Genomic DNA, 57,671 nt, shown 5'->3' on the forward strand with positions numbered 1-57,671 from the left:
ACTTGCATGTGTTAAGCACGCCGCCAGCGTTCATCCTGAGCCAGGATCAAACTCTCATAAAAAGTTTGCCTCGTCAGTTATAAACTAACTAGCTTAAATAGTTTTACCAAAACTTACTGTTTAGGTTCGTGTATCTTTCGATACTCGCAAGATTCATTAATGAATCATTTTAAAATTCTCAAAGAATTTCAAGGTTGTCTTTCTATTCAGTTATCAAAGATCTGTATCGCTCAAACCCAGTATTTATCTGGTGTTTTAAGTCTTATTTGTTACCGCTTACCGCGGCGACTTGTATATAATATCACCCGGTCTACCTGTTGTCAACAACTTTTTTCATTTTTTTTGATTTTTTTTGTTTTTTCATTTTGCATTCCTGTAACATTACAATATATATGCGTCGTCAGTCACATTTATACTATATATTGATTCCAGATGTATGAGGTATTTTATATACAAAAAACACCTTATCTTAAAAAAGCTTATTTTAACACTTTTTCAAGACAAGGTGTCTATACATTATATTATACTGCAGATTATAACCGACCTGTCTGCTGATATCTTTGCCATGCGCTCTGATATTTGAATGTATATATAGTAGCATATATACCGCATACTAATATAAGCCATCCACCAGGCATGCCTGCAAGTAAAAGCATGTAAATCATATTAAATACCGAATAAACCAGAAGAACAACTGCACAAGCTCTGCTCTTTGCCACATGAACTCCTACGCCTAGTCCAATTACAATAATCACATCTAATAATCCAAATATGTTACCACCCAATATAACATTAGTAATTAATGATATAGCACCAATTACATATGTTATTATAGCAGCAATTGTTATGTTCTTTATAATTGTTTTTATGTTGGCACACTGGTTGAATTCTTCTTTAGTCATTCTTGTTGTTCCAAAATTCATATTTCCAGACATATCATACTGCTGGTAACCCATATTATTCTGCTGATATCCAGCTTTATTGTTCTGCTGTACATCTGCACCCCCCTCCAATGGTGCACCACAGCTTTTACAGAACTTTGCCCCCTGTTCGTTTGCTCTTCCACATGATTTACATATCATCTTTCTATCCTCCCTTATTTTATCTTATTGTACTAAACAGCAGTCTTGTAATCGGATTGTTATTATATAGTGCCTCTAAAAATGCATTTTTATGTATCTGCGCTAATATATTAGCTGCATTTTCTGTTCCGCTTATGGCTGTAACAACTGTGAAGAATATCCACACAACTACAAGACCTTCTATAAGGCCGACTATTACTCCACCCAGCTTGTCTGCCTGTTTTATAATAGGAAGTCTTCTTATTATGCCTGTTGCTCCAATGATTATCCTTAACACTATAAATACTACTACCATTATCACTATATATATAATAGCTGTCAATATAATATTGGATAATCTGAGTGCAATTATTCTTAAACTTATCTCTTTAATAGAAGCTTGTCCCTGCTCATTAATAATTGTCATAAGTTCTGATTCCGGCATAGCCTCGATAGCATTTGTAAGACTTTCTGGAAGATTAATTCTGTCTCCAACTTCCATTATTGCTTTGCTTATATTCTGTAAATGTTCTCCCGCCTGACTTATATTAATCCCATCCGGAATCATCTGTTCGTTTGAAAAATACTGGTCTACTTCTTTGTTTTCTGAAAGTATTGTATATATTGACTGTGCCATATTTTCGTCGATATTAGTTTCATTCCTGATTGCAGTTGTGGCAAGTGGTGCTATTATAACTGCTGCCAATATTGTTACAATCATGGATACAAGCGATAATACAAGTCTTATCACTCCCTTTCGCCAGCCTATCACCGCAAATATTGCGAGAATCAGTATTACTCCTGTCAACAGCATACGCCATCCCCCTTATCATTTTAGTTTAATTGATTGTATGTATTTAGAGTTAACCACCGTATATACACCTCTGCTTCCTGTTGGCAGAACATCTATAACCGGCATATCAAAACTAATATCAGCCAGTTGCTTACCACGCATATTCATAAGTACAAATGATGATGCATTACTCATTATTACGCTCTTTCCATCAAACTGCACATTAGTATACTGTATGCTAAATGTTGTATCAAGCACCTGCTTGCCAGAAGTATTATATACTACTAATTTATATGGATCTCCCGACTCCGAATTATCAAGCACGAGTCCTATATACTGGTCACTATAAAATACTCTTTCTATCTCGTTATCTATCTTGATGGTGTGTTCAAGACTCGGATACTCTTTTATCTTATAAATGCTCACAACATTTTCACCAACAGCAACTGCCATTGTGTCATTGATGAACTTCACATCGCCAACTATAACATCATCATAATTAAATCCGCCAACTACTCGTTCCGTCTCATTCTTTCCTACATCCGAAAAGTTATAGAACACCACATCTGTCTTAATCTCATCTCCACTCACCCTAATAAATGAAGCTATCAGTTTCTTAGCATCTGGCGATATACTCACATCAATTGGATATCCATCTCCAGATAATGTTGTTTTGACACTATATATCTTCTCGCCATTAGTGTCATACATATTAATGTAGTTGGCATTATTATCATCTAGCACTGCCGCCATCTTACCGTTATCTGACACTTCTATCTGAAGTATCGGCATGGAAGTATCAGCCTTGCCTACTTGTCCACTTGTATTAAATGAATATGCACTGCTTCCATTAATATCTGCAACCGCTATTGAATTACCACATATACTTACTTTCGGATTCTGCATTGAATATGTCTGGTTCCAGATTACTTTCCCGTTACTCTTATAATATGAAATTCCGTCATTGCTATATCTTACATATCCGTCTGCAAATGCGATATATTTTGATGATTCTATGTCATCCCTGTTAACCGAAGCCGATATCATATATGAAGAATAATCATAGTTATCTATTACTCGTGATACGATATATGCTGCAACAAGAAGCACCGCAACCACTACAACTGCAATAATTACAACTCTTGTTTTGTGTCTGCGTATTCTCTTTCTTACTACAGCCTCGTCAAGAACATCATCGTCTGCTTCGTAAGATGCTGCTGTTTCTTTATTAATATTAACAATTTTCTTTACCGGAGCATTTCTGTCTCCATTAAATCTGGACTTACCAGATATTATATCTGCCATAAATTTCCCCTTTTCTATCGCATACTTATGCTGAGATAATTATACAATATTGGGGGATTTAATCAAGGAAGTTTTATCTGCTGACCTATGTAAAGTATATTTCCATCTTTGATGTTATTATAAGCTATGATTTCATTACATTTGGATGTATCCCCATAATATCTCTTGCATATTCCCATTATTGTATCGCCAGCTTTAACTGTGTATATACTTGCTTCACTCACTGTTGCCGCAACTGTCTGCTCCTCTGTCGGCTGTGGTACTGTTACCGTTACAACTTCTGTTGAAGTTGCGCTGACACTTGCAGGTTCACCGTCTGTCTCTGCCTCTGTTGGATACACACCACCTTCTAGTTTATTAACAGGAACAATATTTTCTTCTGTTGCAGTGTCATTTCCTGACATCTGCACCATCAGACTGCTTATTGACTTATCAAATTTCTTCATTTTCTGATAATTATTCATAAGATTAATGCTTATAACAAGAATAACAACTACCATAAATGCACTGACACCGTACATAAATCTTGCGCTCTTTTTCTGCTCATGCATCTCTTCTTTCTCTTTTATTATATTTCGGATGGACTTCATAACCTTGTCCTGACCATCTTCACACGAACTTCTTTCTCGGCGCTCCAGCATATATTCCTGCATTTCATAATTCCTTTCATAAAAGCAGACATATCCCTTCTGTTTCTTCAGTTCTCCATTCTCATACAGATAAAAATTTTCTTCCTTTTCAACTGTATCAATCAGATAAAGTGTTTTCATGGAACCCGCGAAATTATCGAGATGTATTTTCTTCAATTTCATCATTCTTTCCGGTGTAACCTCTGGAATTGCTGCAAACCATCCTACCACTGACAAATTCGGAAAATATTTTTCCACATCCGAATATATTCCGTTCCATACATTTTCATTGAAGTACACTCCCTTTTCTTCAACTTCTGTCCCCAGTTTTGCTTTTATTATTCCCTTAATAAAAACACATTTTTCATTACCATCAGTCTGACTTTCTCCGAGAAGTACGCCTGCCTGTGAGTCTGAAGGATTATTGTACGCAATTGAATTTATATATGTAAAAGCATAATCCTCTATATATATTTTCTTGTCAGAGCTCACTTCACCTATCTGTTTAATGTTTTTCGGTCTTCTAATGGCCGCACCTCTTGTAACTTGTTTAGACTTGTCTGAATTCTCTTCATTACATATTATTTCTATCATGGTGCCTCCTTATACTATTACTCGCTTGAATAATAACACTGTCGAAAAGAAAAAATTATCAGATTTTGTCAGCAATCCAAAAAATATCAAAAACATTTTTTGGAATAATTATCAAGACGGGCGCGTACACATTATAAAGAGCTTGTCTTAGCTCTTAAAATGGTCTGGAGGAGATTATGCTTTATTATTTTGATTCCAATAATCCAAAAGCCCCTGCTCAGATAGGGCATATACTTACTAATATGGTTACTGATATCATTCTTCCCAATCAGGAGATTATAATCCTGTGCATAGGAAGCGACCGTTCAACCGGAGACAGTCTTGGTCCTGTGATAGGCCACAAATTCAAAGACTTTATCTCCCCCGGTCTTTATCTTCTGGGAGATCTTAACCAACCCATTCATGCTGCCAATCTTAATCACTGCATAAAATCCATTCAAAAGACATTCGACAATCCTTTCATAATTGCAATTGATGCCTCTCTGGGAAAAGAAGAACATATCGGTATGATTACATTAGGAAAAGGTCCGTTAAAACCAGGCCTCGGCGTAAAAAAAAGATTGCCTGAAGTTGGCGACATCCACATCACAGGAATTGTTAATTCTTCCCACGACATGGAGTCATCCTCACTTCAGACAACCCGTCTGTCCATTATATTCCAGATAGCTGATGCTATCGTCCTCGCTTTAAGAATATTTAATGACGATTATTATATACAGCAAGCGCCTGAGCTATCGTATCTGCTGAGTCAGACTTCATAATTGAATTAAGCTCTGAAAGCTTATCAACATTAATGAATTCTTTACCAAGATATGCTTCGTAGTTAGATGATATGTATATTCTCTGCTTCTTCACCAAATCATCCAACTCATCATATTCCTTTTTCTTCTTATTAAGCTCATTTTCCATGTTGGTTATCTTGTCAGCATAACGTTCATTGATTTCCGAGATTATATCAGCCTTGGTATTCTTTTCAAATTCTTCCAGGGCTGAACTCTTCTCTTCCTCAATTCGTGCTATATCATCATGTAATGCATTAATATCAGAATCAAATGATTCAAGGCCATACATATCTTCATTCTTATCTTTTCTGATATTCTTCTCAATCTTCTTAATACGTTTCTTATTATCTGTTATCTGTATTCTTGTATTCTGTGCTGCCATTATTGTTTCGGCATGCTTTAATACAACTTTTCTAAAAATGCATTTGATAACAACAATACTCACTAGCGTTATTACCATACAATATACCAAAAGTATCCATTGTGGAATCATTGGCAATAAGAATAATGCAACTGGAACAGCTACATACAGAATCAGTATAATTGCTATATCTATTACATAATCCAGCAGTTTCTTAGGATTAAACACTGATATAAACAACTGACTATTAAAAACTTTAGATATATTCTCATGTATAAAAGCTTCATTAATCTGGTCTGCAAGATCTTCATTCTGAGCCCTTAAAGATGCTGTCTCAGCATTGATTCTCTCTTTAACGCCGGCCATCTTTGCTTTATCTCTTGCTGCAGAAACTGCCTTAATCTTATCCTTATCTGCATTAATTGACTTATCATATCCATCACATATTGCATCTGTACTCGCTTTTATCTTAGAGTCCATTTCATTCTGCTTTTCTTTTCTTGCATTATCTAATTCTTTAGAAATGTCTTTAACGCTTTCTGCCAGCTTCTCTAATCTGTCCTTCTTTACGTTATGCTCTTTGATATCGCCAATAATCTGTTCAAGCTGTTTCTGATTACCATTTAGTATATTCTGTTCTGCCATCTGCTCACCAACTTCCGTATACACTAATATTTCATCTTATTATTTGTTCTCACGATAATAATTAATAAGACATCCATCAAGAATTATCTGTCTCTCATCATCTGTAAGTTCATCCAGCTTAAGTTCGAACTCTTTCATATCTTTATTAACAACAAAAGCCTTGATTGTAGATACTTTATTCTTAATTGCATCCTGAATCTCTGGAATAAAGATATAATCTCCATTCTCAAACGGAAGCTCTCCCTTATCAATTATGAATGGAAGCATACCCCAGTTGATAAGATTTGAACGGTATCTCTTAGTTGCATACTCATTAGCAATGTTAGCCCATCCGCCAAGTACCTTCTGGCATGATGCTGCCTGCTCTCTTGCTGAACCATCACCCGGTTTAACTGCAAATATAGTACTTCCAACACCAACATTAGACTTATGCACATCATATGTTTCTTTAATCTTATGCATAATGTCTCTCAGCTCTGGTAAAGCTTCTCCCATGCACTGTCCTGCTTCTCTTGCCTTCTCTGCCTTCTGTACTTCCTTAGCACGTCCTACATATGCAGGATCCTTTCTTGAAAGTGCAAATTCAGCAAGACCAAGAGGATTAGATCTGAATGATGATGTCTCTCCTGATGGAATAAGCTCATCTGTTGTTGTAACAGGATCATGTATCTCAGATACAACCTTAATAATAAGATTCTCTGGAAGTGCAACCATCTCTGGCCAATCCTTGATATTAGGTCCAAACTGGATTTCCTGTTCCGGATCTGCAACACCCTTGCTGTCAAATACTCTGTTAGCATAGATTGAACTATCAAAATGATATGCTGGTCCTGTGAACTCTACATCCATGTCTGTTGCTGCTGTAAGGTATCCCTTATTAGCTGCTGTTGCTGCAATAGAACGTGCATCCATAAGTGCAACAGATGATATCTGTCCATTCTGTAACTTAGAGCCCTCTCTGTTAGGGAAGTTTCTTGTTGAATGTCTGATTGAGAATGCATTATTAGCAGGTGTATCTCCAGCACCAAAGCATGGTCCGCAGAATGCAGTCTTAACAATTGCACCTGTCTCCATAAGATCTGCAAGCCTTCCATTTCTTGCAAGTTCAACATAAATTGGTGTACTTGCAGGATATACGCTAAGCGTAAACTCATCTGCACCAATTGACTTTCCTTTAAGAATGTCTGCTGCTGCACATATATTTTCAAAACCACCACCAGCACATCCGGCGATAATTCCCTGATCAACATAAAGCTTTCCATTCTTAATCTTATCTGTAAGCTTATATTCAACCTGTCCATCAAGGCTTACAAGAGCCTTCTTCTCTACATCATGAAGAATATCCTCAAGGTTAGCATTAAGTTCTTCAATTGTGTAGGTATTGCTTGGATGGAATGGCATTGCAATCATTGGCTTGATTGTGCTTAAATCTACATATACAACGCCATCGTAATAAGCAACATTTCCAGGATTAAGTTCCTTGTAGCTCTCACTTCTTCCGTGAATATCATAGAATTCCTTAACCTTATCATCTGTTCTCCATATAGATGAAAGACATGTTGTCTCTGTCGTCATAACATCTACGCCAATTCTGAAATCAGCACTAAGTGATGAAACACCAGGTCCAACAAACTCCATAACTTTATTCTTAACATAACCATTACCAAATACTGCTCCGATAATAGCAAGTGCAACATCCTGAGGACCAACTCCCTTTGCCGGTTCTCCTGTCATGTAGATAGCAACTACTCCTGGTCTGTTAATATCATAAGTCTTATTAAGAAGCTGCTTAACAAGCTCAGGACCACCTTCGCCCATAGCCATTGTTCCAAGAGCTCCATAACGTGTATGACTATCTGATCCAAGAATCATCTTTCCACCTTCAGCCAGCATCTCTCTTGCAAACTGGTGGATTACAGCCTGATGAGGTGGTACATATATTCCGCCATATTTCTTTGCACATGTAAGACCAAACATATGGTCATCTTCATTAATAGTTCCGCCAACTGCACAAAGACTGTTATGGCAGTTAGTAAGTACATAAGGAATTGGGAATTTCTCAAGGCCTGAAGCTCTTGCTGTCTGGATAATTCCGACAAATGTAATATCATGTGAAGTCATTTTATCAAACTTAATCTTTAACTTCTCCATGTTTCCTGATGTGTTATGACCTTCAAGAATTCCATATGCAATAGTATTCTTAGCAGCCTCTTCCTTTGTTACTGAACATCCTGTCTTGGCAGCTACTTCATTCACAGCCGAAGCACTATCCTCAACAATATCAATGCCGTTGATAAGATATGCTCCTCCATCACTTAATTTAATCATGCTTTCTCCTCTTTCTATATATCATTACGGTTTCCCGCTTAATATCCATTATTCATATCCTCATTAAATAACATACACAAACATTAAAGATAAGGTGTAACCTTTTCTACTATTGATGCTATAGTATCAGTGTCTGCAGTTCCCGGAACCCAGCCAACTTTAACTGTATCACCTTTAATTCTTGGAATAATATGCATATGGAAATGAAATACTGTCTGCCCTGCTACTTCTCCATTGTTCTGAACAATATTAAGTCCATCAAAATCCAATGCCTTCTTATATGCTTTAGAAATCTTAGCTGCCACTTTAAATACATGTGAAGCAGTGTCATCATCAAGTTCATATATATTGTCAAAATGTTCTTTCGGCAATATAAGTACATGTCCTTTAGCGGCAGGATTGGCATCAAAAATAACTTTTACGATATCATCCTCATAAAGAGCATTCGTTGGAATCTCGCCGTTTGCCAGCTTGCAAAAAATACAATCATCCTTTTTCATACTATTTCCTCACTTTGCGCGAAATTTGTCGAAATACTTTTGTTTACATGCATTTCGAATATGTATATACTTTAATATCATAACTTAAACAGGGATCGATTACAACCTTGTAGCAAAAAACTTATCAAATTTATGTTTGAAAGGACATATCATAATAATGTTAAACTTTAATGAATATCAGAAATTAAGTGAATTAATTAAATCAAATCCTGAATTAGAGCCAATAATTAATAATATGTCATTAGTCTCTCTTTCAGAGCTGTCCATTGATTCACATGATATAAAGAACTACATAGCTTACTTAAAGACAACCTTCCAGCTTGTCAGGAAAAAGTCTCCTGAAATATGTGATAATCCGTATTTCAACCGTATGGAAAAAGTTATTTCACAACTTATATATCATATGGAAAGAACAACTCTATACAGATACAGCATGAAGAAAACTGAAAAAGTATCTGTCAGCATCAATAACATTATGTATGAAATCCCTGATATTATCGATGATACACTCGATAATTCCTGTGAATTCTCTTTCTGTCTGGATGATATACCCGATATTCTTATCAATCCAGAACAGTTAAAAACACTTCTCACCGAAGCTGTTCTCAACGCATGTGAGGCTTCCGGATGCTCTGGTGAGATAACACTAATAACCAGAAAAGAGTCTGATAGTATATTAGTCCAGATTGTAAATAACCGTATTATTTCTGACGATAATCATTCTGGCAATGCTCCGCTTGATTATAACCAGCTTATCAAGCCATTCTTTTCTACTAAAAAAGATCATGTTGGTGTAGGGCTTTCAATCATTCACCAGATATGTCTTTCTAATAATGCAAAAGCTGATATACATGAACAGGAGGGAAAAACTGTCTTATCTATATTATTTCAACTATAAATGAAATTGCTGCCAGCTTTAATATATCGCCATTATGAAGTTCTTTCTTCTCATGATTGCCCAGCCTTTCTCCATTAAGATATGTTCCATTGGTTGCGTTAAGATCTTCAACAAAATACTTATCTTCTTTGAAATCTTCATGATATATACAGCAGTGCATTCTGCTGACAACCTGTGCCTTAATCACTACATCTGACATTTTATCAAAACTTCCCAATACATATGGATATTTATCCATATGTATTACATTATCAGCGTTCTGTATCCCTCTTATATATATACGAACATCCCCTACCAGCTCTTCATCCTGTAATATAAGATTTAAAGTCTTTTTCTTGTTAATCTCCGGCATATAGTCTGATAACAGCATTGTCTCATTACATATATCATCATAGGAAATCTCGTTCTCTTTCTGTTCTTTCTTATGCTCTTCCTGCTGTGCCCGCCTGCGTTCTTCTTTGACATCAGCCTTCACTGAATATGGAATTGCTTGTTTTTCTGACACAATAACAGTCCTGCCACGCTTAATTTTCCCTTTCTTAAATGAAGTTAACATTCCAACCCCTGCACCGATACCTATGAAACTCCATATAGAAGGTATATTATAAGGAATAACTCCTGGTACAAGTAAATTAATCATTCCTGATATGATAAGGACGGCTGCAATTATTATCCGCACATTTTTAGCATCATGTTTATCAGATTTCTCCTCTACATCAGACACAATCTGCTCCGGCATAACCGTCTTAACCTGTTTCTTTTCAACAGACCGATTATAGCTCTCCATATTATTACTTTCTATATTATTGCCTGTATTATTTTCTATATTATTTGATGTGTTATCAGATATATTATCAGTCTCCGGCTTCTTCCTTGTAACCACACCAAACATTCTCATCAGATTGTATGGATCATAGTCACCAACTATCACTTTCTGATAGACTTCATACAATTTCACAATACTCTCTTTATCTAGACTATGATCAAAATGTTCCAGAATGAATTCAAATAATATCTTAAGACTCTCGTTAAATGTATGATTGTTCAATCGCGTATGATATACAAACTGCAGTTTCTTAGTTCCTACATCCATATATATGTATCTTGGTTCTATCTTTACATGGTCGATATCAAGCATATAATCTTCCGCTATCCTTACCATCTCTGAAATGTTGACACATATTGATTTAACATCTTCCATTGTCATCTTTCCATATTCATAATATTTGCTAAGCTGCTGTCTGGAAGTAATATCATAATAAATCCCGTATTTTCCATTAACCGAGTACATGAAAAAATGCAAAAAATGTTCCGGATTATTGCGTTTTAACATCTTATACTGGTAATCCTCATACTCGGAAGAATCCTCTATAACCAGATAATTACTGTTATTCTGATGCTCATATCTAATATTAATATCTTCTTTCTCCAATACCAATCCCTCCTCAATTAATCTCAAGCTTTCTCAATGCATTAAATATTCTTATTGCCTTTTCCGGCGAATTGCTTGCCACAGGTGATGACTCACCATCTATCTTACAATCATTAAGAAAAATAGTTCTCTCTTTTAAATACTGCTCTGCTTTCCCAACATATATCTCTTCAGCATCTTTCCCAAAATCATTCAGTTCTGTCTGCACAACCACCTGACTGTTAACACTTGCCTTTATAAGTTCATCATGCATGTCACAGCACAGCCTCAGCGTTATCATAATTATTATCATAAACATCGGCACTATCACTGCATTTTCCACCGTATACGACGCTTTTATCCGCATAATGTAACCCCCATATATGAAAGCAGTATAAACGGGATAAATGGAATAGTATCTTTCCGCCTCAGTTTCTTTAATATCAGCAGAACCCCACTAATAACGCACACAACCATCATTGCTCCAATAAACACGGATATAGCCTTGCGTATTCCTATTGCTAATGCCACAATTCCAATAACAACTGCATCTGCAACCCCGAGCATATGCGTTATGGCACACATTAATGACATCAGCAGAGTTAATCCTGTTATAACCAGCAATTCGTATTTATTAAGCTTTGCTGTTCCACATACACTCTGCACTGCTCTTATGCCTGCCACAATAACACCCATGGCTGTCAGCATGCCAATATGAATTGATTTTCTTTTTATATCTATGACTGACATGACAATTAATCCTGCCAGAATAATCACACTTTCCATATTCCATATACCCCCTCTTTAATCACGACTGGCTACATTTGATACAACATTCCATGCTTCGGACTTTATCTTTCTTTACTCTTAATATCGTCCTTTGCAATGTATAACAATCAGCAGACATATGATACTTATCCCCATAGTCTGTATAGTAGACAACTAACGATTCTCCATTACACTGGGTACATCTGTAATATTTAGCCCCTGAATTGTTTCTTAATTGATTTATTTCTGATAAATTTTCCGTCTTGATATCTCTTCTAAGATAAGTACATGCCAGATCTGTATGATACACTTCCCCATATTGTGTTATATACACATATTCTGATTCCTCATCTGATTGTGAAGAGAACCCGTCTTTATCCTCACCCAGCCATATATCTGTTATTCTCTCTTCCCGTACAGTAATCCCCCTGACACCAAAGATATTAAAAGGATTCTTTATTGTATATACCAGAGATATACCGACTGTCGAATCATCATCTGCTATTCTGGAGTTATAAAAATTCCATCCAGCATTACCGCCTGCTATATAATGCTTTCCTGCATAACCGGTTCCAACCTCATCTACAAAAATCGCAAAAAATGTAGACCCATTTATATTTCCCATGGTTGCTTCATTTACATATGAATATGTATTAAATTTTCTAAGTGCATTATATAGTGCATCACTCACATGCATTTTTATAGCTATTACCTGTAAAAGAAACATAACTGTTGCAACCGCATATATAACCAATGGAATAACTAAAGCCGCTTCAACAGTTGCTGATGCAGGAACATATCTCTTGAATTTTTTTAGGGTGAAATTTTTTAGAGAGAATTTTTTTAAGATGAAATTTTTCATCTGACTGCAACTCCTTTCATAATTATTAATCCTGCATCCAACTGTAATTTAGAAGCATATGCTGCTAAACCCAATTAAATATATGAACATCCCATTTCCTGTACATATACCTGCTTTCTTCCTGATATCCTGAATACTGCTTCACCTTTTGCGCTGACAACATAATTCTTCATTCTGAAATTCTCATGCCCCATGCTTATCATTCTTAGTTCCATTGCCCCCATTGTCCTGTAATTCCTGTGTTCCGCACTCTCCATTAAAAGCAACATTCTTATATAGTCCTTGTAATCAAGTCCTTCATCATCAGCTTCCTTATCTGTGTCAAATGTCATATTCAAAAGTCCTTCAAGCGATAATTTCCATGACTGGCTGTTTTTTAATAACTTTACCTTCTTACCGGCATATATATCACGCATATCCATAACTGCCTCTCCATATGCCCATATTGACATTATCAGATACTGTCCTCCCTTAATAAGTGCCATATTGCCAGTAAATCCCAAAGCACTGGTTGCAAGTGTTAAGGCCTGTGCTTTCTTATTCTGATCTGTGATAAGATACGCCATATTCATACCCGTTCTTATTCCCGACAATGCAAGCATTGTCTGCTCCAGATTTTCTTTATCACTATCTCCGCCACACAGAATATATTCGAGTGTATAATCAAGACATTCAGCATCATTTGCAGATTCTTCAAGATAATCTGTATAGCATTTAAATCTCGTCATAAGATACTCATTCATCAAAGCATCCTCTTTTATGGCATCTACAGCAGAAATATTCTCCTTATATTTTTCTGACATACTGGTTGCAAGATCTCCATATGTAATTGTTTTTTCAGATATATTGTCGGTATCCATTACAAGTGCCAGTATCCCATCAGTTATCATCTGTCTGACTTTCTTTATAGCTGATAAACCAGAGGAATCCGAATCAAAATCTATCTGTGAATAATCAAATTTCATTCCTTTGGCCGATAAACCATATAATGACTCCCTGCACTTAACAACAATTCCCATAATTTTCTGTCTGTTATTGTAAGAAAGGTCCGTATCAAGTTCATTGATTATATCCTTCACTCCATCCAGTATAATTTTATTTCTTTTAAGTGCAGCCGTTAATTCCTTAATATTGCATAGCATTTTCTTATCTGACTCATTGTCTTGTCTTATTACTTCAATATCTTCCAGCAATCCTTTCTGTAGTTCATCTCCTAATATATTTCTGTGTAATTTAACCTTCTCAACACATTTGCCCAGCTTGTCCTTTGCACCCGTCTTTGCATTCTCATATTCGCCAAGCAGCTTTAAAGCTTCCTCTGTCTTACTGTCTGCTCCTTCAATAACAGCTTTTAACATGTCATAATTCTTTTTATAGAAATCCGCATACGAACTGATATCTCCGGAATCTTTCATATCTTCTGTGATGCCTTCAGCATCCTCATACATATCATCAAGTATCTTTGATACATCTACATAACCTGGTTGTGAGACACTCACACTCTTATAAACTTTATCCTCATCAACATACAAAGTCTCTTTAGAAACCGTTCCATTAACTGCTGATTTGACAAAATAATCAGATACAGCAACAGGTTTTCCTCTTCTTATAACAATACCTGTCTCAGTTGTCTCAATCCCATCAACAAGTTCAATAAGGCGCAATGTTTTCACATCTGCTTCCCACATCATTTCTTCACATTCTGTTATATCTTGTGTTATTTCCTGCACTTTCTGTGACTTTTCCAGCTCAGCCTGTGACTGCTGTGATATTCCCAACATATCCCCGTATATTTCATATTGCATATACCTAGCAATCTCCTTCTTAAGATATGTTCCTCCTTTATCAGTTATGTGTTCTATGTTATCCACATTGATTCCTAATAAAGAAATGTCTTTTCCACATGAAGATAAATTTTTCTCAACATATTTCTCAATTTTTGCCTCTATTCTGTCAGTATCCTCAAGAAGAAATATGTCATATTCATTCAACATATCATTGTGATATGAAGAAAATGCAGCTTCCACTGACAGCATACAGGCTTCTTTAATCTGTGTATTATAGTAGCAATCTGAGGCCGACTTTATACACGCACTTATTAAAGAAAGAACAATAGTCATGGATAATGCTGCCATTATTGTTATATGTGCATTAATTCTTTTCCCCGACACATGTATCCTCCATAAATCATATTTTATTAGCCTGATTAGTCATCTTTGACAGAACAGAATTAACAAGGTCTGTTATCTGTTTCTTAAAAAGCACAACCAGTCCAACGAGAACAATTGTTATTAATACAACCTCGACAACTCCCATTCCATCCTCATCATTCCAGAATTTCTTAGCTTCTCTCTTAATATTGTTCATTATATTGTTCATAATTCCACAACCTTTCTTTTAACTAATTCACCACATATTACCAATTCCCTGTCCGCTCACTACATACGAAAAGACCATATTGCCGGTATCATAATTATCATCATTACCGTTATGAGCATAAGCATCATCGGCATAAGCAGTTTTGTCGTTGCCTCTTCTCCCTTTACCCGTGCCATGTTCTTTCTTTTTTCAAAAGCGTCACAGGCTTCTTTTTCCAGCAGATTACTGAGTTCTTTAGTTCCCTTTTTAATGTTGGTCTGCAATAATGTCGCTAATTTCATATACTCTCTTGTATCACAACGTTTGCCAAACTGCTCATATGCCTTAATCTCCGAAATTCCTGCCTGAATATTATAGTCAGTCGTACATATTTCTTCATATACAGGTCTTTTCAAATCCCCATGATTAGTCTTATTTCTATAGTCACACGCAATTTTATGCCATGCCATTCTCGTTGTCATCCCTGCTTCCAGAAGCAGTGTCAGCTTAGATACAACCTCTGAATAGTCATACACAAGATCTCTTTTTCTTCTTATAATCCGGTCATTCTCTTTTTTTCTATCAGATATACCAACAACTGCTGCCGCAATTCCTCCAAGAATAATAAATATTACTGGCGAAGCCGGTTCATCCTGTTCCTCATATGTAACTTTTTCTCCGTCTATGTATTCAGGAAGATTAATATCTGCATCTGTCGGATTGTTGCTAAGAACATCCTCTATTGCTTTTTCTACACGCACCTGCTTCCCCACTTTGTCATTGTATTCCGGCGCATATACAGTTACCGGTATCTCATACTCACTCCTGTAATCCTCATATTCCATAACAAGCCTGAGAGAAACCTTCCTGTATTCACCATCCAAAAACCCTCTGTTACTAACTTTGCCGTTATAGTTAATAAGCTGGTAATCTGATGAATACCATGACAGCTCTATCACACCGCTCTGGTCTTTCTCCGGCAACACAAGATCTCCGGTTACATAATCACAGTTCTTATTATCTCCAAGCATGGTGACTATTACTTCTTCGTATGCTCTGTCAAAACATTCATACACCTCATCTGCTGACATTATTCTAGGACTAACCGCCAGATTAACAGTCGCTATCTGCTGCCCATCCCCGCCTATTACATCAATATATTTACTACTAGCGTTCTCGCCCGGTTCAGGTCTTTTAATAACACCATCAATTGTAGAGGGTATCTTAGACATACCTGCACTGATTATTGTCAGCGCAATACTAACAATAATGATAAGATGTATTTTCCCAATCTTCTTAAACTTCAATATTAACAATCCTCTTTGCCCACATATCAGCGATAACATAAACTATAAGGCACACTGTCATAATAACTGCACCATACACGTTGCCATATAACGGCTGTATGAATTCAGCCGCAGTAAACTTAAGATATACAACTATAGCAGCCGGTATTATGCTCATTACTCTCTGTTCCATTCTTTTACCACTTATAATTGTGTCTATCTCTGATAAAACCTCTTCCTTCTGCTGTATAATCTGTGTCGTATTTCTGATAATTGATATTAAATCCCCACCACTTCTCTTGGCATACCTGAATATCTCAGCAAAATATATAATATCTTCCACTTTGCTTTCCTCAGCAAAATCCATAAATATATCCTCAATATTCTCATTCTGTCCAAGCCTTACAACAATATATCTGAATTTAATAGTAATATCCGAATCTCTGCCATATATCAGTTCCAGCTCTTCAACTGCCTGTATAAATGCATTCTCTATCGAATAACCTACATTTAATGCAAATGATACTGACATAATTCCATCCCTGAACTTCCTACAGAATTCGTTATTATCCTTCTTCGCACGTTCCTTTTTTCTCTGCTTATAATGAAGATATACATATGGTGACAATATGAATGCCATCAATATATTTTCATAGAAGATATAAGCTGCAACACAGACAATAACTATTCCCTCTGCTATATAACGCACACCACTATCACATATATCCGGCAGCCTTAAGTTTTTCAGTTCTGATAAGGCTGTTCTCCTGTCTGACAAGTTTTCCAAATACTTTTCCATTCTTGTCCTGACCTGTTTCAACAAACTTATATAATGGTGTAAGTACAACTTCACCTCCGATATAATCTCCAACCTCTGCAATCTGCATCACCTTCCTGCTTTTATCCCTTAATCGTGCCAGATGTACAACAATATCTATAGCCGATGATATCTGAGAACGGATTGCTGTTACCGGCATCTCCATTCCCATAAGTACCATTGTCTCAAGTCTTGTCATCATATCTTTGGGGCTGTTTGCATGCCCTGTAGACAAACTTCCGTCATGCCCTGTATTCATCGCCTGGAGCATGTCTATTGCTTCTGCGCCCCTGACTTCTCCGACAACAATACGGTCTGGTCTCATTCTAAGACTCGCTTTAATAAGATCTCTTATCCCCACCGCATTACAGCCTTCCAGATTAGCCATTCTCGCTTCTAACCTGACAAGATTACTGACATTATGAAGCTGTAATTCCGCTGAGTCCTCAATCGTCACTAGTCTCTCATCTTCTGGAATATAATCTGACAACACATTTAAAAATGTTGTCTTGCCACTTCCAGTACCTCCTGATATGAAAATGTTATATCTGCTCTTAACAAGCCGGCTTAAAAATTCTGCAGCCTCAGCCGTAATTGATTCAAGCTCAATAAGTCTCTCAATCGTAAGCGGTGTATCATAGAATTTTCTTATGGTTATTACAGGTCCATTAATAGCAACCGGCGGCAATACTATGCTGACTCTCGAACCATCTGACAATCTTGTGTCTGCTACAGGTGATGCTTCATTAACCATTCTGTTAGACATGGCTGCTATACGCTGTGCTATATCTGACAGCCTCTCAACACTCTCGAACTTCTTATCCCATTTTTCCATGTGGCCATTCCGCTCTATAAAGATACTGTCACTCCCATTTACCATAATCTCTGTTACACTGTCATCCTCTAAAAGCTCCTGTAGAATATCAAGTTTCTTAATAGAGTTATAAAGCCTTTTCTTTAACTCCTCTTTCTGCCTTATAGGTATTACAACATTACGGCTCTCTTCATATATGCATGCATCTATAACCTGGTATAATTCAACATCATCAATATCTCTGCCTGTATCAAGGCGTTCATACACCAGTTTTCTTATATTCATATATAGTTCTTCCATTATGTCTCTCCAGTCTCAATTAAAGAGCACAGTTCATCATAAAAACTGCAGAAAGGAAGCCTGTTCCACATATCCGGATTAAGAATATTGTCTTCAATTCTTACTGCAATCTTCTTAAATGCACTGACAATATTATCCATTCCACGTTCCATAACCATATTTTCAAAATTTCTGACTTTAGACTTTTCCAGGTAATTATCCCCATCACACATATATATTTCATCAAAGCAATCCATCATATTCCACGGCATCCTCAACCCATCCCCTATGTCGACCACAATATATGAATACCCAAGCTCCCTTCCAATTCCCTGAACAAATGTGCCAAGTTCATCTGCTTTAATATCATCTATATCATCTGCACAGGATGTATCCGGTATATAATCAAGCCTGTCATAATGACTTATCGCATTAACAATATTCTTATGAAACTGGTTATGATTCTGTCTGAATGCATATAAAGCATCCGAAAGGTTCTGTTCCTCCTCCCCTTTTAATATTCCTTTAAATCCGCCAAATGTCTCAAAATTCACGAATAATGTATTACACTTCTCTGACAGCTGCTTTGCAACTGCCAGTGATAATACCATGCGTGATGTATTGTTAAATCCATACACACCTACTACCTTAAGACTTTCTCTCCTCTGGCTATTCTCTCTCTTATCGTATCTCATAACCGACTGGAGAAGCTGGTATGACGGCTGGTATTTGCATATTCCTACCAGCCCTCTCTCCTCTTTAGAATTGATTTCATCGGCATCCTGTTCTTCCTCACACAACACAACTGTCTTATTCCCTGTTCTCGTCGCATCATACTCATATGCCCCTTCACATATCATAAGCATGTCCGCTTTCTTTTCCTGCAGATACTTATCAAGCTCCTGCTCCTGTGTAAACACTTGTGCATTATAAGGAATATCATTATCATCGTTAATTACTGACATCAGACGCTTTGCATAATTCTCATCTGAATCGTATATAACACAAATGCTATTCCTCCCCATTATTTACCTCCCCTTATATGTTCATAAAATCACAACAACTCTGTATCCCAACACAACAACATATCCAATCAGAACCGCAACCGCATAATGAAATCCATGCCCTTCTATCCCTGTGCTTCCTACCCTTACCAGACTTGTCCTTTTAAAACACAACTCAATAACTCCTATAAAAAGCCCTGTGATAAATGACACAACCATAAGCTGTACCACGAATTCTAACCCCGTCAGCAGTCCAAGCACTGCAAAAAGCTTCACATCCCCCGCACCAACAGCCCTGATTATATAAAGAAGCATCATTCCTGCTAATCCCGCCAGGGTGCCAAGTATGTAGTCCCTTATATTATCACCTGCCAATCCTCTTATAACGAGTAGTCCTGTTCCCACAATTAACCCTGCTATAATCAGATAATTCGGTATTCTGAAAGCTTTTACATCTTCCCTCACTGACCATATAATGAATACCAGTGCAATCACTACTGATATATCGTATGGCACATATCCACCTCCTAAAAAACATGTATAGAATTACCATTTACTGCCTATACTTCTAATAAAGGCATATGATGCCCCTAATCTTGAGCATTAAGGAGTAATTCTATTGAAAATGTTTGGTAAAAAAAAGAGTCCTGCTACATATGATGAAAAATACCTGCTACAGGAACTTATGATGACTAAAAAGGCAATGTATACTGCCTATTCTAATCTTGATAATGTTACTGATCCTGACCTGATAGACTGTTATATCTACCAGCTTAATTCAGAACAGAAACGGTACAATTACCTTCTTGCAAAGGCAAAAGAATCTCAGTTATCCACGTCTGGATTCTGATTCTATAAGAATTGTTGTGTTGTACAGATACTATATATTCTATTCAATAAATTGTCAATACCTTTTGTATATTTTTATTTAAAAAATCATACGAATCTAATTGACATTTTGCGAAAGCTAATATACCATTTATACAAGAAATACTTTTTATGAATAACTCATAATTAATTATTATAGAGGTGATGCACTATGAAATCGAAGAAAACCAATCCTTTTGTGATAACAACTTTAATATTCTTTATGACAACTGTAATGTTTGGTCTGCTGACCACCGGTGTCATTATTAAATACAGAAAAGCAACCGTTGCAGCTAATACCGATAAGCTTAGCAATGACGAGATTGAGAAACTAAAGTCAGAAGAGAAAGAGGATCTTCTTTCTGATATGAAATTAAGATTCACTAATGGTGAAGGTTCTCTTTCCATACTTAAGAGCTATTTCCCTGATAATATAGTCTATGTGAACAATAAGAATCAGTATGTATTTGCGCAGATACTTCCTGAACTTGCCAAGAATAATTATAAGGACGAGAATTTCAAGCAGGACGATAAAGGAATTATTACATACAATGAAGACGGTAAAGTTACAACACATATGGGTGTTGATGCCTCTAAGTTTCAGGGGAAAATTGACTTTAAGAAATTAAAAGAACAGGGCGTTGAATTTGCTATGTTAAGATGTGGATTCAGAAGCTATGGCAATGGAATCCTGAACACTGATTCTTCATTTGATACATTTGCAAAAGACGCAATAAAGAATAATATTAAGATTGGCGCATACTTCTTTTCATCTGCAATTACAAAGCAAGAAGCTATAGAAGAGGCTGATTATGTTCTTGATATTATCAAACCTTACAAAATTACATATCCTGTAGTGATTGACTTTGAGGAGATTTCGGGCGATTCATACAGACAGGAGAATCTGACTACTGAAGAACTTACAGATATCATAATCGCATTCTGCGACAAGATAGAAAAAGCAGGCTATAAGCCAATGATATATTCCAACCTTAAGGGCTTCGTTGGAAGACTTGACCTTACCCGCTTAGAAAAATATGAGAAGTGGTTTGCCTATTATTCAGACACACCTTACTTCCCATATGAATTCTCTATATGGCAGTACACTGAATCCGCTAAATTAGACGGTGTCAGTGGTAATACCATAGATCTTAATATTAGTTTTAAAGATTACAATTAATTGTGACTCACATGCTCGCTGCGGAATTTCTCAATCATTTCCCTTGTGAGACTGATATGGTCGTCAATTACATCTATATCATCTGCCTTGACCCATGTGCCGACCGATAACTCATCTTCTTCAAGGGTTATTGTGTCGTCACCGTCAAGCTCACAGAAGTAACCAAGAAGCTGAGAACCGCTGAGTCCCCAAGGCTGGCTCTTGTAATATGTAATATTCTTAACCTTCACACCTACTTCTTCCATAACCTCTCTGCTTACAGTTTCCTCTGTTGTTTCACCAATCTCGGTGAATCCGGCAATAAGCGCATAATTCCTGTAAGTTCTTCCCGCATATTTAGTAAGAAGAATTCTGTCCTTGTCTGTAACTGCAACAATAACAGCCGGACATATCTTAGGAAACACCATATTCTTACAGCAGTCACAGCGTAACATTCTCTGCATGTCATCATGCCTGAGTGGTTTTCCGCATCTTCCGCAGAAATGATTATCCCTGTACCAGCCATACAGATGAAATGCAGTAATAGCCGCATAAGCATGCTCTCTTGGCTGTGCCTTACGGAAAGAATCAACGCCTATGAATTCATATCCTCTGACGAAAGAATACATATCCTTGTGTACAGCTGAATCAGCCATCTCGCCCAAGAATGTGCCTCTTTCGAGGCTTCCAGTCTTTCTTGCAAGGAAAAAATGTTCCTCATCAATTGACAACAGATATATGAATTCAAAGTTATCCACAGTTTTATCTCCGTAAGAGGATTTTATCCCCTGAACGAACTCGCTATACTGTGGATATATTAATACATTTTCTTCAGGATTCTGTGATTTAAAATGTCCTGATGGTCTTGCAAGCAATGAGGAACCCTGAAAATAAAACACAGTATCCTCATTGCCTGGCTTAAGGTTCTTATACTGATTGTCCAAATGTTTTGGCCATATATCCTGTATCATATCAGAAGAACACCATCTCTTCCTTAGGTGCACCTGTCTTTTCTACGCTTTCAACGTAAAGAACAGGACCTTTCTTCTTATATGCCATCTGGAATTCATACTTAATAGTAGCTGTAACCCATATCCATTCTCTGTTTTCAAGAGAAGCTATGTTGTTGTAGAAGCTGATATAACCGATAAACTGTGTATCTTCTGCACAGCATGTCATAACCTTTCTTCCCGGAACGAAATTCTTATCCTTAAAGTACTTGTTCTTAAGAACCTGTCCCTTAAATCTTACCTTCTTGCCTGCGTATACTTCCGGTCTTTCAGACACATCCATATACCAGATACCATAATCTTCGTCATCAACCTGAATAACATCAGCATTGATATCGTATGGAAGCTGCTCAGATATAGCAACCTGGTCACCCTTCTCGTCCTCGAAGATAATCTGGAGTGCAGGATTTAATGCTCTCATGCTTCTTCTGTAGCTGCCAAGATCCATACCTGACTTGCATCTGTTAAAGATAACCATATCAGCATATTTAACAGACTCTGCAATAATAGACTTCATGTTAGCCCACTGTAAGCCAAATGCATTAGCATCAACTAAAGTTATAGACTGGTATACCTGCCATCCTCTTGGCTTCTCACTTCCAAGAATAAGTGCAGGATCCCACATTCCGTTATATTCAACAATAACAATCCATGGATCATACTTCTTGTCCAGTTCATTAAGAGTCTTGATATTAAAATCTTCCTTTTCAACAACAACCATATCAACTCCGTTGTCCTTAAGAAGCTTCTCGCTATACTCCTCTTCACCTTCTTCACACACAATAAGAAGTTTATTCTTAGCGTCTGCAAACTGTCCCATTGCTATAGTATCGGAGATAAATCTTGTTTTACCACTGTCAAGCTGACCATTAATCAAGAAAATCGGAATCTGATATTCCTCATTTGCCATATTTATCCTCATTTCTGCGCATTTGCGCTATCATTTCATTATAAATGCGTTGTAAAAATGTGTTCTTCTATTAAACACTGATTAAACTTCAAAAAGTTCCTTAAGTGCATCTTCCTTAAGTTCAGAACCGATTACACAGATTCTTCCTGTGAAATCAGCACTTCCCTCACGAATCTCATATTCTTCTGGTACAAGGTCGAAATACATCCATGTTCCATCTGTACAAGGAAGCATACCCTTAGAACGGAGAACCTTACCATAATCTTCACTCTCAGAAAGCTTCTTTAATATACTGTCAAGCTCTGCCTTCTCATACTTCTTAGGAGTCTCTGTTCCCCAGCTTGTAAATACGTCATCTGCATGATGATGGTGATGATCATGCTCGTGCTCATGATGATGTTCGTGCTCGTGATGATGCTCATGTTCCTCATCATGGTCATGATGATGCTCATGCTCGTGGTCATGGTGATGCTCGTCATCATCGTCATGATGTCCGCCACAACAGCAGCACTCTCCATCTTCATGATGATGGTGGTGGTGGTGCTCCTTCTCATGCTCCTCATAAGCCTTCTGCGCTGCCTCTGCAAGCATGTCTAACTCAAGGTTAGTAACATTCTCCATTGCACCAAGAATCTTAGTTCCGTCAATATCATCCCAAGGAGTTGTGATAATATGTGCATTAGGATTAACACTCTTAATAAGCTCAATAGCGGTCTTTAACTTCTCTTCAGAAACATTCTGTGTTCTGCTTAAAATAACAGTTCCTGCATGCTCAATCTGGTTATTAAAGAACTCGCCAAAATTCTTCATATAAACCTTAACCTTAGAAGCATCTGCAACTGTTGAAGCACTGTTAAGAACGATTTCATTCTCAATGTGAAGATCTTTAACAGCCTTGATAACATCTGAAAGCTTGCCTACTCCTGAAGGCTCAATAATAATTCTGTCCGGGTGATACTTGTCTACAACTTCCTTAAGAGAAGTTCCGAAATCACCAACAAGTGAACAGCAGATGCATCCTGAATTCATCTCTCTTATCTCAACCCCAGAATCTTTAAGGAATCCTCCATCAATACCGATTTCACCGAATTCATTCTCAATAAGAACTACCTGCTCTCCCTTTAAGGCTTCCTTTAAAAGCTTACTTATAAGAGTTGTTTTACCTGCTCCCAAAAAGCCTGAAATTATATCTACTTTAGTCATCTTAATCAACCTTTCTGCAGTATATGACTGCTCTTTTATCTCATATTTTCAATTATACACTTCTTGTCAATCCCTATTTGAAAAGAAAATGTAAAATTTTATTAAAAATATTTAATCAGACAGAGATTCCCATGCTCTGTCTTAATTCATCTGCCTTCTCGCCAATCTTTCTTAGCCTGTGGTTTACACCCGATTTACCAACCGGAGGGTCTAACAGCTCACCTAGTCCCTGAAGACTCATGTCAGGATTCTCGAGTCTTAAAAGAGCAACCTGCATCAGACTGTCACTTAAACTGTCAAGCCCGACAGTATCTCTTATAAGTTCAATATCCTTAATCTGCTTGACCGCCGCTTCAATTGTTTTGTTAAGATTAGCAGTCTCACAGTTTACCTTTCTGTTGACATCATTACTGATTCCCTTAAGAATCATGACATTGTACAGGTTCATCTGTGATACAACCGCTCCCATAAGATTAAGCGTATCAGTAATATTATTGCCTTCTTTCATATACACAACAAAACTGTTTTTTCTTACAATAACCTTGGCATCGAGTCCGAAAAAACGCAGCATATCCATAAGAATATCAGCGTCCTCCTCATATTTGCACACAATCTCATAGTGATAGAACTTGTTCGGGTCACTTATAGAACCTCGTTCCATAAAAGCTCCTCTTATAAATGCTTTCTTACAGCAGTCCATAGCTACAATTCTTGCGTCAACAAACACCGGTTCAATCTGTGTAAACCGGTCGTCGCACCATTTTAATGTCTGCAATATCTTAGCAACATCACTCTGTCTGGTTATCCTTATAATAGTTTCCTTGCCATTCTTAACCATTTCATTCGTATCAGCATCCATCTTAATGCTAAATATTCTCAATAACAGGTCACTGAATTTCTCAACTGACAATTCGTTCTCTGTAACGAATTCCAGACATAATTCTCCATTATCTGTCTCGCTTACATTGCCAGACATTCCCATAAACGCAGCAAATTCCGCAATCTGGCAATGCCTCGCGGAATCTGTTTTCTTAACTAACTCTTCTTTTACTTCTGATGAAAACGACATACTTAACCTTTTCTCTTAGAATCTTTCTCAATATCTCTATGCTCAACCTTGCATCCATACTCAGTCCTGCTTATAAGCTTATAGATTTCATTAGCAAGAGTAACTGAACGATGCTTTCCTCCTGTACAGCCAATTGCAATAACAAGGCTGTTCTTTCCTTCCTTAACATAATTAGGCAGAAGGAACTTCAATAAATCATCTATCTTTTCCAGAAATTCTGTTGTCTCCGGAGCTTTCTTCACATAATCCTGTACAGGCTTATCATTACCGGTAAGGTGTTTAAGTTCTTCAATATAATATGGATTAGGCAGAAATCTCACATCAAACACAAGATCTGCGTCTGCAGGTATTCCATATTTGAAACCAAAAGAAAGAACTGTAACAAACAGATTCTTGAAATTCTTATCGTCAAAGAATATGCCCTCAAGCTCTGCCTTAAGTTCCCTTGTAAGCATCTGGCTTGTATCGATTATTACATCTGCTCTTTTCTTTAAGAACTTAAGCTCATCTCTTTCCAGCTTTATTACATTATCTATTCTGTCATGATCATCCATTGCAAGCGGATGTGTTCTTCGCGTTTCCTTGTATCGTTTTACAAGTACCTCATCACTTGATTCAAGAAACAGAATTGTATAGTTAAAATGCTTATTAAGCATATCATCAAGCACTGAATCCAGCTCAGCAAGTGCGTGACCACTTCTTATATCTACACCAATTGCTATGTTGCTATATCCGTCTTCTCCAGCATTGGCAAGCTCTGCAAACTTAGGAATCAGAGAGATTGGCATATTATCGACACAATAATATCCCTCATCTTCTAATACATTAAGTGCTGTAGATTTACCTGCACCTGACATACCTGTAACAATAATCATCTTCATCTTATCATCTTCTCTTTCTTATCTGTCCTTAATTACTGGTCTGTTTAATTATAACAAGCCTTAGAATCCAACCTTTACAACTTCCAGTTCCAGCCCGACACCGAACTTTTCCATAACTTCACTCTTAATATAATCCGTAAGCTCGCATACATCCTTCGCAGTTGCATCGCCCTTATTGACAACGAATCCGGCATGCTTCTCCGATACCTGTGCGCCACCTCTTGCACAACCCTTAAGACCTGCATCCTCAATAGCTTTGCTGCAAAATATCCTTCCGGTCTTTTAAATGTGCTTCCGGCACTAGGATACTCAAGTGGCTGCTTCTGCCTTCTCTTAGCTGCCAGCTCTGAGATATTATTTCTTATTATATCCGGTTCACCTTTTCTTAATTTCAAAGTTGCTTCAAGAACAATCATATTGCTTTTCGCTACAATACTTGTTCTGTATCCAAGCTCAAGTTCATCTGCTGAAAGCTCCCTGATAACACCTTCATCATCAATAACCTTTGCACTGACAAGAATATCCTTGAACTCCCCGCCATAAGCACCTGCATTCATTCTTACAGCACCACCTATGCAACCCGGAATACCTGTTGCAAATTCAAATCCAGCAATTCCATTAGCAGCAAGCTGGTTGCCAAGTCTTGTAAGCTTCATACCTGCACTTGCTTTGACAAGCACTTCATCTGAATTATCCTGTGAATCCTGCAGAAACTCATAATCTGAAAAACCATCGCCAAGCTCAACTACAACTCCCCTGAAGCCTTCATCACTCACAAGAATATTACTGCCATTTCCAATAACAATATATTTAATGTCCGATTTTTTCAAAAATGCGATAACATCTGCTATCTGCTTTTCTGCCTGTGGTGTTACATAATAATCTGCAGCACCTCCGATTCTGAATGTAGTATGTGTCTTCATTAGTTCACCTGTTCTTACATTCCTGGCACCAAGCATTGATATTAATGCTTCTGATAACATTTTATTATCCATATAATCTCACTATCCTTAATACTAACTAATTTCCAAGAATAAGCTTTGCTGCTCCATACATTCCTGCATCATTGCCAAGTGCAGCCTTAACTATCTTAGTCTGTCTGCTCGCATGGAACACACATTCCTTATAATACTTATCAATAAGATTGATAAAATATTCCCCTGCGGCAGAAACTCCGCCACCAATTACAAATACCTCAGGGTCAACCATTCCTGCTGCACATGCGAGTCCTTTTCCAAGATATCTGCATACATACTCTGTTACCTGTATAGCAAGGGCATCTCCTCCCTTAGCCTCGTCAAATATAACCTTTGCCGATATGTATGGCACACTTCTTAAAGATGAAGGCATATCACTTTCTGCAAGCATACGGTTAGCTGTTCTTACAATTCCAGTTGCAGAAGCAACCTGCTCAAGACAGCCCTTCTTTCCACAGTTACAGCTCTCTGTCTCATCTTCAACAAGTGGAAGATGTCCTATCTCACCTGCTGCACCGTTAAATCCATAAAGAGGCTTTCCATCAATAATAACTCCACCGCCTACACCGGTTCCAATCGTCACCATGACCATGCTGTTATATTCGCTTCCACCGCCTACCCAGAATTCTCCGAGTGCTGCCATATTGGCATCATTACCAATCTTAACAGGAATACCTGTAAGCTCAGACAATACATTGGCTGCATTAAATACTCCCCAGCCTAAGTTAATACATTTGTTGACAGTTCCATCTTCAAGACAGGCACCAGGAAGTCCCATTCCGATTCCTGCCACATCCCCTGTTGTCATATTCATATCTGCAAGAACGCCCTTGATATACTCACTTATATCAGGCAGAATCAAGCTTCCACCCTCATCCTTTCTTGTAGGAATCTCTTCCTTTCTTAACAGCTCACCTTCTTCAGAAAATGTACCACATTTGCAGGTTGTTCCTCCAACATCAATTCCAAATATAATCTTACTCATCGTCATCCTCCCCGCCTCTCATAAGATTTTCCTGTACTCTTCTGTATAATTCCTTTGCTGCATTATATCCCATCATCTTCTGTCTGTGGTTGACCGCTGCTGACTCAACAATTACAGCAAGATTACGTCCGGGTCTTACCGGAAGCGTATGGCACACAACCTTATTGCCAAGATATTCTATGTATTCTTCCTCAAGTCCAAGGCGGTCATACTCTCTGTCCTTGTTCCAGTCCTCAAGCTTGATAACCATATCAATTTCCTGAGTTTCCTTAACACTTTCAACACCGAAAAGTGTCTTGACATCAATAATACCAATGCCTCTGAGCTCTATAAAATACTTAGTAACTCCCGGTGCGCTTCCAACCAGAGTCTCGTCACTGACCTTTCTGATTTCAACCGCATCGTCAGTTACAAGACGGTGCCCTCTCTTTATAAGTTCAAGCGCAGCCTCGCTCTTACCAATACCAGACTCACCTGTGATAAGTACACCTACACCATATACATCAACTAAAACACCATGGATTACGATACATGGTGCAAGCTGGACCTTCAGCCAGCGTATTACTTCTGCTGTAAATGAAGATGTTGCCTGGTCTGTCATAAGAAGAGGTATCTGATACTTAACCGCAAGTTCAATAATCTTAGGCTCTGGCTTTATATTCCTGCAGAATATAATACATGGAATATTACTTGACAAAAGCTGCATATATCTTTCATATCTCTCCTGCTCAGAAAGACTCTCAAGATAAGCATGCTCCACATTACCAATAATCTGTAATCTGTCATTATCAAACTGGTCATAAAAACCTGTAAGCTGCAAAGCCGGTCTGTTCACATCAGGCAGATTAAGCCAGATTCCGGACACATCTATCTGTGGTGTAAGATTAACAAGATTCATTTTCTGGATAACTTTAGATAACTTTACCCTCTCTTTACCATTATTCATATATTCTCTGCCTCCAAACTCATGTTTACGATTTCATATATCCTAAGTTTATCACAGACAAGCTATAAATGCTATTATAAAAGTATTATCAATGAAAGAATTTGTATATATTCTCTGCCACATTTTCAGTAATACCATCAGCCTTCATAAGCTCATCCACTGATGCCTGCCGTATCTTTTCTATATCAAGAAAATGCTTCATAAGTGCCTTTCTTCTTACAGGTCCGATTCCTTCAATCGAATCAAGTACAGAAGATACCTGTGCCTTATCTCTTAAGCTTCTGTGATAAGTTATTGCAAATCTGTGTGCCTCATCCTGCACTCTTGTAATCAGCTTAAAGCCCTCGCTGTGCTTATCTATCGGTATCTCAATATTGTTATAATACAGACCTCTTGTGCTGTGGGTATCATCCTTTACCATACCGCACACAGGAATATTAAGTCCCAGTTCCTTAAGTACATCAAGTGCAATATTCACCTGACCGCGTCCGCCATCCATCATAATAAGGTCTGGATATCTCGAAAATCCGTGACTATCCTCAAGTCCTTCCCGCTCACGCATACCCCTTGTAAAACGTCTTGTCAGAACCTCACGCATGCTCTTATAATCATCCGGTCCCTTTACTGTTCTTATCCTGAACTTGCGATAATCGTTCTTCTTTGGTTTTCCATCCTCGAAAACAACCATTGAACCAACACTTTCAACGCCATTTGTATTAGATATATCGTAAGCCTCTGCTCTGTGAAGTGTCCCAAGTCCAAGCCAGCCGGCAATCTCTTTCATAGCTCCTGTTGTCCTGCTCTCCTCACGCTTAATCTTCTCCGCATCCTGTGTAAGAACAAGCTGGGCATTCTTATATGCAAGCTCAACCATCTTTTCCTTGTCGCCCTTCTTAGGTGTGACAATACTTACCTTGCGACTCTTTCTTGCACTAAGCCACTGTGCTATTGTATCCGCATCCTCTATCTCGTACTGCACCATAATAATATTAGGTATAAATGGAGTTCCGCCGTAATACTGTTTCATAAATTCCGAAATTATGTCGCTCTTAGAGTCACCTTCAGCAACCTTCATATGAAAATGATCTCTTCCAAGAAGCTTACCCTGCCTGATAAAGAACACCTGCACAACTGCATCCTGACCATCACTTGCACAGGCAATTACATCTCTGTCATTAACATCATCTGCTGTAATCTTCTGCTTCTGTGCAACCTGCTTAACACTCATCAACAGGTCTCTGTATCTGGCAGCTTCCTCGTATTCCATCTTCTCAGACGCTTCCTGCATCTGCGTTGTGAGCCTGTCCATAATCTTCTTGTAATCACCGTTTAAGAAAGCTGTAACCTCATCAATTCTTCTTCTGTATTCCTCACCGCTTACATATCCCTGACACGGTGCATCGCACTGTCCGATATGGTAATTAAGGCATGGCCTGTCCTTACCTTCATCTTTAGGCAGATTTCTGTTACATGTTCTTACCTTATACAACTTGCATAGAAGTTCAATAGTATCCTTGACTGCTGCCGCAGAAGTATAAGGACCGAAATACTTACCCGCTCCATGCTTCATTTTTCTTGCAAAAAGTACCCTTGGATACTCTTCACCAACGGTAATCTTAATAAAAGGATAGCTCTTGTCATCCTTTAGCATGGTATTATACTTAGGTCTGTGCTCCTTGATAAGATTACACTCCAAAACAAGCGCCTCAAGTTCAGAATCCGTGATAATATACTCAAAGTACTGAATATGCGACACCATCTGCACAATCTTGGCAGACTTATTCCTGCTGCTCTGGAAATACTGTCTTACACGATTCTTTAAAATCTTCGCCTTACCTATATATATTATGTTGTCCCACTTATCATGCATAATATAAACTCCCGGTTTTGCCGGGAGTTTCTTAAGCTCTTCTTCTAAATTAAACATACTATAAGCTTTCTTAATCCTCTGGCTTTCTTAAGTGCATAGCTTCGCACTTGTCTTATAGTACTTATTATCCCAGTTATATCAGCTTTGTCAACACATTTTACATTGCCAAATCTAACCGCAAGGATTATCTGCACTGCTTTCTCAAGTCCAATTCCCTGTAATTCTTTTTCAGATGCAACAATATCATATATATAATCCTGATAATCCATATCTGCATCTCTTTTAAAGCCGGAAAACTCAAGAAGCTTCTCAAGATACTCATACATATTAATCAGTTTTTCACTATCAGCAGCATACAGAAGTCTGTGCCTTGAAACTATTCTGCTGATACATATTATGATTAATATAATAATTGCACTCATAACAGCCGCTGTTATTATAAATGCTGCATGCATCGCTCCATTTTGCGGAAATTTAATCGGAATATTCTTTTTATCTATTGTAGTTTCCTGTACATTTCCATATATTGATGAATCCACTGTTTCCCGTTCTGTTTCACTAATATCTGTTTCCATCTGCCTGTCTGATTCCACCGTCACGCTATTTGTTGAAGCTTCTTCAGCACCATACTCTTCTCCATATCCCGGAGTCGGATCAACCACACTCCAGCCATATCCGTCAATATATACCTCTACCCATGCATGTGCCGAATTATCTGACACTTCAAATGTCTGATATGTTTCTTCATCAGCACCACCCAATAATCTGGTATCAACTACATATCCTGCACAATACCTTGTTGGAATCCCGGCACTTCTTAAAATAATTGCAGCTGATGTTGCAAAATACGTACAATATCCTTTTTTATTATCTTTAAGGAAATAATCAACAACACTTCTTCCCTCCGGAACTTTACCCGGTTTCATGGTGTATTTATAATTTTTTCTGAGATAACTGACAACATAATTAATATAATCAATCTTATCAGTCATGTCAGAAAACTCTCTCTTTCCAAATAAATCCTCTACAACCATTCTGTCCTCAGCCGGCACATCAAGATAGGACTGTTTCACAAAATTGTCATACGATTGAAATACATCATTCGTCCTATACTTTTTCATCAGTTCTCCCATTTCCTGATATGCTGACAGATTCCCATTTTTTATATAAAACTTATACGGACCATCAAATTGCGGATGTGATCCATAATTATCTGTAAAAGATGGTGAATACATTTTAAATCTTTTGGCTAACTGCAGCTCATCTTCATTCAGAGAAATGCTTTTCTGTTTTATAAGTGCATTGGCAAATTCAAATGCTGCCGATTCATAAGAATAATCTCTTTCTCTTGTATCAAGCCATCTTTCCCAGTTATTATCTGCAAAATTCCTCGCCTTAAACAGACTTATATATTGTATGTTCCCATTGGCGATAGTAGTATACTGTCCAACAACTTTATCATTATAATATAATTCATCAACCTGACCGACTTTTCCTGTTCCTACACCAACAGAAGCCTCCTGCCTCTGCGTCTCATCATCATCCGTACCTGAATTTCCATCAAGATCTATTCCCAATATGTTATATGCCATATCATTTACCATAACTCTTGTTTCTTCAAAAAAAGCAATTCTTTTATAATTCGTCTGCGGATAAGCAAAAATCAAAACAAATGTAGCAATAAAAGATAATATAATCATAAATCTGGCATTATTATGTTTTGTTCTTTTTCCAAGTGCCATTGAATCAAATGTAAACAACACGCATGCTATTACACTTATTAAATCCGGCACTAAAGCTGCTGCAATAAATATACCTTGCAATGGCAGTATTATAATAAGTGCAAACAGCATATTAGGGCGTATATTCACTTCCCACGCTGCTAAGACAGCCATTATCATAGTTACTAATATAACTGCCGCTACTATCCCACCGTTTCCAACTACACTATACTCATACTCTGGATCTGATGACATACTCAGCATAAACAGATTAACTATATTTTTAAATCCATCTGTTATATTACTTAAATTAACAACAGAATATAACGCTATTACACCAACACTTCCGCATATTTTAATAATCCGGCTATGCTTGCCATAATATGAAAACAAAATAGTATACAGCACAGAAAAAATGGCTGACATTACAACAATAAGTCCCAGCCCTGCATATTTATCTGTAATATTAGTCAGGACAGAAGCTGTTCCTCTTGTTCCAAGATATGTCACAATTATGCGTAATATTAAATTATTCCAGTCTATATTCCATGCTTTTTTCATCTATATCCTCTGCAGTTATTTGTTATCCTTGTATGTAATAATTATTGGTTCTGATGAAAGTTCAATTCCATCAAGATCATATAATTTCTGACACGCTTTATATGCCGCACTGACACTACATTTTAAATTCATAATGCCCATAAGTGCTTTCATGCAGGTTTCATTGTCATAAAAATTATACCTTACAATATTTCCAGCAGAATTATCCCAGCCAACATACTCACACATTATTCCCTGTTCAAGATAATCAATCCCCTGTGAATACGCATCCTGATATATCCGGCTCATAACACTTAGTCTTTTGTCTTTACCTGTCTCTAATGTATCAACAACCAAAAATACAGTTTTGTAAATATTATTATCATATTCCTTTATAATAAAGTCATTCTCAGCCAATATACTGCTCTTTTTCCAATGAATATAACGCGGGCTGTCTCCTTCCCTGTATTCCCTGAGTTCAGAGACTTCGTCACCCACAGATTTCAAATACAGCAATCCATCATCCATATCTGCGCTATATCCACCATCAGTCTGTATTATATCCACCTGTGCATATTCCGGAACAATATAAACCTTGCTTAAACCTGTATATTTTTTCCTCTTATGAAAAAGCCCCAGATAGTCACACATATCAATAGACTCGACCCACAAATATATATAACCGCAGTAGTCCACCGGAATATCTATTACTCCGGCTGACTTTCCCAGACCTGATTTTATATCAACCGTATAACTAAATTCATCACCTGTGTGATAGTACATATATTTCATATGAATCTGCCCATTTACAAATGCAAGATTATACTTATTCTTTTTAATCAGTCTTAGATGTACTTTACTGCCTTTTACCACAACATTATTCTTAATCTGCATGCTTATTCCCATTCCCAATGCAGATATAAATATATAAACCATGAACATGCAGGAATCACCAGCATTAACACAAGCATTATAAAAATCTGATATTCAACATAAAATATATTAACACCAAATACTATCAGAAGACAGAAAATGTATAATATCCTTCTTCTTTTCATATAATTATTATCCTTTATTTCTCCTGCATCTTTGGTACAGGTATCATTCTTAATATATCTGTTATTTCCTTCTTGGCTGCTTCATTACCTGCTGCCCCGGCAACATTAGTAATAAGTCTGTGCGCAAGTGTCTCAACGGCTATATTCTTAATATCTGATGGCAGAACATATTCATTACCTCTTAGAAATGCCTCTGCTTTAGCCATAGAAATAATCGAAATGCTTCCTCTTGGCGATACACCCTGTATTATATTTTCTCTATGCCTTGTCTTGTCTACAATATTAGCAACATATTCATAAATTGAATCATCTACATATATATCAGATACTGCTTCCTTAATTGCCTGAATATCGCCATTATCAAGTACACACTCTGACAATATCTTTCTTTTATCATTCTCAGACCTGCTTTTCATAATTGTAATTTCATCATCAACTGAAGGATATCCCATAGAAAGTTTTACCATGAATCTGTCCATCTGTGATTCTGGTAGTTTCTGTGTACCTATTGAACCTATCGGATTCTGGGTTGCAATAACCATAAATGGTTCCGGAAGATCATATGTTTCGCCATCAACAGTCACTCTGTACTCCTCCATTATCTGTAACAATGCAGATTGTGTCTTTGGTGATGTTCTGTTTATTTCATCAGCAAGAAGCAGGTTGCACATAGCTGCCCCCTGCTTGAATTCAAATTTTCCTGTCTGTCTGTTATACATTGAAAATCCTGTTATATCTGATGGCATTACATCCGGTGTAAACTGTACTCTGTTGCATTTAAGTCCTAATGCATTAGCAAATGCATGTGCCATTGTTGTTTTTCCAACTCCAGGAATATCATCTAACAGAACATGTCCTCCCACAATTATTGCCATATACACCTTGCATATGACATCATCTTTTCCTATAACTGATTTTCTTACTTCCCTTAAAACAGCTTTAGATTTCTTTAAGTAATAATTATTGTCGTTCATGTAGTCCCCCAAAAGCTTATTTTATTCCTGTATTATACATGTGTAATCATATTTACCTTCATCAATATAAACAGTGACAGTATCTCCTGATAATTCACATCTCACATAAACTATATCTTTCCGTTCCACATCAGTTGCATTAATATATTGTATAAGACTCTTATTTAATAACGTAACTACAATCTCATCTGCCCCTTCAACTGACTTTCCATCCTTTTTAATCTGACATGGAAAATCAATCTGAAATTTTGTTCCATTATCACACAAAACATTATCAACTCTCTGCTGATAAGAATAGGAATCAGTATTTTGACTATAGTAATTACTTGTAATCTTCGAGATATTAATACCTGCTATATCACCATATATCATCTGCGAAGTGGTATCAACCTCGTTACCTGCATCAGAACTTCCTGCTTCCCTTGTATATTCAGCATCTGGTCCATCTGCACTCCCTGTAGCAAGCGGAATCTGGCTTTTTGTGCCTGATGTTTTTTTATTGACAACACTGTAATTCTTAACTGCAACAACAAATATTACAATTGCCGCAGCCGTAACTACAAACTGTATCACACGCATAACCGGAATTTTTTCTCTTACTGGCTTTAATTCTACTATTTTATTACTTTCATGTATAGTCTTATCCTGTGAATCTTTAAACAAATCTGACTTATCCAAAATAATGTCTATCTGTTTTCTAATCTTTTCCCTATCTGGATATTTTACTTTACTCAAGATAATCCCACTCCTTTCTGACTCGTTTAAGCATTGAATAATATCTGCTCTTTACTGTACTAAGTTCAACCCCCTGACTGGCACTGATTTCCCCAAAAGTATATCCCTCGTACACTTTCAGTCTGAATGTCTCCCATTCACAATTCTTATGATGACCATACATCTTTTCCATCTCTTCATATGAAAGCTTGTCAAGCACACTTGTCTCCGTGCCTGCTCTTTCATCTGCTGTTTCAGGTACAGTATCATCCATAATCTGGGTAACAATACTCTCATGATACTGCCTGCTCCTGAAATAATCTGTGACCTTGTTGTCAGCAATTCTTGTAAGCCATGTCTTAAATGAAGCTTTTGCATCATTAAAGGTCCCCAACCCTTTTAATGCCGCAATAAATGTTTCCTGCGTGATATCCATCCCTGTCTCTTCATCTTTAAGTTTAATATAAATGTGCTTATATACACATTTGTAATAACGGCTTACTAGTTCATCTGCCGCTTTTCTGTCATTATTATCAAGGATTCTTTTTATCAGTTCGACATCCTGACCTTTAGACAGCAACCCCATCTACTCACCCCCGGTTACTATGTATTACATACTAAAAACAATTATCTTTTGTTCTTTCATTGATATATACGGAACAACTTTTAAAAAGGTTTAAAAAATTTAAAAAAATCCTTTATGTGTAAAAATTTCTTACACATAAAGGATTATAACATACAAATATTACATTCAGCTTACAATTTAATCCATTCCATTAACAGTCTTATATTTATAAAGCATTTCTGCATGATTCTGCTCCTCAATCTGGATATCAGCAAGAATCTTTCTGATGGCTGTATCAGCAAAATTAAACACGTTAGTATTATACTCTCCTGATACAAGTTTTTCAGAGCCAATACTGTCTGTTGCTAAAAATGCATCACTTTCCTTATCCTCTGACTTACTCATCACATCATATGTTGCCTCAGGCTCATACTCTTTTCCCTCACAGTCGTTGCAGTCACATTCAGGAACTTTTCCCTCAAGAATCTGTCCTAATGTGTCATAATGCTTCTGCTCATTCTTTTCTAATGTAGAGAACAGCTCCTTTAACACAGGATCTTTAGCATCCTGTCCATACTTCTTGTACTTCTTGATACAGGTCTGCTCCTGAGTCTGTAAATCCTTAATCGTAGTCTTTTCTTTTTCATTCAATGCCATAATAAAAAGCCTCCTGATAATTAATACAACCGTATTATTACCAGAAGGCTTAACATTTATTCTTATATGTAATTATTAGAAGTCAACTTCTGTATCATAGTAGCAGCATGTAAGAAGCTTCTCCATCTCTTCCTGACTTGGCTGACGTGGATTAGAACCTGTACATGCATCAAGGATAGCATTGGCTGCGATGTCGTGTAACTTAGCCTTGAATTCTTCCTCTGATACAAATCCTGTCTCTGCTGGGAGACCACCCTCACCATAATTCTTGATGCAGTGAGGAATATTAAGGTCATCATTCATCTTTCTTAACATAGCGATAAGATTGTCAATCTTCTCATCCTGTGTATTGCCACCAAGATGTAAGAAATCAGCTATAAATGCATATCTCTTAGCTGCTGTCTCATCCTTGGCATTGAACTTGATAACCTTAGGAAGATACATAGCATTAGCTGCACCATGGATAATATGTCCGCCTTCAAATGCTGCACCTGTCTTATGTGCCATTGAATGAACGATACCAAGTAATGCATTAGAGAATGCCATACCTGCAAGACATTGTGCGTTGTGCATTGAATCTCTTGCTGCCATATCTCCGTTGTATGATTTAACGAGATTAGCCTGAATCATCTCCATAGCATGAAGTGCCAGTGGATCTGTGTAATCACAGTTAGCAGTTGATACATAAGCCTCAATTGCATGTGTCATGGCGTCCATACCTGTATGTGCTACAAGCTTAACCGGCATAGTCTCTGCAAGCTCAGGATCAACAATAGCAACATCAGGAGTAATCTCGAAATCTGCTATAGGATACTTAATACCTTTCTCATAATCTGTAATAATTGAGAATGCTGTTACCTCTGTAGCTGTTCCTGATGTAGATGAAACTGCACAGAAATGAGCTTTCTTACGAAGCTTAGGAAGACCGAATACCTTGCACATATCTTCAAATGTTGTATCAGGATATTCATACTTAATCCACATTGCCTTAGCAGCATCAATAGGAGAACCTCCGCCGATAGCAACAATCCAGTCTGGCTCAAACTCTGTCATAACAGCAGCGCCCTTCATAACAGTCTCAACTGATGGATCAGACTCGATACCCTCAAAAAGCTTAACTTCCATTCCTGCTTCCTTGAGGTAATCCTCCGCTTTCTGAAGGAAACCGTTACGCTTCATAGAGCCGCCACCAACGCAGATGATAGCTTTCTTTCCTTCAAGTGTCTTGAGGGCTTCCAAAGAACCCTTTCCATGATACAAATCTCTTGGTAAAGTAAATCGAACCATAATAAAACCTCCGTACATAAATATTTGATTGTTAAATTATAAACAAACCCTATGCTTTTATTATATGCTTGCCCGTATAATAATTCAAGTAAATTTTATTATAATTTTTTGTAAATATTCCATGAACATTTATATTTTTATTTTGCACTTTCCATCATGTTTATCAGTTCTTTTATCTGCCCATCAGATATTTGAGCATGACCTTTACAATTATATGTTGATTTATCAGATTCAGCCTCAAACAAATACATTCTATTCTCGTTATTTGAAATCTTAATTTTTATCTTATTATTAAAATCTACCACAATATCATAAGATTCTGCTGTATCAACAACAGGTACTGAATTCTTGTAAATATTGCTGACATACTCTGCTATTTTATGAATATTCTCTTTATCGTTGATTGAAAATGTCTTATCATCATAGTCAACATTAATCGTCTTACAATACAGCTCAAACCTAGATATACCAACTTTAGGTTTATCCGAATTCAATTTTATAATTATGGCAGCTATTGCTGATATAAACAATATCAGACAAAATATAATTTTTATTATAATTCTTTTTTGCATATGTACTCCCCTAAATATATACGAAAAGCATTTCTAAAAGTTTTCATTTACAACTACATGTTTCTCTTAAACAACATATAACTATCTGCTGTTCCAGTCTGAACCCTATAATAACAAGTCTCCTCTTTTCCATCATTATATATAACTTTTGCCTCTATAAGTATGGCGTTAAGCATGTCATTTCTTTCCCTAAGTACTGTATCTGATGATTGTTTATTCATATACCATGAATATGTACTTGTTGGAAATTCCATATACAATATTAAATCCAGTTCTTTCTGCTCTACTCCCGATATCTTTTTACTTTGCGTTTTAATAACTTTTTTATCAAGAAATTCCTTAAGCTGCATATCTCTCTTTTCAAACTGTGCACGTGCATTATATGCAGTGTATTCTATAGACTTTACAGAGTCTGTATCATACAGCACTGGCCATGAAAATCCCATTATATAAAGATATGACGTATCTGTGTTATGTACATCCTGTTCTACAGACCTGCTGTTTATCTTGAATTCACCCACTTGTTCCCAATCTTCATATGTATCTTCTTTTTCGGGATACTCCACCTCCTGTCTGGCTAAACGGCTGCTGTCACTTGCTGTCTTGTCACTCTCCTGTACTTCTTTATTCTTACATCCAGCTGATACACAGCCACATATAATCATCATCATTATTACAAACTGTTTAAATCTCATACATCCCCCTCACATAATAATACATAATATAGCAGTATTAATAACTATAATCAGAGGTATTCCTTTCCCCGAATTCTTTTTAAAAATGTGCCTTGAAGCGAATACTGTTTCAAGTCCGACTGCTACTGCGAATAGTATCTCCTCTGCCATCAGAATAAGCATATACTGGCTTATTGTTATATTCCTGAATACCTTTGCTGTATTCATATAAGTAAGGCTTATAAGCGGTGCATTAATATATGGCATACCATAAGCCTTATACATTATTATCATTTCGATTATATACAGTAAAAATGCACTTACCCCTACCAATATGCATACAGCAGCTGCCTTAACTGTATGTTCCCATCTTCTCCCTTTCTTAGACGAGCCAATAAGCATATTCATTCCGTTCTTATATTCCACTGAGTTTTCAGTCTCTGCAATAAGAACAACTCCAAATCCGAGTATAATATATATAAGCAGTTTTCTCGTTGCTCCTTTACTGCCAAATATCTGGTCGTATCCCCGTTGTGACATAACATACGCATCTATTCCGTACTGCTCTTTTATCTGTGAAACATATTCAATCTGCTGCATATATTCGCTCATGTTATCAAGCAGTCTCTCAGCATCCATGAGGTTGTACACATATCTGCTTACATCATCCTCACTAAGTTCTCCCCGCTCATACTGTTCTCTTGCAGTATCCAGCTTTGCCTGTGCCTCATAAACATCATTTTGTCTCTGCTCTATAAGACTAGTAAATCCACTGTAATCCCTGCCACCATACTGCTGATAATATTCATCACGCTTCTTTTCATCTTCAGAATATGCTATTTTCTGGTTATTACATATAAATATTGTTATAAACACAACAACACATATTACAATCCAGCCTCTTGCTGTTATTAAAAATTTGTACATTTCTTTCCAGAAATGCGGAAGTCTGGACAAAATCCTTTGAACTCCATGTCCGATTTTTTCAATCATTTTTCCTATAAAGCCAGCACTTCTTCCCGGACGGATAACCTTTCCAAGTAGCGCAAGAAATATTGCTGATATTACAGCTATAATAATACACACCATGCACAGCACATTTACCATGCTCACAGGAACACCTGCTATCATGATATTATCATACTTCCTGAGTATATTGCTTACATTCATCACATTTATTATATTAATCTTCTTGAAAATTCTTAATCTGCCCTGCATTGATATATTCTGGTATGCAAATGCTTCCGCTCCGGCAATTATACCCACCAGCACAATTGAGCTGATTCTTTTCCTGCATAACGCAAATACGAGTGATATAACAAGCACTATTGCAATAACTATTAAAGATATAATCATATATCTTATATAAAGATATGTCATTACGCTTATCGGATAAGTGAAATTATTATATCCTGTCAGACACTGTACAGGTGCTGTAATGGAATCCCAGCCACCATACAACATAAGCATAGAGACAAGACCGCATAACTGCATAATCAGTGATACAAATAAAGCCCCCAATCCGACTGCAGCAATGTCCTTAACTGCAATTCTCATTCTTCCATTGACAGCAGTATAGATAATCTGCCACATTCCATTATCCCTGTATTCATAAATGATATAAATAATATATATCATCAACGCAAGAACGATATAGATAGAAATATCATTCTTCAGAAACTGCTCAACTGCCCTGCTGTTTAATTCCCTAACCTGTACATTTTCAATCCTTTTATAATCATTTTCCGTTTTATTGATATTTGCTATTGATTCTGATGTACCAAACACACTAAATTTTTTCATATTCGAGGCTTTTGTAATAACTGCTTTGACACTTTCTGTATACCCATTAATATAATCAGACTTTTCCTTGTATTCCTTTGCAAGTCTCTTAAATATTCTTCTTTCATCCTGTGCCAGTTCGTCAGCATGCTCCTGTATCTGTTCATCTGTATGCCCATTAATCAGCCAGTTGTACTCTCTTACTTTAATCTTATAATTATCTATTCCACAGTCTGAAAAGTCCCCTGCAAAAACAGCCACGACACATATACATGCCGCAGCCAGAATTAGCAATATTGTTTTTCTATTAAGCAGTCTCCCCAGTTCCTTCATCTACCTAAGCTCCTTAATATCCCCTTTTTCAATGTTGCTCTTATCAATATATACAATTCTATTATTCACAGATGAGAACATAAACATCTTCCTGCTGTCCCCATGCATAATTGAAAATATCTTTTCCTCGTCTGGAATCGTTCTCTTTGCTATAAGCTTTCCATCTATGCCTAACTGATATATCGTATAATCAAGTGAACTGCTCTGTTTGTTAAAATACATTGCCATACTCTTATATCCTTCATCATCCATCCAGATATAATTTCCGTCAAATGTTATATAAAAATATCCTTTATCATTATCACTTTTATATATGCTTTCTGACTTGCCGCTGCCAAGATCATATTCATATATCGTTCCATCTCCAAGCCCGCTGTAATACAGCTTGTTATTATCTGCATCTATACAGTAACTATACACATTCTTGTCAAGCAGACATTCAGTATTTTCCCCTGTAATTCTGAATATTCCTTTTCCTTCCAACGAATATAATCCCTTATCATCTTTTGAAACAGATGTCTTTAAAAAAAATGTGTCACTACCATATGTTTTAAGTGAATTAATTCCTATACCATATCCCGTTTCTTCATATATTTTATCGCTCGAACCCGTATCAAGATTACATCTGTACAGCCTTACTGTTACATTACCTTCTATATCTCCCGTTATCTCTTGAGATACATATGCATATCCATCATTGAAGCACATTGACACACTATCCTGTCCACTCAGGACGCATATGCTTCCAAGGTCTGTTCTCTGTGTTCCGTCAGCACTTATCCGTACAAGATTTCCCTTGGAACTTATCATATATATGTACGAATTATAGTAATACAACTCACTTTTAAACTCACTTCCTGAAATATATGCCATGCACTCTTCTCCATCATGCCCACATTGTGGTTTATTACATAACACAATGCTTTCTTCTGACTTATCATCATAAAACATAAGATTATCAGCTGATGCGCCACATTTATCAAGATAATAATATCCTGTATCACATCTTGCCACCATATGCATGCTTTCAGAAAAGTATGACTGCGTATTATCAAGCTTATCACTTCCTACGGTTATCGTATTACCCGTTTTCCCCTTACACGACACAAGCAAAACTGACATTATAACAATTAACCCTGCTGTAATCTTTCTCATAAAATCCCCCTTTTGTAACTGTACTCCACAATTTCACAATTATTATATATAATTATAATCGTTTTCCCCAACAATATCAATTCACCTTTTGGCGCATTCTGCACTTGACTTTTATTTTTGGCACATTCGGTAATATATGGCATATTCTGCACTTAACTTTCACTTTTGGCGCATTCGGTAATATATGGCATATTCTGCACTTGACAATATAAAAAATAGCTTGGATAATCAACTTTTTGGTTTCATATCCAAGCTATTATAATTATTGGTTCATATTATCTGTTATACTTCTTCTTTTTTGCAGAAAGTAAAACAACTGCGCCACTGATTCCTGCGATTATTGCATACATTGCTGCCATGCTGTTGTCACCAGTCTTAGGAGCAACTGCTGGTTCTTCTACTGCTGAAGGACTCTCTGGTGTTACCGGTTCTGTTGGTGGTGTTACAGGAGTTTCTGGTTCTTCTGGTACTGTTGGTTTTTCAGTAATATTTGTTATAGAGATATTAACTACTGTCTTATTGCCAGCTATATCGAATACATCAACATTAATGTCTGTATTCTTTGCAAATGTTTTCTTGTATGTTCTGTCATCTACCTTTGTGAAGCCTTCTATTGCCTGTACATTTTCATTGGCTGTAAGTGTTACTTCTACGGCATCATATGTTATTTCTTTTGTGCTGTATGTAACTTTAACCTCCGGTGCTGTCTTATCAATATTAGTTACTTCTACTGTTACTACTGTCTTATTTCCTGCTATATCATAGACTGTTACATCTTCTTTTGCATTTGATGTATATGTCTTCTTATAAGTGCTGTTGTCTACCTTTGTGAAGCCTTCTACTGACTGTACATTTTCATCGGCTGTGAGTGTTACCTCTACATTTCCATTAGTCAGCCCTTTCGTGCTGTATGCAACTGTAACTTCTGGTGCAATCTTATCGATATTAGTAACCTCTACTGTTACTACTGTCTTATTTCCTGCCATATCATAGACTGTTACATCTTCTTTTGCATTTGATGTATATGTCTTCTTATAAGTTCTGTCATCTACCTTTGTGAAGCCTTCTATTGACCGTACATCTTCATCGGTTGTAAGTGTTACCTCTACATTTCCATTAGTCAGCTCTTTAGTACTGTATGTAGCTGTAACCTCTGGTGCTGTCCTGTCAATATTAGAAATATCTACTGTTACTACTGTCTTGTTTCCTGCTATATCATAGACATCTACGCTTTCATTAGCATTGGCTGTATATACCTTACGATATTCCCTGTCAGTTACTTTATCATATCCAGCAACAGCCTGAATATCTTCATCAGCAACAAGTGTAACCGTAACATCTTTATTTGTTAATTTTTTTGTAGAATAGTATGTTTCCACTTCAGGCGCACTAACATCTGTTACATCATATACAATTTTTGCCGAATATTTGTAACCATGACAATGATATCCTATATCTGCTTTAGCTGTTGCTACATTCTTATCAATAATAACACTTTTACCATCTTCTGAAAATTTACAACCATCTAATCTCACTACAGTTGAGAAATTCAAATTCTTTTCAAGCTGTTCTGTATATACAAATGATGTATTATCATATATTGCATCTAATACAATCTGAGGCAGCTCAACTGTATCCTCTGAATTGGCTTTAAGATTATATACCTGATTATTAATTTTTAACCACGTCTGGTTATTAGTATATTTTTCCTGAAGTAACGAAAAATCTGTAATACTGTTTTCTGTTAAATCAAGTGCCTGAAGATTAGAAACTATTGGTTCTAATGCTTTTATGTCTGTTATGCCACAACCTGCTGCATATAAGTTCCTAAGCTTGGTAAGATTTCCAAGTGCAGAGATATTTCCGTTAATTGGAACTCCCCCTAGAGTATCTCTTCCAAGATATAAAGTTTCAAGATTAGTAAGATTTCCAAGTGCAGAGATATCTGTTACCAGATTACAACGAATAGATAAAAATTCTAAATCTGTCAACTCTGAAAGTGGTGTAATATCTGCAATATTATTATTATCTAAATATAATGTCTGAAGCTTTGTAAGTTTAGTAATTGAAGATATATCCGATATATCATTTCCCTCATAATTGAGATAACCAAGTTCTAATGATGTCAACCCTGTAAGCTTATCAGTTATGTAGTTAAATCCTTCATTGTCTATACCACATGCTTCAAGACTTAATGTTTTCAGGTTAGTCAGATTACCAATTGCTGATAAATCAAGATGCTTTGGACTTTCTATTTTTAATGATGTCAGATTAGTGAGTCCGGCAATATCATCTACACTTGAAGCATGTGTTCCACATATTTCAAGTTTTGTAAGTCCTGTAAGTCCTTTTAATGGTGACAGATCAGAAAAAGTACCTTCTGGTACTTGTCCATCATTGTAATATGAATCCCAGATAATCAGCTCTGTAAGACCTGTAAAGTTCTCAAGCCCTGATATGTCTTTTATGAACTCATACTTACCATATGGTGCCTTTATTCTAAGTGACTTTACAGACTTAATATCTTCTTCATTCATAGTAATCTGCATCTTGTCATCATCGGTAGTAATATCCATATTACTTAAATTACTTACCACCTGTTCATACACTATTGAGTCCTTAAATGTTATTGTTACTTTGTTGGCTGCATACGCAGTCTGTGATGACATACACAATGTAAACACCATCACCAGTGCCAACACAAGCACTGAAATTCTTTTTATTGCTTTCACAAAATTCCCCTCCTTTAAATTGTAAAAAGTCATATTGATTTTATACCTATTGTATACATATGTCAAATTATTTTATTAACAACTCTTTATAATATAAAGAAATCAGGGATTCCAGTTATATTTAATAACCGAAATCCCTGATTTTTTATATTAATATTCTTTATTATTCTATCATCTTAGAAAAGGCTCTTAACAGTGTTAACTACATTCTCTACAGTGAATCCGAAATGCTCGAATAACTGGTTAGCCGGACCTGAAGCTCCGAAGCCCTTCATGCAGATAACCTTTCCGTCAAGTCCTACATATCTGTACCAGCCGAAGTCTGAAAGTGCCTCAACTGCAACTCTCTTTCTTACACTCTTAGGAAGGACTGATTCCTTGTATTCCTCTGACTGCTTCTCGAATACATCCATAGATGGCATACTAACTACTCTTACATCTATTCCTGCATTCTTAAGCTCTGCCTTTGCAGATACAGCCAGGTTAACTTCAGAACCACTTGCAATAATAATTCCATCTGGAGTCTCTTTATCAGAATCCTCAAGAATATATGCACCCTTAAGTGCTTCCTTAGATGAACCTGCCATCTGTGGAAGATTCTGTCTTGTAAGAACTAATGCTGTTGGCTCATCCTTAGATTCAATGGCATATTCCCATGCAAGTGCTGTCTCTGTTCTGTCACATGGTCTGAATACTGTGAAGTTAGGCATTGAGCGGAATGCTGCAAGCTGCTCAATTGGCTCATGTGTAGGTCCGTCCTCACCAACTCCGATACTGTCATGTGTGAATACATATATAAGTGGCAGTTTCATAAGTGATGTAAGTCTTGCCATTGGCTTTGTATAATCACTGAATACGAAGAATGTTGCAACGAATGGTCTTAATCCACCATGAAGTGCAAGTCCGTTACCAATTGCTGCCATAGCCTGCTCTCTTACACCAAAGTGAAGGTTAGTTCCTGCGTAATTCTCCTTAGAGAAATCTCCTGCATCCTTCATATTAGTCTTATTAGATGGTGCTAAATCTGCCGAACCACCGATAAGGTTAGGCATTACATTCTTAATCATGTTAAGAATTGTTCCACTTGAACTTCTTGTTGCTTCTGCCTTCTCTGGCTTTGCAAGGTATTCCTCAGAATTGAATAAATCGGACATATCACATCCATTGTAGTACTTATCCCAGAGTTCCTTCATCTCAGGAAACTTCTCACAGTATTCAGCAAAAAGCTATTCCATTCTTCTTCCGGTTCAGCCATTCTTGCTGCTATCTCTTTATAATGGTCATATACTTCCTGTGGTACTTCAAAATCACCCTTGCATGGCCAGTTAAGATTTTCCTTAAGTGCTGCAACATTATCAATACCAAGAGGCTCACCGTGTGCGCTTGCCTTACCCTGCTTTGCAGGACAGCCATATCCTATCATTGTATTAACCTTGATAAGTGAAGGTCTTTCCTTATCAGCCTTAGCTTCTTCAATAGCCTTGCCGATAGCTTCGATATCATTGCCATCAGCAACCTCGATTGTCTGGAAGCCAAATGCTTCAAATCTCTTCATTACATTTTCTGTAAATGCAATATCTGTGCTTCCTTCAATTGATATATTGTTAGAATCATAGAATACAATAAGCTTTGAAAGGCCTAATGTTCCTGCAAGTGAGAAACACTCTGATGAAATACCTTCCATCATACAGCCGTCTCCACCAAGTACATATGTGTAATGGTCTACTACATTGTATCCATCCTTATTAAATACTGATGCAAGATGTGCTTCTGCCATAGCCATACCTACTGCCATAGCCATACCCTGTCCAAGAGGTCCAGTTGTTGCTTCAACACCAACTGTATGACCATACTCTGGATGTCCTGGTGTCTTTGAGCCCATCTGTCTGAAATTCTTTACATCATCTAAAGAAAGATTGCCAATTCCAAGTAAATGGAACAATGAGTAAAGAAGCATTGAACCATGTCCGCCAGAAAGAACGAATCTGTCTCTATTCTCCCACTTAGGATCAGCAGGATTGTAATTCATATGGTTAGTCCATAATTCATAAGCTGTTGGTGCAGTTCCGAGTGGAAGTCCAGGATGTCCTGAATTAGCCTTCTGGATTGCATCTGCTGACAATACCCTGATTGCATTAATTGACATTTCATCGATGTTAATCATATTTTCCTCCCTGTGTAAGCACATCTGTGCATAATATTATAAGTTATCTGTCTTTAAAATCTGCCTCTGTCAAGAATATAACATCACCATTCTCGCTTCTCTTCTTCTTAAGTCCGCCAAAGAATCTTCTTGATGCTCTCTTTTCAGAATTGACAATTGCCTGATTGATAATTTCCTTGATATCATCAAGTTTAATATTATCATTCACGTTATGGAGTTTGTCAATCTTAAGATACAGTTCTAGTAATGCATCATCATCAACCTCATACTGTCTCTTTCTTGCGAATCTCTTCGCCATCTCAACAAGCTCATTAACTGTGTACTGCTTAAGAACAATTCTGTGATTGAATGTCTTGGTAAGCTCAGGATTAAAATTGATAAGAACATTCATGTCTGTATCTGAATCTTCAAATATGACAATCATTCTTTCTGTATCCTGTTCAAGACAGTTAAGCAGTTCATTAATTCTCTTAGGCTGGATTGTTCCTGCGCCTTCAACGATAAGAGCTGTTCCCTTAAGTCTTCCCATTGCCTTGGCAATACCTCTCTGGTTAATACTCTCTCCTGATGTCTTAGCAATCTTCTTTGGCTGGTCTGGATATAAAGTATTAATAGCTCTTATTATAGTTCTTGCAAGGTCTGTCTTATCAGAACTTGAATTACCAGAAATAAGAATATTTCCTGATGCTGATGAATTCATCTGCATTTCATCGTCAATTGTATCGAAAAGATCAGCTAACTGTTCCTCAAGTCCTGGCATATCTCTGTATTTTCTGAATATCTTTGCCAGTTCTCCTGTAAGCTTCTTCTCTCTCTGCTCAGTTTCTTCAATCTCTTCTTCCATAGTCAATGGCTGTTCTTCTTCCTGTCTGGTGAACGGAATTACTGTTTCTTCCGGCTCAACACCTGCAGCTACCTCATCTGGTACAACAGCCTCCTCACCTTCTTCTTTATTGTCTTTATTATCAATATCTTCATTCATAATTGAATTGATATCTGAAATCATTGATTCTGACACAGTTGGTATCTGTGCTGTAACTAAAGGAATATCTTCATTCTCTATAGCAGTTGCTGCCTGCTCTAGTCTCGCTGCAGCCTTACCTGTTCTTATTGCAAGATCCATTCTCGCTGAATCAACTGCCATCTGTGCAAGAGCTGCTCTCTTTGCTCCTTCCTTATCAATCTCCTTACCATCAGCCAGTGCTTCTGCTTTCTTCTGCTCTACGAGCTTTTCATAAGCTGCACTTTTCTCGTCTTTCTCATCAAGATAACGCTCAAGCTCTGACTTGGAAAATTCCTTAGTATCCTGCTTGCCATACTTTTCTTCTCTTACAGACTGCATCCACTCTGTTATATCCATCTGGCCTTCAATCTGGTCATCATCTTCCTGAGCTTCTGCATCATCATTAACAACCTGTTCAGCTACAGGCGCCGGAGTCTTAACCTCCTCTGCAGGCTGTTCTTCCTTATTCTTAGAAGCTGGTACAAATGTCTTAACATCGGCATCTTCTTCCTCATCACCGAACAAGTCACTCATCTTGGCAGCAAGCTCTTCCTGAAGATTTCTTGTATCATATAAATTGTTATATTCAGGTACAGGAACATTAATATCTATATTCTCTGCTTCCTTATTGATTCTTTCCTCAGCTTCTTTTCTCTGTTCAGCTTCGTCTTCTTTATTGATCTGCTCATAGTTATCAGCTAACTTCTGCTTTGCATTCTCAATAAGCTCCTTAAGTGAGACATTTGCCTTATTAATCTCGCTTGAGAAATTCTTCTCTCCATCTTTGCTAAGTGTCTCAGAAACCTCTGGCTTCTCCACCTGCGGAGTCTCTATCTTAGACATAACAACAGAGCTGTCCTTAGTATCATCAGCATCTTCATCCTTATTCAGAGCTTTCATTAAAAATGCTTTGATATCATCATTCTGGTCGTTCTGTACAAGGTCTATTGAAAGAGGTCCTTCCTCCTGTTCCTTATCATATTCAGGAACATTAAGACTTACCTCTGGTGCAGGCTGTTTACCAGATGCTTTCTGTTCTTTCTCATCTTCTTCACGGAAACATCTTCAACTTCATCTCTCTTAAGATTAGCAAGCTCCTTCTGCTTTGCAAAAAGCTCTTCCTTATTAGCTTCATCATCGCTCTTTCTCTTCATGACATCATCTAAGATACCCTTCTGTGTCTTAGTAAGAACAACACCAAGCTTTTCCTTTAACTGGACTGCCTTCTCAACATATGTACCGTCCTGAAACCACAGAACGATATTATCACATATCTTAATACATTCTTCTTTTCTTCCAGTCTTATAATATAGTCTTGCAAGCTCATACATATACTTTTCATCAATCTCATGATCTCTGTATTCCTCTAAGATACTTACAAGTTCATTATCTGATGCCTTCTGTGCCTTTCTGAGGTCATAATACAGAATGAATCTGCTTACATCATGCTGTGAAGATTTGCTGTATTCTTCATAAAGCTCGTTGGCATTATCAAAATCTCCAACTTTAATAAAGAATTCAGAAAGCTTATATACAAGCTTTCTTCCTCCGAGGTTTCTATTATAAGCAAGAATAGCCATATCTCTTGCTTCTTCATAATCCCCGACTGCTTCCTGTACATTAATGGCTGTGGCAAGTGCCTGCCAGTCCTTAACCTTGGTCCAGTTAATATCCTTAGCTATGGCTGCTGCCTCTGCATATTCTTTTTTCGCTGCCAGTTTCTTAATCTGGTCTATCTTAATTCCTAATTCGTATTTATTCATAAATATACATTCCTCATTCCAATGCTTACTCGTTGAATGTTGTGAATAATCTAATTGTCGTATTTTACAACTCATTAAAGTTTAGCACAGCCTAAGTTCATTGTAAACCGAGTTCACAGAATTGTTACAAATATGTTACAAAAAATCAAACGTAGCCTGTTCGTAATCCATTCTTGTGTATTCCAATTCTGATTCCTTCGTGCTGCTGTAATAATCAACAACCACAGTCTGCTGCCTTGAATCTACCAGCTTCTGACCAAGTATGTAATTAACATCGAATCTTCCTGTAATAGCAGGAGTTGCGCCTCTTGCTGGAACAATAAGCTGGACATGATTAGTTGCAAGCAGCTTGAATATTGGCTCCCATATGTATATATCCTTTGCCGCACCAAACGGGTTATCGATAAATATTGTCTTACCCTCAACACCTTCATTGCCTGAAGAATTCATATTAGATATGTAGTTGATAATCGCAATAAGGAACTGGATATATATACCCTGCGACTGTCCTGTTGAGCCAACCGCTTCCTCATATCTTAAGTAACGGCTCTGGTCCTTGATTCTCTCTCTCTTATACAGATTAATTCTGATTGAATTCATGTCTGTGACAATAACTGAGAAAAGTCTCTTCCATGACAGTCTGTTTCTTATATACTTAAGTCTTTCCGCAGGATCCTTAAAGCTTTCCGCCATAAATACAGTTTCATCAATATATTCAGACATCTTTTCCTTATATAATTCTTCCTTTATATAAGGAATCTGCAGACTGATTATTGCAATCTGTTCTCCGTCAAGATTGATATTAGACAACTGTGGCAGACGGTCAAGCTCAGTCTTAATGTTGCTGCATGTCTGGATACAACGATTTTCGAAGTTATCCTTAATCATCTGCATATCCTCTATACCCTTGGCAATGCGGTCTTTTTCTAACTGTATAAATGTGTTCGTCTCATTTAACGATTCAATCATACTTCTGGTCTTAGCCACATTTTCAGGAACATTCAGCGATATCCTTACTTCATCTGCAAGCTCGACTGCATTAAATCCGTTAAGCAGGTCAATAAGTTTAGATTTATTCTTATTAAATTCATCAACCTTCTTATACTCTAATCTGGTAATTGAAGCATATTCTTTATGAACAGCCTCATATTCTTTAAGGTCAGCCGTTATTTCGACAGCATCCTCCGGGCGGAATTCTTCTGGAACATGCATGCCAGCGTCAGATACAATCCTTTCAAGATCTTTTCTGCACACCAGAATATCTTTGAAAGAATCGGACATCTGTCTACGAGTCTTTTCCTGTGTCTTAGTATTGTCCTCTAATTTCTTAATCAATGCCTTGTGCTGTGTAATGAATCCATCTGGGTCATCGCATGGGAATTCATTAAAGCTTCCATAATTATTCTCAATCTGGTTAATACCATGTGCGATACTTCCCTCAAGTCTATTAAAAAGTGCTTCCTGTGACTCAAGCTCTTCCCTTACAGAATCACTACTCTTCACAAGATTATTAAGAGCATCCTTGGCATTCCTTAACTGCTGTGAACCTGCTGCCTTAATCTCACCTGCTTCATACTTTGCCTTAATATCGTCAAATGTATAACCTCTGTACTCTATTGCATCACGACATTTGTTCATAGATGCAGACAGATGGTTCATCAGCGCCTGCTTATCTGCAAAGTCACTGTTCTTCTGTGAAAGTGCTGTCTTTAATCCGGTGAATCTGCTCTCTATTTCATCCTTATCAAGACGGTATGTATCGTCATCGATTTCTATTGAAACATTTTCATCATAATAAGGTGCGTACTGCTCCTCCCATGACTTAATGATTTCATCATATGCCTTTCTTGTATTGTCCTCGAAATCTCTCGCGGTATCATACTCAGAATTAGCAGAAGCTGCTGCCTCCTCGCACTCATATATGCGGTTTCTTGCACTATCCACATCAGCCTTCAGTCCCTTTAAGCGCTCATACTTTTTATCTATAGAAGTATTCATCTCCATAATACGCGAGAGCAGGCTACATGCTGTTTCCTTCTCTTCTATATCATCTCTTGTCTGTGCGAGGTTCCTTGAAAGCTGCTCTTTAACCTCATTTAACACACCTCTCTTCTTCTCAGCCTCAATAATTGCAGCCTCGCTGTCAGCAATCTTTAATCTGATTGCTTCTGCCTCGGACACATCCACCTTTCCAGACGCAGCATTATATACAAGTGCAAATGTATAATCATTCCACACAAGCTCCATTCTGTCGGCCAGCTTTCCTGCCTGCGCCTTATGCGACTCAAGCTCCTCCTGTGCAAGCTTAATCTGTGTCTCAAGCTTTGCCTCATCACGCAGGAACGACATATCCTTTAATGCGAATACAATCAGGTCTTTGTTAATCTCTAACTTAGTATCAATAAGCACCTGCTCGCTTATAACAGGATAAGCAGCCGCACCCTTGCCAAAATCCTTAAGCATCTCGTCTGCTTTGATTCTCTCGAAATCGTTCTTTATTATAAATGCGTACTCAATGAAAGGTGTTCTCTTTAATACATCTCTCTTCTGTCCTGCATTCAGGGTTGCGAACCACTCATGACCCTCAACAACATCTGAACCATACTGGCTCTCAAGGTATTCCTTAAGCCTGTCTCTTTCAGGACTCTTACAGATATATGTTCCCTTTCTTGCATTGTCAATAAAGCTATCAAGTTCCTGGGCTGCCTTACACTCTTCTGTATATTCACTACGCATCTTCTGGTAAGTCTCAAGAATAACCGAAAGCATTGCCTCGTCATTATCTGCACTGTATATTTCACGAATTTTGCCCATGCGCTCGTTATCAGCATTTCCAGCCTCATCAGCCTTTTCAAGCTTTTCTGACTGCTCTGTAAATATATCAATAAGTGCTTTATTGGCAGATATTGTCTCATTAAGTGACATTAACTGCTGCTGCACATCATTGAATTTTTCGGACATTCTTGTCTCTTCATTCTTTAACAGTTCTTTATCCCTGAATGACTTGTCATATTCTTCAGACACATTTTCACATACAACAGTTCCTGCCTCTGATAAAGCTGCTCCAAGCTGTGTATGTAATTCCTGTATCTCATTCTCAAGATTATCCGAAAGACTGCCAAGACCTGCCGCCTCTTTGTCAGCATTTCTAAGGTTATCCTTAGCCTCTGATAATCTGACTTCCAGAGCCTTAACACGGTTAGCTGCTATATCAAGCTTTTCCTTAAGTCTTCTGGTCTCTGTCTCATAGAATTTTCTGTAACCTGCAGCAAGTATCTTTAACTCTGCTGTTATATCAGTATCTTCTCTTAATCTGTTATCTATCGCAATCTGAAGTCCTTTATAAGACTTCTCGTATTCTGCATAATCTTTATAATCACCCGCAGACTCCATCAAAGAAAGCTTTCCTCTTGCCTCTTCAATTGCAGTATTCTTGAGTTCAAGTGCCTTTCTTGTCTCATTAACAAGGCTCTCAACTCCTGCCATCGAATTCTTTTCAGACATAACCTCTGCAACTGCTATAGCTTCCTTCTCGTGTGCAAGCTCATCATACATCTTAGTGATAAGGTCATCCTGACTCTTAAGTTCCTTATCCTTCTTATCACTTTCCCGCATAGCAACAAGAAGCAGGTCATATAGCTGCTTCTCTATTTCTTCTTTTCTGTTGTAAAATGCTTCATATGTCGACAGATATTCTTTAAAACTGTCGATAGCTGCAATCTGGCTGTCATATGCTCCAAGCTGTGAGTGTTTCTTTGAAAGCTCCACTAACTTGTCCTTAATATCCATAAGAGTCTGAGCCATCATGCCCTCATCATTATCAACTGACAGCTTGTTATTGAAGGATTTCTGGATAATCTCCTCTATAAGCAGATCCTCAACAACCTTACGGCTTGTCTTATAATTTGACTCAAAATATGTTCTTACATGCCCCTCTGTCTTGTTAATTCCACGCACAATTTCCCATGCACTCTCATATATTCCGTAGTTGCTTATGAAGCTCTGGTAATCACCTTTTCTGTCAAATATCTTAACAACATATTTGTACCCGCCCTTCTCAAGGTCACGAAGATAAGCCTTAAGTCCGTTATATGTAATTCTCTCTCCATTACTTACAAGTGGAAGATTCTTAATATCGTTATCGCCAAACTCCCTGTAGAATATGCAGTAGTTAAAGTATTCAACACTTGCTGTCGGTGCAGCTGTCTGTTCCTGTCCATCCTGATTCTCATCGTCTGTGCCTCTTCCCTTTCTTGCACAGAAACCAGTTGTCATGAACCTGAAACCATCCTTCTGATAACATGGATCTAACTTCCACTCAACCAAAGAATGAATACATGTATTACCGCTTCCCTGTCTGAAAAGCTTCTCAATAGGCTGCTTGTCATCAAGTGTGCAGTTAGGAAGCATATTCTGCATAAGAAGCAGCATAAGCAGACTCTTACCACCGCCATTGGCAAGGTCATATATAGTATTCTGGCAGTTGAAGCGCATCACGAAATCGTCGTACACCTGTGTACCGAAATTATATTTAACATTATTAACTCTGATTCTGTTAATCTGTGGCATCGCGTCCTCCATTCATAAGTTCGGCAAATCGTCCTCTGTAATCATCAAAATAATTCTCTATAAGACTTCTAAATCTGTCTGTCGGATAATATCTGTCCTGACTCTCAACTAAAAGTTCCTGCGCAACGCAGAAATTAAGCACAAGCTTTACCATACCCGACTTTGAATTTCTTGCTGCTCTCGCTCCTGTCTGATCCTCTACTGTTGTCACCGGAAGCTCGTCCCATGTAAGTGCTATCTGCTTAAAGCTGTTCTCCTCAACCTCATCAAGCACAAGCCCTGCGCTCTTATCGACAATACCACCTGTTGTCTTATCAACATTTTTAATGATGTCCTCAAGTCTTATGAACTCAGCATAAGTTGAACTCATTGTATCTGAATAAAACTCTGTTATTATGTTGTAGATTATGAAATACGCAAGATATAATTCTTTATTAACTCTTAATCCAAGTACATTTCTTAATTCCTCGTTGGAATATCCAAACACCCTGTTATTATCACCTGCACTCACATACAGACCATTGTTATATTCATATATGTTAAGATTAAGTTTCTTAAGTGACATATGAACGATGTCATACACTTCTGCATTATTATTGTATTCCTGATAAAGAGCTGCATTCCCGCCCCTCTCAGACACATTTTCCCCTGTGATAAGCTTGGAAACTATGTCCAGCGCCTTATCTAGATTTCTATTCTCCATGTGCTTCCTTTCGTACCAATTCAACATCTGCCATCATACAGTTATCCGACAATATAACCTGCCCGCCAAGCCCTTTTCTTATTGCAAATGTAAAGCTTTCCGTATCTTTAAAGCCTTCCCCTAAGTATGCATCAAGAAATGTATCTTCTCCCGCATCACCGCCAAGCTGGTACTCATCCTTCTGGCACAGATTAACAAAGAAAGAGAAGAAATCTGCATTTCTTAGAATCTGCTCACCATACGCCCTCTTCATTGCATCTGCAAACTGACCGAGTGTTATAATGTCCGATTTTTTCAAACACGCAATGAGATTTTTCATAAGGAATATGTAATTGTCCTTAATTCTCTTTTCTTCAATCTCATCTGCGAATTCAATATCTTCCGGTCTTTCATTGCTTATAAGCTCTTTCTCCTCATATCTTGGAGGCTTCACCATAAGCGCATCATCAATGCTTATCAGGTCAAATGTCTTTCTTATGTTCGGCTTTAGAAGCGGACTTAACATTGTGACTAATATATCTGCATTATCCCTCTTAATCATATCTGAAAGTGCCGATGTGAAATCCATATGGCTTCTTAATCTGCCAAGCTTGGCGCGTCTTACTGCGTCATCGGTCATCTTCTGCATTTCTGTACAATCCTTTAAAAGTTCGCTGTGCCTGTTCATTGCCTGCTTAAGCTGAGTCTCAAGACTGTATATTTCGTTCATCGTCCTGTAATAGCCTTCGCCTGTGCTGCCCGATGCATTAAGCTTCTCGATTGATTTTGCAATAAGGTCACGGTTCTTCTTAAAAAGCTTTTCTTCATCATCAAACCATTTCATTCCTGTCTTGACGAATTCCTCATAAGCCTCTATTCCTGCAAATACATCACCCGACAGAATTGTCAGCACTTCATTCTTCTTTAACTTAAGGCGGTTGACCTCTTCGTTGATTCTTTCAACCACTTCAACTCCGCCACGGAAGTTCTGTGAATTAATCATTTTTTCAAGAAGAAGCTGGGATACGCTTATCCTGCTCTCGTCCTTGATTTCCTTGGTATCAAGATAGAATTCAATAGCATCCGGACTTATCGAATACCACACGGTATTGTCCCTTATCGAGCTCTCAATAATCTTCATTCTTGAGACTCTCTTTTTCCTGTCCACCGGGTCAAAATACGAAAATTCAAATGGTCTGCCATCATTCTTTATCTTGTCAAATATATAATCAGCAATCTCCTTGCTGTCCTGTTCATTCAAATCAAGCCCGAAATCTCTCTTAAGTATCAGCCTTAAGAAATCGAGATATTCGGGATATGTAACATCCTTTTCCTTAAAATTATTCTCCTCTAT

The 57,671-nt window shown here is 37.3% G+C and carries 47 protein-coding genes, 1 rRNA gene and 2 pseudogenes (1 of these 50 running past the window's edge); 4 read left to right on the top strand and 46 right to left on the bottom strand.

Annotation, left to right across the window (positions count from 1 at the left end; translation table 11 throughout):
• From DW963_RS09370 to DW963_RS09390, 5 genes are all read right to left on the bottom strand, one after another.
• Positions 1–62 (bottom strand): 16S ribosomal RNA (locus DW963_RS09370); the annotation flags it as partial.
• A 471-nt stretch (positions 63–533) separates the two neighbouring features.
• Entirely contained in the window at positions 534–1,082 is a 549-nt protein-coding gene (locus tag DW963_RS09375) for a zinc-ribbon domain-containing protein (RefSeq protein WP_117915304.1), read from the bottom strand.
• A 19-nt stretch (positions 1,083–1,101) separates the two neighbouring features.
• Positions 1,102–1,875 (bottom strand): CvpA family protein, encoded by a 774-nt coding sequence (locus tag DW963_RS09380; RefSeq protein ID WP_117915306.1) that lies wholly within the window; start codon positions 1,873–1,875, stop codon positions 1,102–1,104.
• 15 nt (positions 1,876–1,890) lie between these two features.
• Positions 1,891–3,159 carry a DUF5711 family protein gene (locus DW963_RS09385; protein ID WP_117915308.1) on the bottom strand — a complete coding sequence of 423 codons (1,269 nt, stop codon included), beginning with the start codon at positions 3,157–3,159 and terminating at the stop codon, positions 1,891–1,893.
• Between the two features lie 62 nt (positions 3,160–3,221).
• Complete coding sequence (locus DW963_RS09390; RefSeq protein ID WP_117915310.1) at positions 3,222–4,382, bottom strand: LysM peptidoglycan-binding domain-containing protein; 1,161 nt, start codon at positions 4,380–4,382, stop codon at positions 3,222–3,224.
• Between the two features lie 176 nt (positions 4,383–4,558).
• Here DW963_RS09390 and yyaC point away from each other — a divergent pair, with 176 nt between their 5' ends.
• Positions 4,559–5,143 carry a spore protease YyaC gene (gene yyaC / locus DW963_RS09395; RefSeq protein ID WP_117915312.1) on the top strand — a complete coding sequence of 195 codons (585 nt, stop codon included), beginning with the start codon at positions 4,559–4,561 and terminating at the stop codon, positions 5,141–5,143.
• Here yyaC and DW963_RS09400 read toward each other — a convergent pair.
• The 3 genes from DW963_RS09400 to DW963_RS09410 all read right to left on the bottom strand — a co-directional run bounded on the left by DW963_RS09400 (position 5,079) and on the right by DW963_RS09410 (position 8,998).
• Positions 5,079–6,170 carry a hypothetical protein gene (locus tag DW963_RS09400; protein ID WP_147347591.1) on the bottom strand — a complete coding sequence of 364 codons (1,092 nt, stop codon included), beginning with the start codon at positions 6,168–6,170 and terminating at the stop codon, positions 5,079–5,081. The genes yyaC and DW963_RS09400 overlap by 65 nt on opposite strands.
• A gap of 39 nt (positions 6,171–6,209) precedes the next feature.
• Positions 6,210–8,498: a hydratase gene (locus DW963_RS09405; RefSeq protein WP_117915316.1), complete on the bottom strand. Its 2,289-nt coding sequence runs from the start codon at positions 8,496–8,498 to the stop codon at positions 6,210–6,212.
• Between the two features lie 83 nt (positions 8,499–8,581).
• Entirely contained in the window at positions 8,582–8,998 is a 417-nt protein-coding gene (locus DW963_RS09410; RefSeq protein WP_117915318.1) for an HIT family protein, read from the bottom strand.
• Positions 8,999–9,155: 157 nt separating this feature from the next.
• Here DW963_RS09410 and DW963_RS09415 point away from each other — a divergent pair, with 157 nt between their 5' ends.
• Positions 9,156–9,896 carry an ATP-binding protein gene (locus tag DW963_RS09415; RefSeq protein ID WP_117915320.1) on the top strand — a complete coding sequence of 247 codons (741 nt, stop codon included), beginning with the start codon at positions 9,156–9,158 and terminating at the stop codon, positions 9,894–9,896.
• Here DW963_RS09415 and DW963_RS09420 read toward each other — a convergent pair.
• From DW963_RS09420 to DW963_RS09470, 11 genes are all read right to left on the bottom strand, one after another.
• Positions 9,877–11,328, bottom strand: coding sequence for a DUF6382 domain-containing protein (locus DW963_RS09420; protein WP_117915322.1), 1,452 nt, complete (start codon positions 11,326–11,328; stop codon positions 9,877–9,879). The two genes, DW963_RS09415 and DW963_RS09420, sit on opposite strands and share 20 nt — an antisense overlap.
• A 13-nt stretch (positions 11,329–11,341) precedes the next feature.
• Entirely contained in the window at positions 11,342–11,674 is a 333-nt protein-coding gene (locus tag DW963_RS09425; RefSeq protein WP_117915324.1) for a hypothetical protein, read from the bottom strand.
• Positions 11,665–12,093 (bottom strand): A24 family peptidase, encoded by a 429-nt coding sequence (locus DW963_RS09430; protein WP_117915326.1) that lies wholly within the window; start codon positions 12,091–12,093, stop codon positions 11,665–11,667. Before DW963_RS09430 ends, DW963_RS09425 begins: the two co-directional genes overlap by 10 nt.
• Before the next feature lie 22 nt (positions 12,094–12,115).
• A complete protein-coding gene (locus tag DW963_RS09435) occupies positions 12,116–12,937 on the bottom strand; it encodes a TadE family protein (RefSeq protein ID WP_117915328.1) in 822 nt (273 codons plus the stop codon).
• 74 nt (positions 12,938–13,011) lie between these two features.
• Positions 13,012–15,108, bottom strand: a complete 2,097-nt coding sequence (locus DW963_RS09440; RefSeq protein ID WP_117915330.1) for a DUF5702 domain-containing protein — start codon at positions 15,106–15,108, stop codon at positions 13,012–13,014.
• Positions 15,109–15,124: 16 nt separating this feature from the next.
• A complete protein-coding gene (locus tag DW963_RS09445) occupies positions 15,125–15,316 on the bottom strand; it encodes a Flp1 family type IVb pilin (RefSeq protein WP_243004285.1) in 192 nt (63 codons plus the stop codon).
• Positions 15,317–15,375: 59 nt separating this feature from the next.
• Positions 15,376–16,602, bottom strand: a complete 1,227-nt coding sequence (locus DW963_RS09450; RefSeq protein ID WP_117915332.1) for a type II secretion system F family protein — start codon at positions 16,600–16,602, stop codon at positions 15,376–15,378.
• On the bottom strand, positions 16,592–17,368 hold the full coding sequence (locus DW963_RS09455; protein WP_243269406.1) for a type II secretion system F family protein: 777 nt from the start codon (positions 17,366–17,368) through the stop codon (positions 16,592–16,594). Before DW963_RS09455 ends, DW963_RS09450 begins: the two co-directional genes overlap by 11 nt.
• On the bottom strand, positions 17,298–18,512 hold the full coding sequence (locus tag DW963_RS09460; protein ID WP_117915333.1) for a TadA family conjugal transfer-associated ATPase: 1,215 nt from the start codon (positions 18,510–18,512) through the stop codon (positions 17,298–17,300). Before DW963_RS09460 ends, DW963_RS09455 begins: the two co-directional genes overlap by 71 nt.
• On the bottom strand, positions 18,512–19,516 hold the full coding sequence (locus tag DW963_RS09465) for a hypothetical protein (RefSeq protein WP_117915335.1): 1,005 nt from the start codon (positions 19,514–19,516) through the stop codon (positions 18,512–18,514). Before DW963_RS09465 ends, DW963_RS09460 begins: the two co-directional genes overlap by 1 nt.
• Positions 19,517–19,537: 21 nt before the next feature.
• Complete coding sequence (locus DW963_RS09470) at positions 19,538–20,011, bottom strand: A24 family peptidase (RefSeq protein WP_117915337.1); 474 nt, start codon at positions 20,009–20,011, stop codon at positions 19,538–19,540.
• Between the two features lie 109 nt (positions 20,012–20,120).
• Between DW963_RS09470 and DW963_RS09475 the strand changes: the two genes are divergently transcribed.
• Together DW963_RS09475 and DW963_RS09480 are read left to right on the top strand one after the other, a co-directional pair.
• A complete protein-coding gene (locus DW963_RS09475; RefSeq protein ID WP_022097628.1) occupies positions 20,121–20,345 on the top strand; it encodes a YaaL family protein in 225 nt (74 codons plus the stop codon).
• 189 nt (positions 20,346–20,534) lie between these two features.
• On the top strand, positions 20,535–21,542 hold the full coding sequence (locus tag DW963_RS09480; protein ID WP_117915339.1) for a glycoside hydrolase family 25 protein: 1,008 nt from the start codon (positions 20,535–20,537) through the stop codon (positions 21,540–21,542).
• Here DW963_RS09480 and nudC read toward each other — a convergent pair.
• The 27 genes and pseudogenes from nudC to DW963_RS09615 form a co-directional block, all read right to left on the bottom strand.
• Positions 21,539–22,492 (bottom strand): NAD(+) diphosphatase, encoded by a 954-nt coding sequence (nudC, locus tag DW963_RS09485; protein WP_117915341.1) that lies wholly within the window; start codon positions 22,490–22,492, stop codon positions 21,539–21,541. The two genes, DW963_RS09480 and nudC, sit on opposite strands and share 4 nt — an antisense overlap.
• 1 nt (position 22,493) lies before the next feature.
• The gene (locus tag DW963_RS09490; protein WP_022097625.1) at positions 22,494–23,441 is read right to left on the bottom strand and encodes a TIGR03943 family putative permease subunit; all 948 of its coding nucleotides are present in this window, start codon (positions 23,439–23,441) and stop codon (positions 22,494–22,496) included.
• Positions 23,442–23,522: 81 nt separating this feature from the next.
• Positions 23,523–24,644 (bottom strand): GTP-binding protein, encoded by a 1,122-nt coding sequence (locus DW963_RS09495; RefSeq protein ID WP_117915343.1) that lies wholly within the window; start codon positions 24,642–24,644, stop codon positions 23,523–23,525.
• Between the two features lie 115 nt (positions 24,645–24,759).
• Positions 24,760–25,713, bottom strand: coding sequence for a DNA-binding protein WhiA (gene whiA, locus DW963_RS09500; protein WP_022097623.1), 954 nt, complete (start codon positions 25,711–25,713; stop codon positions 24,760–24,762).
• Positions 25,714–25,715: 2 nt separating this feature from the next.
• Positions 25,716–26,594: an RNase adapter RapZ gene (rapZ, locus tag DW963_RS09505; RefSeq protein WP_117915344.1), complete on the bottom strand. Its 879-nt coding sequence runs from the start codon at positions 26,592–26,594 to the stop codon at positions 25,716–25,718.
• Between the two features lie 60 nt (positions 26,595–26,654).
• A pseudogene (gene murB, locus DW963_RS09510) lies at positions 26,655–27,589 on the bottom strand (UDP-N-acetylmuramate dehydrogenase).
• Between the two features lie 25 nt (positions 27,590–27,614).
• Complete coding sequence (locus DW963_RS09515; protein ID WP_117915346.1) at positions 27,615–28,556, bottom strand: ROK family glucokinase; 942 nt, start codon at positions 28,554–28,556, stop codon at positions 27,615–27,617.
• The gene (gene hprK, locus DW963_RS09520; protein WP_117915348.1) at positions 28,549–29,502 is read right to left on the bottom strand and encodes an HPr(Ser) kinase/phosphatase; all 954 of its coding nucleotides are present in this window, start codon (positions 29,500–29,502) and stop codon (positions 28,549–28,551) included. Before hprK ends, DW963_RS09515 begins: the two co-directional genes overlap by 8 nt.
• An 88-nt stretch (positions 29,503–29,590) precedes the next feature.
• Positions 29,591–31,429 carry an excinuclease ABC subunit UvrC gene (gene uvrC, locus DW963_RS09525; RefSeq protein WP_117915350.1) on the bottom strand — a complete coding sequence of 613 codons (1,839 nt, stop codon included), beginning with the start codon at positions 31,427–31,429 and terminating at the stop codon, positions 29,591–29,593.
• Entirely contained in the window at positions 31,417–33,654 is a 2,238-nt protein-coding gene (locus DW963_RS09530; RefSeq protein WP_117915352.1) for a transglutaminase-like domain-containing protein, read from the bottom strand. Before DW963_RS09530 ends, uvrC begins: the two co-directional genes overlap by 13 nt.
• Positions 33,655–33,669: 15 nt before the next feature.
• Positions 33,670–34,575, bottom strand: a complete 906-nt coding sequence (locus tag DW963_RS09535; RefSeq protein ID WP_117915354.1) for a DUF58 domain-containing protein — start codon at positions 34,573–34,575, stop codon at positions 33,670–33,672.
• 130 nt (positions 34,576–34,705) lie between these two features.
• A complete protein-coding gene (locus DW963_RS09540; protein WP_117915356.1) occupies positions 34,706–35,665 on the bottom strand; it encodes an AAA family ATPase in 960 nt (319 codons plus the stop codon).
• Between the two features lie 21 nt (positions 35,666–35,686).
• Positions 35,687–36,400: a hypothetical protein gene (locus DW963_RS09545; RefSeq protein WP_117915358.1), complete on the bottom strand. Its 714-nt coding sequence runs from the start codon at positions 36,398–36,400 to the stop codon at positions 35,687–35,689.
• Positions 36,393–36,965: an RNA polymerase sigma factor gene (locus tag DW963_RS09550; RefSeq protein WP_117915359.1), complete on the bottom strand. Its 573-nt coding sequence runs from the start codon at positions 36,963–36,965 to the stop codon at positions 36,393–36,395. The genes DW963_RS09545 and DW963_RS09550 overlap by 8 nt, the downstream gene beginning before the upstream one ends.
• Before the next feature lie 177 nt (positions 36,966–37,142).
• On the bottom strand, positions 37,143–37,601 hold the full coding sequence (locus DW963_RS09555; RefSeq protein ID WP_117915361.1) for a ferritin-like domain-containing protein: 459 nt from the start codon (positions 37,599–37,601) through the stop codon (positions 37,143–37,145).
• Between the two features lie 75 nt (positions 37,602–37,676).
• A complete protein-coding gene (locus tag DW963_RS09560) occupies positions 37,677–38,888 on the bottom strand; it encodes an iron-containing alcohol dehydrogenase (RefSeq protein ID WP_117915363.1) in 1,212 nt (403 codons plus the stop codon).
• A 137-nt stretch (positions 38,889–39,025) separates the two neighbouring features.
• Positions 39,026–39,460, bottom strand: a complete 435-nt coding sequence (locus DW963_RS09565; protein WP_117915365.1) for a hypothetical protein — start codon at positions 39,458–39,460, stop codon at positions 39,026–39,028.
• A 53-nt stretch (positions 39,461–39,513) separates the two neighbouring features.
• Positions 39,514–40,155 carry a hypothetical protein gene (locus tag DW963_RS09570; RefSeq protein ID WP_117915367.1) on the bottom strand — a complete coding sequence of 214 codons (642 nt, stop codon included), beginning with the start codon at positions 40,153–40,155 and terminating at the stop codon, positions 39,514–39,516.
• A 9-nt stretch (positions 40,156–40,164) separates the two neighbouring features.
• Positions 40,165–42,249, bottom strand: a complete 2,085-nt coding sequence (locus tag DW963_RS09575) for a hypothetical protein (RefSeq protein WP_117915369.1) — start codon at positions 42,247–42,249, stop codon at positions 40,165–40,167.
• Positions 42,250–43,404: a hypothetical protein gene (locus DW963_RS09580; RefSeq protein WP_117915371.1), complete on the bottom strand. Its 1,155-nt coding sequence runs from the start codon at positions 43,402–43,404 to the stop codon at positions 42,250–42,252.
• A 275-nt stretch (positions 43,405–43,679) separates the two neighbouring features.
• Entirely contained in the window at positions 43,680–46,136 is a 2,457-nt protein-coding gene (locus DW963_RS09585) for a leucine-rich repeat domain-containing protein (RefSeq protein ID WP_158568688.1), read from the bottom strand.
• A gap of 176 nt (positions 46,137–46,312) precedes the next feature.
• Positions 46,313–48,300 (bottom strand): annotated as a pseudogene (tkt, locus tag DW963_RS09590) (transketolase).
• 43 nt (positions 48,301–48,343) lie between these two features.
• The gene (locus DW963_RS09595; RefSeq protein ID WP_117915375.1) at positions 48,344–50,203 is read right to left on the bottom strand and encodes a hypothetical protein; all 1,860 of its coding nucleotides are present in this window, start codon (positions 50,201–50,203) and stop codon (positions 48,344–48,346) included.
• Between the two features lie 98 nt (positions 50,204–50,301).
• Positions 50,302–51,066 (bottom strand): hypothetical protein, encoded by a 765-nt coding sequence (locus tag DW963_RS09600; RefSeq protein WP_117915376.1) that lies wholly within the window; start codon positions 51,064–51,066, stop codon positions 50,302–50,304.
• A 135-nt stretch (positions 51,067–51,201) separates the two neighbouring features.
• Positions 51,202–55,635 carry a coiled-coil domain-containing protein gene (locus tag DW963_RS09605; RefSeq protein ID WP_117915378.1) on the bottom strand — a complete coding sequence of 1,478 codons (4,434 nt, stop codon included), beginning with the start codon at positions 55,633–55,635 and terminating at the stop codon, positions 51,202–51,204.
• Complete coding sequence (locus tag DW963_RS09610) at positions 55,622–56,338, bottom strand: DUF6063 family protein (protein WP_117915380.1); 717 nt, start codon at positions 56,336–56,338, stop codon at positions 55,622–55,624. The genes DW963_RS09605 and DW963_RS09610 overlap by 14 nt, the downstream gene beginning before the upstream one ends.
• Positions 56,328–57,671: the 3' portion of a hypothetical protein gene (locus tag DW963_RS09615; protein ID WP_243269405.1), read on the bottom strand. The gene runs 174 nt beyond the window's last position; 1,344 of the gene's 1,518 nt are visible here — the last part of the coding sequence; its start codon lies off the right edge, out of view — the gene reads right to left on this strand; the stop codon is at positions 56,328–56,330. The genes DW963_RS09610 and DW963_RS09615 overlap by 11 nt, the downstream gene beginning before the upstream one ends.

Source organism: Eubacterium sp. AM46-8 (assembly GCF_003466705.1).
GTDB lineage: Bacteria > Bacillota > Clostridia > Lachnospirales > Lachnospiraceae > Lachnospira.

What these genes read in the sequence shown, in the direction of transcription:
- DW963_RS09535 (WP_117915354.1), bottom strand. Translation starts at nt 34,575, where the DNA reads ATGTTCATGGTTTATATATTTATATCTGCATTGGGAATGGGAATAAGC.
- DW963_RS09415 (WP_117915320.1), top strand. Translation starts at nt 9,156, where the DNA reads ATGTTAAACTTTAATGAATATCAGAAATTAAGTGAATTAATTAAATCA.
- hprK (WP_117915348.1), bottom strand. Translation starts at nt 29,502, where the DNA reads ATGAATAATGGTAAAGAGAGGGTAAAGTTATCTAAAGTTATCCAGAAA.
- DW963_RS09490 (WP_022097625.1), bottom strand. Translation starts at nt 23,441, where the DNA reads ATGGCAAATGAGGAATATCAGATTCCGATTTTCTTGATTAATGGTCAG.
- DW963_RS09540 (WP_117915356.1), bottom strand. Translation starts at nt 35,665, where the DNA reads ATGAACGACAATAATTATTACTTAAAGAAATCTAAAGCTGTTTTAAGG.
- yyaC (WP_117915312.1), top strand. Translation starts at nt 4,559, where the DNA reads ATGCTTTATTATTTTGATTCCAATAATCCAAAAGCCCCTGCTCAGATA.
- DW963_RS09425 (WP_117915324.1), bottom strand. Translation starts at nt 11,674, where the DNA reads ATGCGGATAAAAGCGTCGTATACGGTGGAAAATGCAGTGATAGTGCCG.
- DW963_RS09575 (WP_117915369.1), bottom strand. Translation starts at nt 42,249, where the DNA reads ATGAAGGAACTGGGGAGACTGCTTAATAGAAAAACAATATTGCTAATT.
- DW963_RS09565 (WP_117915365.1), bottom strand. Translation starts at nt 39,460, where the DNA reads ATGCAAAAAAGAATTATAATAAAAATTATATTTTGTCTGATATTGTTT.
- uvrC (WP_117915350.1), bottom strand. Translation starts at nt 31,429, where the DNA reads ATGTTTAATTTAGAAGAAGAGCTTAAGAAACTCCCGGCAAAACCGGGA.
- DW963_RS09380 (WP_117915306.1), bottom strand. Translation starts at nt 1,875, where the DNA reads ATGCTGTTGACAGGAGTAATACTGATTCTCGCAATATTTGCGGTGATA.
- DW963_RS09430 (WP_117915326.1), bottom strand. Translation starts at nt 12,093, where the DNA reads ATGGAAAGTGTGATTATTCTGGCAGGATTAATTGTCATGTCAGTCATA.
- DW963_RS09435 (WP_117915328.1), bottom strand. Translation starts at nt 12,937, where the DNA reads ATGAAAAATTTCATCTTAAAAAAATTCTCTCTAAAAAATTTCACCCTA.
- DW963_RS09570 (WP_117915367.1), bottom strand. Translation starts at nt 40,155, where the DNA reads ATGAGATTTAAACAGTTTGTAATAATGATGATGATTATATGTGGCTGT.
- DW963_RS09610 (WP_117915380.1), bottom strand. Translation starts at nt 56,338, where the DNA reads ATGGAGAATAGAAATCTAGATAAGGCGCTGGACATAGTTTCCAAGCTT.
- DW963_RS09515 (WP_117915346.1), bottom strand. Translation starts at nt 28,556, where the DNA reads ATGAGTAAGATTATATTTGGAATTGATGTTGGAGGAACAACCTGCAAA.
- DW963_RS09410 (WP_117915318.1), bottom strand. Translation starts at nt 8,998, where the DNA reads ATGAAAAAGGATGATTGTATTTTTTGCAAGCTGGCAAACGGCGAGATT.
- DW963_RS09445 (WP_243004285.1), bottom strand. Translation starts at nt 15,316, where the DNA reads ATGAACAATATAATGAACAATATTAAGAGAGAAGCTAAGAAATTCTGG.
- whiA (WP_022097623.1), bottom strand. Translation starts at nt 25,713, where the DNA reads ATGTCGTTTTCATCAGAAGTAAAAGAAGAGTTAGTTAAGAAAACAGAT.
- DW963_RS09375 (WP_117915304.1), bottom strand. Translation starts at nt 1,082, where the DNA reads ATGATATGTAAATCATGTGGAAGAGCAAACGAACAGGGGGCAAAGTTC.
- DW963_RS09550 (WP_117915359.1), bottom strand. Translation starts at nt 36,965, where the DNA reads ATGGGGTTGCTGTCTAAAGGTCAGGATGTCGAACTGATAAAAAGAATC.
- DW963_RS09400 (WP_147347591.1), bottom strand. Translation starts at nt 6,170, where the DNA reads ATGGCAGAACAGAATATACTAAATGGTAATCAGAAACAGCTTGAACAG.
- DW963_RS09385 (WP_117915308.1), bottom strand. Translation starts at nt 3,159, where the DNA reads ATGGCAGATATAATATCTGGTAAGTCCAGATTTAATGGAGACAGAAAT.
- DW963_RS09530 (WP_117915352.1), bottom strand. Translation starts at nt 33,654, where the DNA reads ATGAAAAAAGCATGGAATATAGACTGGAATAATTTAATATTACGCATA.
- DW963_RS09465 (WP_117915335.1), bottom strand. Translation starts at nt 19,516, where the DNA reads ATGGGGAGGAATAGCATTTGTGTTATATACGATTCAGATGAGAATTAT.
- DW963_RS09390 (WP_117915310.1), bottom strand. Translation starts at nt 4,382, where the DNA reads ATGATAGAAATAATATGTAATGAAGAGAATTCAGACAAGTCTAAACAA.
- DW963_RS09405 (WP_117915316.1), bottom strand. Translation starts at nt 8,498, where the DNA reads ATGATTAAATTAAGTGATGGAGGAGCATATCTTATCAACGGCATTGAT.
- rapZ (WP_117915344.1), bottom strand. Translation starts at nt 26,594, where the DNA reads ATGAAGATGATTATTGTTACAGGTATGTCAGGTGCAGGTAAATCTACA.
- DW963_RS09595 (WP_117915375.1), bottom strand. Translation starts at nt 50,203, where the DNA reads ATGAAAGCTCTGAATAAGGATGAAGATGCTGATGATACTAAGGACAGC.
- DW963_RS09600 (WP_117915376.1), bottom strand. Translation starts at nt 51,066, where the DNA reads ATGAATAAATACGAATTAGGAATTAAGATAGACCAGATTAAGAAACTG.
- DW963_RS09460 (WP_117915333.1), bottom strand. Translation starts at nt 18,512, where the DNA reads ATGGAAGAACTATATATGAATATAAGAAAACTGGTGTATGAACGCCTT.
- DW963_RS09580 (WP_117915371.1), bottom strand. Translation starts at nt 43,404, where the DNA reads ATGAGAAAGATTACAGCAGGGTTAATTGTTATAATGTCAGTTTTGCTT.
- nudC (WP_117915341.1), bottom strand. Translation starts at nt 22,492, where the DNA reads ATGATACAGGATATATGGCCAAAACATTTGGACAATCAGTATAAGAAC.
- DW963_RS09555 (WP_117915361.1), bottom strand. Translation starts at nt 37,601, where the DNA reads ATGGCATTGAATGAAAAAGAAAAGACTACGATTAAGGATTTACAGACT.
- DW963_RS09475 (WP_022097628.1), top strand. Translation starts at nt 20,121, where the DNA reads ATGTTTGGTAAAAAAAAGAGTCCTGCTACATATGATGAAAAATACCTG.
- DW963_RS09560 (WP_117915363.1), bottom strand. Translation starts at nt 38,888, where the DNA reads ATGGTTCGATTTACTTTACCAAGAGATTTGTATCATGGAAAGGGTTCT.
- DW963_RS09495 (WP_117915343.1), bottom strand. Translation starts at nt 24,644, where the DNA reads ATGACTAAAGTAGATATAATTTCAGGCTTTTTGGGAGCAGGTAAAACA.
- DW963_RS09480 (WP_117915339.1), top strand. Translation starts at nt 20,535, where the DNA reads ATGAAATCGAAGAAAACCAATCCTTTTGTGATAACAACTTTAATATTC.
- DW963_RS09605 (WP_117915378.1), bottom strand. Translation starts at nt 55,635, where the DNA reads ATGCCACAGATTAACAGAATCAGAGTTAATAATGTTAAATATAATTTC.